Source organism: Streptomyces sp. NPDC000348 (assembly GCF_042898795.1).
In the GTDB taxonomy this organism is placed as follows: domain Bacteria; phylum Actinomycetota; class Actinomycetes; order Streptomycetales; family Streptomycetaceae; genus Streptomyces.
Map to the genome: position 1 here is coordinate 114,690 of NZ_JBIAZD010000002.1, position 56,611 is coordinate 171,300.

At 70.6% G+C, this 56,611-nt stretch carries 51 protein-coding genes and 1 pseudogene (2 of these 52 only partly in view); 31 read left to right on the forward strand and 21 right to left on the reverse strand.

All coding sequences use genetic code 11. The features are described 5' to 3' along the window. The 3 genes in view from ACFY3N_RS04400 to ACFY3N_RS04410 are tightly spaced (at most 34 nt apart) and all read left to right on the forward strand, a layout consistent with a single transcriptional unit that may run on beyond the window. Positions 1-103, forward strand: the end of a protein-coding gene (locus ACFY3N_RS04400) for an ABC transporter permease (protein ID WP_390815128.1). It extends 719 nt beyond the left edge of the window; only the last 103 of its 822 coding nucleotides appear in the window; the start codon falls outside the window, past its left edge; the stop codon is at positions 101-103. Between the two features lie 6 nt (positions 104-109). Further along, positions 110-1,114, forward strand: coding sequence for an ATP-binding cassette domain-containing protein (locus ACFY3N_RS04405; RefSeq protein ID WP_390815129.1), 1,005 nt, complete (start codon positions 110-112; stop codon positions 1,112-1,114). A gap of 34 nt (positions 1,115-1,148) precedes the next feature. Beyond that, a complete protein-coding gene (locus tag ACFY3N_RS04410) occupies positions 1,149-1,931 on the forward strand; it encodes a DUF1707 domain-containing protein (protein ID WP_390815130.1) in 783 nt (260 codons plus the stop codon). Between the two features lie 183 nt (positions 1,932-2,114). On the opposite strand, the gene ACFY3N_RS04415 is transcribed toward ACFY3N_RS04410, so the two are convergent. Beyond that, positions 2,115-3,482 (reverse strand): SGNH/GDSL hydrolase family protein, encoded by a 1,368-nt coding sequence (locus ACFY3N_RS04415; RefSeq protein WP_390815131.1) that lies wholly within the window; start codon positions 3,480-3,482, stop codon positions 2,115-2,117. Positions 3,483-3,691: 209 nt separating this feature from the next. Between ACFY3N_RS04415 and ACFY3N_RS04420 the strand changes: the two genes are divergently transcribed. Both ACFY3N_RS04420 and ACFY3N_RS04425 read left to right on the forward strand, forming a co-directional pair. After that, positions 3,692-5,047 carry a DUF445 domain-containing protein gene (locus ACFY3N_RS04420; RefSeq protein WP_390815132.1) on the forward strand — a complete coding sequence of 452 codons (1,356 nt, stop codon included), beginning with the start codon at positions 3,692-3,694 and terminating at the stop codon, positions 5,045-5,047. Between the two features lie 420 nt (positions 5,048-5,467). Then, positions 5,468-6,988 carry an MFS transporter gene (locus ACFY3N_RS04425; protein WP_390815133.1) on the forward strand — a complete coding sequence of 507 codons (1,521 nt, stop codon included), beginning with the start codon at positions 5,468-5,470 and terminating at the stop codon, positions 6,986-6,988. A 16-nt stretch (positions 6,989-7,004) separates the two neighbouring features. On the opposite strand, the gene ACFY3N_RS04430 is transcribed toward ACFY3N_RS04425, so the two are convergent. Beyond that, positions 7,005-7,307 carry a hypothetical protein gene (locus ACFY3N_RS04430; RefSeq protein WP_390815134.1) on the reverse strand — a complete coding sequence of 101 codons (303 nt, stop codon included), beginning with the start codon at positions 7,305-7,307 and terminating at the stop codon, positions 7,005-7,007. Between the two features lie 213 nt (positions 7,308-7,520). Between ACFY3N_RS04430 and ACFY3N_RS04435 the strand changes: the two genes are divergently transcribed. The 5 genes from ACFY3N_RS04435 to ACFY3N_RS04455 all read left to right on the forward strand — a co-directional run bounded on the left by ACFY3N_RS04435 (position 7,521) and on the right by ACFY3N_RS04455 (position 10,396). Next, positions 7,521-7,949, forward strand: coding sequence for an Hsp20/alpha crystallin family protein (locus ACFY3N_RS04435; protein WP_390815135.1), 429 nt, complete (start codon positions 7,521-7,523; stop codon positions 7,947-7,949). Between the two features lie 157 nt (positions 7,950-8,106). After that, a complete protein-coding gene (locus ACFY3N_RS04440; RefSeq protein WP_390815136.1) occupies positions 8,107-8,583 on the forward strand; it encodes a DUF2267 domain-containing protein in 477 nt (158 codons plus the stop codon). A gap of 184 nt (positions 8,584-8,767) precedes the next feature. Beyond that, positions 8,768-9,142, forward strand: a complete 375-nt coding sequence (locus ACFY3N_RS04445; RefSeq protein ID WP_390815137.1) for a VOC family protein — start codon at positions 8,768-8,770, stop codon at positions 9,140-9,142. Positions 9,143-9,201: 59 nt separating this feature from the next. After that, positions 9,202-9,786 (forward strand): sugar O-acetyltransferase, encoded by a 585-nt coding sequence (locus ACFY3N_RS04450; RefSeq protein WP_390815138.1) that lies wholly within the window; start codon positions 9,202-9,204, stop codon positions 9,784-9,786. 10 nt (positions 9,787-9,796) lie between these two features. Continuing rightward, positions 9,797-10,396, forward strand: a complete 600-nt coding sequence (locus ACFY3N_RS04455; protein ID WP_390815139.1) for a TetR/AcrR family transcriptional regulator — start codon at positions 9,797-9,799, stop codon at positions 10,394-10,396. On the opposite strand, the gene ACFY3N_RS04460 is transcribed toward ACFY3N_RS04455, so the two are convergent. The 3 genes from ACFY3N_RS04460 to ACFY3N_RS04470 form a co-directional block, all read right to left on the reverse strand. Continuing rightward, a complete protein-coding gene (locus ACFY3N_RS04460; protein WP_390815140.1) occupies positions 10,326-11,276 on the reverse strand; it encodes a 2-hydroxyacid dehydrogenase in 951 nt (316 codons plus the stop codon). The two genes, ACFY3N_RS04455 and ACFY3N_RS04460, sit on opposite strands and share 71 nt — an antisense overlap. After that, on the reverse strand, positions 11,251-12,381 hold the full coding sequence (locus ACFY3N_RS04465; RefSeq protein ID WP_390815141.1) for a hypothetical protein: 1,131 nt from the start codon (positions 12,379-12,381) through the stop codon (positions 11,251-11,253). Before ACFY3N_RS04465 ends, ACFY3N_RS04460 begins: the two co-directional genes overlap by 26 nt. Before the next feature lie 62 nt (positions 12,382-12,443). After that, positions 12,444-12,830 (reverse strand): hypothetical protein, encoded by a 387-nt coding sequence (locus ACFY3N_RS04470; protein WP_390815142.1) that lies wholly within the window; start codon positions 12,828-12,830, stop codon positions 12,444-12,446. Between the two features lie 287 nt (positions 12,831-13,117). Between ACFY3N_RS04470 and ACFY3N_RS04475 the strand changes: the two genes are divergently transcribed. Next, complete coding sequence (locus ACFY3N_RS04475; protein WP_390815143.1) at positions 13,118-13,576, forward strand: TIGR03618 family F420-dependent PPOX class oxidoreductase; 459 nt, start codon at positions 13,118-13,120, stop codon at positions 13,574-13,576. 115 nt (positions 13,577-13,691) lie between these two features. Here the strand turns inward: ACFY3N_RS04475 and ACFY3N_RS04480 are convergent, their stop codons facing one another. Further along, on the reverse strand, positions 13,692-14,660 hold the full coding sequence (locus tag ACFY3N_RS04480) for an SGNH/GDSL hydrolase family protein (protein WP_390815144.1): 969 nt from the start codon (positions 14,658-14,660) through the stop codon (positions 13,692-13,694). 421 nt (positions 14,661-15,081) lie between these two features. After that, a pseudogene (locus tag ACFY3N_RS04485) lies at positions 15,082-15,174 on the reverse strand (IS5/IS1182 family transposase); the annotation flags it as partial. A gap of 494 nt (positions 15,175-15,668) precedes the next feature. On the opposite strand from ACFY3N_RS04485, the gene ACFY3N_RS04490 reads away from it, so the two are divergent. The 8 genes from ACFY3N_RS04490 (at position 15,669) to ACFY3N_RS04525 (ending at position 23,843) form a co-directional block, all read left to right on the forward strand. Next, positions 15,669-16,736 carry a peptidoglycan-binding protein gene (locus ACFY3N_RS04490; protein WP_390815145.1) on the forward strand — a complete coding sequence of 356 codons (1,068 nt, stop codon included), beginning with the start codon at positions 15,669-15,671 and terminating at the stop codon, positions 16,734-16,736. Positions 16,737-17,064: 328 nt separating this feature from the next. Continuing rightward, positions 17,065-17,415: a hypothetical protein gene (locus ACFY3N_RS04495; protein ID WP_390815146.1), complete on the forward strand. Its 351-nt coding sequence runs from the start codon at positions 17,065-17,067 to the stop codon at positions 17,413-17,415. A 340-nt stretch (positions 17,416-17,755) separates the two neighbouring features. Next, positions 17,756-18,331: a L,D-transpeptidase family protein gene (locus ACFY3N_RS04500; protein WP_390815147.1), complete on the forward strand. Its 576-nt coding sequence runs from the start codon at positions 17,756-17,758 to the stop codon at positions 18,329-18,331. A gap of 176 nt (positions 18,332-18,507) precedes the next feature. Further along, positions 18,508-21,267: a cyclophane-containing RiPP biosynthesis TPR protein HaaT gene (haaT, locus tag ACFY3N_RS04505; protein ID WP_390815148.1), complete on the forward strand. Its 2,760-nt coding sequence runs from the start codon at positions 18,508-18,510 to the stop codon at positions 21,265-21,267. A 111-nt stretch (positions 21,268-21,378) separates the two neighbouring features. Continuing rightward, on the forward strand, positions 21,379-21,570 hold the full coding sequence (gene haaA / locus ACFY3N_RS04510) for a HaaA family cyclophane-containing RiPP peptide (RefSeq protein ID WP_390815149.1): 192 nt from the start codon (positions 21,379-21,381) through the stop codon (positions 21,568-21,570). A gap of 10 nt (positions 21,571-21,580) precedes the next feature. Beyond that, the gene (locus ACFY3N_RS04515; protein WP_390815150.1) at positions 21,581-22,768 is read left to right on the forward strand and encodes an FxsB family cyclophane-forming radical SAM/SPASM peptide maturase; all 1,188 of its coding nucleotides are present in this window, start codon (positions 21,581-21,583) and stop codon (positions 22,766-22,768) included. A 25-nt stretch (positions 22,769-22,793) separates the two neighbouring features. Next, complete coding sequence (gene haaN, locus ACFY3N_RS04520; RefSeq protein ID WP_390815151.1) at positions 22,794-23,267, forward strand: cyclophane-containing RiPP N-acetyltransferase HaaN; 474 nt, start codon at positions 22,794-22,796, stop codon at positions 23,265-23,267. A 198-nt stretch (positions 23,268-23,465) separates the two neighbouring features. Beyond that, entirely contained in the window at positions 23,466-23,843 is a 378-nt protein-coding gene (locus tag ACFY3N_RS04525; RefSeq protein ID WP_390815152.1) for a hypothetical protein, read from the forward strand. A 272-nt stretch (positions 23,844-24,115) separates the two neighbouring features. Here the strand turns inward: ACFY3N_RS04525 and ACFY3N_RS04530 are convergent, their stop codons facing one another. Further along, entirely contained in the window at positions 24,116-24,403 is a 288-nt protein-coding gene (locus ACFY3N_RS04530) for a hypothetical protein (RefSeq protein WP_390815153.1), read from the reverse strand. Next, positions 24,400-24,696: a DUF6247 family protein gene (locus ACFY3N_RS04535; protein WP_390815154.1), complete on the reverse strand. Its 297-nt coding sequence runs from the start codon at positions 24,694-24,696 to the stop codon at positions 24,400-24,402. Before ACFY3N_RS04535 ends, ACFY3N_RS04530 begins: the two co-directional genes overlap by 4 nt. Positions 24,697-24,934: 238 nt before the next feature. On the opposite strand from ACFY3N_RS04535, the gene ACFY3N_RS04540 reads away from it, so the two are divergent. Continuing rightward, on the forward strand, positions 24,935-25,417 hold the full coding sequence (locus ACFY3N_RS04540) for a hypothetical protein (protein ID WP_390815155.1): 483 nt from the start codon (positions 24,935-24,937) through the stop codon (positions 25,415-25,417). 21 nt (positions 25,418-25,438) lie between these two features. Here the strand turns inward: ACFY3N_RS04540 and ACFY3N_RS04545 are convergent, their stop codons facing one another. Together ACFY3N_RS04545 and ACFY3N_RS04550 are read right to left on the reverse strand one after the other, a co-directional pair. Beyond that, positions 25,439-25,633: a DUF397 domain-containing protein gene (locus ACFY3N_RS04545; protein ID WP_390815551.1), complete on the reverse strand. Its 195-nt coding sequence runs from the start codon at positions 25,631-25,633 to the stop codon at positions 25,439-25,441. Between the two features lie 14 nt (positions 25,634-25,647). Then, positions 25,648-26,496 (reverse strand): helix-turn-helix domain-containing protein, encoded by an 849-nt coding sequence (locus ACFY3N_RS04550; RefSeq protein ID WP_390815156.1) that lies wholly within the window; start codon positions 26,494-26,496, stop codon positions 25,648-25,650. 211 nt (positions 26,497-26,707) lie between these two features. On the opposite strand from ACFY3N_RS04550, the gene ACFY3N_RS04555 reads away from it, so the two are divergent. Then, positions 26,708-27,373 (forward strand): ATP-binding protein, encoded by a 666-nt coding sequence (locus ACFY3N_RS04555; protein WP_390815157.1) that lies wholly within the window; start codon positions 26,708-26,710, stop codon positions 27,371-27,373. An 8-nt stretch (positions 27,374-27,381) separates the two neighbouring features. Here ACFY3N_RS04555 and drmB read toward each other — a convergent pair whose 3' ends face one another. From drmB to ACFY3N_RS04575, 4 genes are read right to left on the reverse strand one after another with little or no spacing between them, the layout of a single operon-like run. Further along, a complete protein-coding gene (gene drmB, locus ACFY3N_RS04560) occupies positions 27,382-29,244 on the reverse strand; it encodes a DrmB family protein (protein WP_390815158.1) in 1,863 nt (620 codons plus the stop codon). Beyond that, positions 29,241-32,486 (reverse strand): helicase-related protein, encoded by a 3,246-nt coding sequence (locus tag ACFY3N_RS04565; protein WP_390815159.1) that lies wholly within the window; start codon positions 32,484-32,486, stop codon positions 29,241-29,243. Before ACFY3N_RS04565 ends, drmB begins: the two co-directional genes overlap by 4 nt. Further along, a complete protein-coding gene (locus ACFY3N_RS04570; RefSeq protein ID WP_390815160.1) occupies positions 32,483-34,387 on the reverse strand; it encodes a UvrD-helicase domain-containing protein in 1,905 nt (634 codons plus the stop codon). The genes ACFY3N_RS04565 and ACFY3N_RS04570 overlap by 4 nt, the downstream gene beginning before the upstream one ends. Then, a complete protein-coding gene (locus ACFY3N_RS04575) occupies positions 34,384-39,129 on the reverse strand; it encodes a DEAD/DEAH box helicase (RefSeq protein ID WP_390815161.1) in 4,746 nt (1,581 codons plus the stop codon). Before ACFY3N_RS04575 ends, ACFY3N_RS04570 begins: the two co-directional genes overlap by 4 nt. A gap of 745 nt (positions 39,130-39,874) precedes the next feature. Here ACFY3N_RS04575 and ACFY3N_RS04580 point away from each other — a divergent pair. The 3 genes from ACFY3N_RS04580 to ACFY3N_RS04590 are packed head-to-tail and all read left to right on the forward strand — an operon-like array spanning position 39,875 to position 43,898. Then, entirely contained in the window at positions 39,875-42,034 is a 2,160-nt protein-coding gene (locus ACFY3N_RS04580; RefSeq protein WP_390815162.1) for a helix-turn-helix domain-containing protein, read from the forward strand. Continuing rightward, positions 42,031-43,026, forward strand: a complete 996-nt coding sequence (locus ACFY3N_RS04585; protein ID WP_390815163.1) for a hypothetical protein — start codon at positions 42,031-42,033, stop codon at positions 43,024-43,026. The genes ACFY3N_RS04580 and ACFY3N_RS04585 overlap by 4 nt, the downstream gene beginning before the upstream one ends. Beyond that, on the forward strand, positions 43,023-43,898 hold the full coding sequence (locus tag ACFY3N_RS04590) for a DUF6339 family protein (protein WP_390815164.1): 876 nt from the start codon (positions 43,023-43,025) through the stop codon (positions 43,896-43,898). The genes ACFY3N_RS04585 and ACFY3N_RS04590 overlap by 4 nt, the downstream gene beginning before the upstream one ends. Before the next feature lie 9 nt (positions 43,899-43,907). Here ACFY3N_RS04590 and ACFY3N_RS04595 read toward each other — a convergent pair whose 3' ends face one another. From ACFY3N_RS04595 to ACFY3N_RS04605, 3 genes are read right to left on the reverse strand one after another with little or no spacing between them, the layout of a single operon-like run. Then, positions 43,908-45,440, reverse strand: a complete 1,533-nt coding sequence (locus ACFY3N_RS04595; protein WP_390815165.1) for a DNA cytosine methyltransferase — start codon at positions 45,438-45,440, stop codon at positions 43,908-43,910. After that, entirely contained in the window at positions 45,437-46,474 is a 1,038-nt protein-coding gene (locus tag ACFY3N_RS04600; RefSeq protein ID WP_390815166.1) for a DNA cytosine methyltransferase, read from the reverse strand. The genes ACFY3N_RS04595 and ACFY3N_RS04600 overlap by 4 nt, the downstream gene beginning before the upstream one ends. 23 nt (positions 46,475-46,497) lie before the next feature. Next, complete coding sequence (locus ACFY3N_RS04605) at positions 46,498-46,920, reverse strand: very short patch repair endonuclease (protein WP_390815167.1); 423 nt, start codon at positions 46,918-46,920, stop codon at positions 46,498-46,500. 177 nt (positions 46,921-47,097) lie between these two features. On the opposite strand from ACFY3N_RS04605, the gene ACFY3N_RS04610 reads away from it, so the two are divergent. Beyond that, positions 47,098-47,634 (forward strand): hypothetical protein, encoded by a 537-nt coding sequence (locus ACFY3N_RS04610; RefSeq protein WP_390815168.1) that lies wholly within the window; start codon positions 47,098-47,100, stop codon positions 47,632-47,634. 66 nt (positions 47,635-47,700) lie between these two features. Next, positions 47,701-48,558 carry a hypothetical protein gene (locus ACFY3N_RS04615; RefSeq protein ID WP_390815169.1) on the forward strand — a complete coding sequence of 286 codons (858 nt, stop codon included), beginning with the start codon at positions 47,701-47,703 and terminating at the stop codon, positions 48,556-48,558. Between the two features lie 90 nt (positions 48,559-48,648). On the opposite strand, the gene ACFY3N_RS04620 is transcribed toward ACFY3N_RS04615, so the two are convergent. Then, positions 48,649-48,903: a hypothetical protein gene (locus tag ACFY3N_RS04620; protein WP_390815170.1), complete on the reverse strand. Its 255-nt coding sequence runs from the start codon at positions 48,901-48,903 to the stop codon at positions 48,649-48,651. 76 nt (positions 48,904-48,979) lie between these two features. Between ACFY3N_RS04620 and ACFY3N_RS04625 the strand changes: the two genes are divergently transcribed. Continuing rightward, the gene (locus tag ACFY3N_RS04625; protein WP_390815171.1) at positions 48,980-49,816 is read left to right on the forward strand and encodes an MBL fold metallo-hydrolase; all 837 of its coding nucleotides are present in this window, start codon (positions 48,980-48,982) and stop codon (positions 49,814-49,816) included. Between the two features lie 139 nt (positions 49,817-49,955). Here ACFY3N_RS04625 and ACFY3N_RS04630 read toward each other — a convergent pair whose 3' ends face one another. Next, the gene (locus tag ACFY3N_RS04630) at positions 49,956-50,972 is read right to left on the reverse strand and encodes an SEC-C domain-containing protein (protein WP_390815172.1); all 1,017 of its coding nucleotides are present in this window, start codon (positions 50,970-50,972) and stop codon (positions 49,956-49,958) included. A gap of 161 nt (positions 50,973-51,133) precedes the next feature. Here ACFY3N_RS04630 and ACFY3N_RS04635 point away from each other — a divergent pair, with 161 nt between their 5' ends. The 4 genes from ACFY3N_RS04635 (at position 51,134) to ACFY3N_RS04650 (ending at position 54,389) form a co-directional block, all read left to right on the forward strand. Beyond that, the gene (locus ACFY3N_RS04635) at positions 51,134-52,114 is read left to right on the forward strand and encodes an intradiol ring-cleavage dioxygenase (RefSeq protein WP_390815173.1); all 981 of its coding nucleotides are present in this window, start codon (positions 51,134-51,136) and stop codon (positions 52,112-52,114) included. A 147-nt stretch (positions 52,115-52,261) separates the two neighbouring features. Continuing rightward, positions 52,262-52,576 (forward strand): DUF6412 domain-containing protein, encoded by a 315-nt coding sequence (locus ACFY3N_RS04640; RefSeq protein WP_390815174.1) that lies wholly within the window; start codon positions 52,262-52,264, stop codon positions 52,574-52,576. A gap of 94 nt (positions 52,577-52,670) precedes the next feature. Beyond that, positions 52,671-53,381: a YidC/Oxa1 family membrane protein insertase gene (locus ACFY3N_RS04645; RefSeq protein ID WP_390815175.1), complete on the forward strand. Its 711-nt coding sequence runs from the start codon at positions 52,671-52,673 to the stop codon at positions 53,379-53,381. A gap of 150 nt (positions 53,382-53,531) precedes the next feature. Continuing rightward, the gene (locus ACFY3N_RS04650; RefSeq protein WP_390815176.1) at positions 53,532-54,389 is read left to right on the forward strand and encodes a fumarylacetoacetate hydrolase family protein; all 858 of its coding nucleotides are present in this window, start codon (positions 53,532-53,534) and stop codon (positions 54,387-54,389) included. A 91-nt stretch (positions 54,390-54,480) separates the two neighbouring features. Here the strand turns inward: ACFY3N_RS04650 and ACFY3N_RS04655 are convergent, their stop codons facing one another. Then, positions 54,481-56,611 carry the 3' portion of an erythromycin esterase family protein gene (locus tag ACFY3N_RS04655; protein ID WP_390815177.1) on the reverse strand. Its footprint extends 545 nt past the window's final position, so 2,131 of the gene's 2,676 nt are visible here — the last part of the coding sequence; its start codon lies beyond the right edge, outside the window; it ends in the stop codon at positions 54,481-54,483.

Sequence of the window (56,611 nt, forward strand, 5' to 3'; positions counted from 1 at the left end):
GTGGGCGGCGTTCGCGTCGCCGCTGGTGGCGGTGGTGTGCTGGGTGCCGGCGGGGCTGGCGTGGCGGGCGGGTCTCAGGTCGTACCGGAGTACGGGGAGTTAGCGGGCGATGGACGCTTTCATCGAGGTCAGCGGCGTGGAGAAGGTCTTCGACGTGCGCCGGAGGACCGGTTTCCTGAAGCGGGAGCGGCATCGGGTGCGGGCGGTCGACTCGATCTCGTTCACGGTGGCGCGGGGCGAGATGGTCGGCTACATCGGCCCGAACGGCGCCGGGAAGTCGACGACGATCAAGATGCTGACCGGGATCCTCACGCCGAGCGGCGGCCGGCTGCGGGTCGCCGGGATCGACCCGTCCCGCGCGCGGACGCGGCTGGCGCACCGCATGGGGGTGGTGTTCGGGCAGCGTACGACGCTGTGGTGGGACCTGCCGCTGATCGACTCGTACCGGCTGGTGCACCGCATGTACCGCATCCCGGACGCGCGGTACCGCGAGAACCTGGAGCGGCTGACCGAACTCCTCGGCCTGGGCGAGCTGCTGGACGTGCCGGTGCGCCAGCTGTCGCTCGGCCAGCGGATGCGCGGGGACATCGCGGCGGCGCTGCTGCACGACCCGGAGGTGCTGTACCTCGACGAGCCGACGATCGGTCTGGACGTCGTCTCCAAGGCCAAGGTCCGGGACTTCCTGCGGCAGTTGAACGCCGAACGGGCCACGACGGTGCTGCTGACCACGCACGACCTGCAGGACATCGAACAGTTGTGCTCGCGGGTGATGGTCATCGACCACGGCCGGCTGGTGTACGACGGCCCGCTCGCCGGGCTGCACGAGGTGGGGGAGAGCGAACGGACGCTGGTGGTGGACCTGGAGCGGGAACTTCCGCCGATCGAGGCGCCCGCGCCCGCGCGGGTGGTGCGGGTGGAGGGGCCGCGGCAGTGGCTGGCGTTCCCGGCGTCGGCGTCGGCGGCCGAGCTGGTGGCGCGGGTCGCGGCCCGCTACCCGCTGGTGGACCTGTCGGTGCGGGAGCCGGACATCGAGGCGGTGATCGCGAGGATGCTGCGGTCCTCGGGGAACGCCTCCGAACCCCCGCCGGAGCGAGCGGGTCGGGCCCTCTCGTAGCCGTGCGGCGGGCACAACTCGTAGGCTGCTGACTATGACCGAAGACGCAGCCGTACCGGACCTCCGCGCCTCCGACGCCGACCGTGAACGGGTGGCCGAGATCCTGCGGGACGCCCTCGCGGAGGGCCGCCTCGACATGGAGGAGTTCGAGGAGCGGCTGGACGCGACGTACAAGGCGCGCACCTACGGGGAACTGACGCCGATCACCCGCGACCTGCCGGGCCGGGGGACGCCCGTACCCGCCGTCTCCCTGACCAAGGAGCCGGAGCGCGGCGGCGATTGGGGGAGCAGGATCGTCGGCGGCGACGACGCGGGGACGTCGTCGTGGGCGGTGGCCGTGATGTCGGGCTTCCAGCGCAAGGGCCGCTGGACGGCGCCGCGCCGCTTCAACTGCTTCGCCTTCTGGGGCGGCGGCGAGATCGATCTGCGGGAGGCGTACTTCGCGGACCGCGAGATCGTCATCAACGCGGTCGCGATCATGGGCGGGGTGGAGGTCGTCGTCCCGCCCGGCGTCGAGGTCGTCGTGCGCGGCGTCGGCTTCATGGGCGGCTTCGACCACCGCGAGGAGGGCGTGCCGGGCGACCCGGGCGCCCCGCGCGTGATCGTCACGGGCTTCGCCTTCTGGGGCGGCGTCGGCGTCGACCGCAAACTCCCGCGGGCGGAGAGGCAGCGCCTGCGCGAGGAGCGCCGCAGGGAGAAACTGGAACGCAAGGAGCAGCGCCGCCACGAACTGGAGGGCTCCCTCCAGGACCACCTGGACCTGAACCCCCACGCCCGCCGGGAGGAACGCGAGCCCCGCGGCCGCGACGACCGCTGAGCGTGCCGCGCCGGGTGCGGCCCTTCCGGTCGCATCCCGGCGCTTCCGGTCGCATCGCAGCCCGGCGCCTCCGGCTGCATTCCAGCCCCTCCGGCGCTTGAGGAGCGGGGTCCGGGGCGGAGCCCCGGGGACGGGACGGGACGGGAAGGGGCGGAGGGGGCGAAGGAAACGCCCCCGAACCCCCTACAACCGCGCCGGAACCCCACCCTTCAGATCGTCCGGATCGAACGCCTCCGCCATCCGGGTGTACCCCCTGTCACTCGGATGGAGATGATCACCGGAGTCGTACTCCGCACGGAACCGGCGCGGATCGTACGGATCACGCAGCGCCGCGTCGAAGTCGACGACCGCGTCGAACACCCGCCCCGCCCGGACCTCCGCGTTGATCTCCTGCCGCACCTCCTCCCGCGCGTCGGTGTACCCGCGGTGCCCGCCGAACGGCATGAGCGTCGCCCCCACGACCTTCAGCCCCCGCGCGTGGGCCCGCTCCACCAGCGCCTCCAGCCCCGCCACGATCGTCTCCGGGTCGGCGGTCCCCGGGTGGCGCAGGATGTCGTTGACGCCGAGCACGACGACCACGGCCTTGACGTTCGTCCGCCCCAGGACGTCCCGCTCGAACCGGTTCAGTCCACTGGGGTTCGCGGCCGGCCGCCCCGGCCCGTCGGTGAGAATCCGGTTCCCGCTGATCCCCTCGTTGACGACGCTGTACCGCGGCACGTCCCGCCCGGCCCCGACCGCCTCCCGCAGCCGGTCGGACAGCACGTCCGGCCACCGGTTGTTCGCCCCGGTCGTCGAGGTGATGCCGTCGGTCAGCGAGTCCCCGAGGACGACGACCGTGCCGTCCGCCTCGTTGCTCAGCACGTCCAGCGCGGTCACGTACCGCCAGACCTTGCTCCGCCCGGTGTACGCCGTCCCCGTCGCGTCCATGGTCTGCTCGCCGTCGGCGACGTACGAGATCTGGCGCGCGTGCGGGTGGTAGGTGACCGGCCCGGAAGCGGTCGGGGAGTACGTCGTGATCAGCACGTCCCCGTCGTGCGGGACGGCGATGCGCACCACGTCGCTCATCACCTGTCCGCCCGCCGGGACCACGACCGTCGGGCTGCCGGCGAAGGTCAGCGGCCGCACGGTCTCCGCGAGCGCCGCCGCCGTGTCCGGGTCCGCGGACACCGCTATCGAGGCGTGCGTGAGGGTCAGCGGCGACCGGCCGTAGAGGTTGGACAGCGTGACGCGGGCACTCGTACCGCCGACGCTGGTGTGGACGACGTTGCGCACCGAGCGGCCCGCGAGGCCGGCTGTCCCGGTGCCGGGCTCGCCCCCGGCCGGTGAGGTGGCCCAGGAGGCGACCCAGGTGCCGGCGGAGACGGGCGCGACCGGGTTGTCCGGTGCGCCGCGGCCCCCGGCGAGGGTGTCGCGCTCCCGCAGGCCGGCGTCGACCCCGACACCGGCGTAGAGGGCGGCGGAGACCGCCAGGACCGCGGCGACGACCGCGGAGAGGAGGGCGCGCTGCTTGGCGGGAGGCGCCCCCGCGCCCCCGTCACGACCCCGGGTCATGCTGTTCTGTTCTCCTCGGGAGGCGGGAGCACGGGGCTCCGATCCGATGAACCCATGATGATCCATGGGCCGGGAAGGCTGACATGGGGGACCCTTGGGTGATCCCCCTGGACAAACCCCCTCCGGACAGACGCCGGGAACTCCTGTCGCGTTCCGGGAGTCGGTCAGGAAGGGACAATGTGTGAGGGATCACCGGACGGGTGGAGCGGATGGAACGGACCGAAACGGAAGAAGCGGCGGAAACCGGCGGCCGGGGCGCCGAAGGGCAGCATGCCCGCGCCGGCGCCTTCACCAACCGCGCGATGACCACGTTCAGCCCCGCGGACGAGGAGAAGCGGCGCGGGGTGCGCCAGATGAAGCTGACCGCCACCGGACTGCTGCTGTTCGTCGCCGTCGTCTACGTCCTCGCCAAGTGGGCCTCCCACCAGGGCGCCGGCCCCTGGGCGGGCTACGTCGCCGCCGCGGCCGAGGCCGGCATGGTCGGCGCGCTCGCCGACTGGTTCGCCGTCACCGCGCTCTTCCGCCACCCCCTGGGCCTGCCCATCCCGCACACCGCGATCATCCCCACCAAGAAGGACCAGCTCGGCGTCTCCCTCGGCGAGTTCGTCGGCGAGAACTTCCTCTCCGAGGACGTCGTGCGGCAGCGGCTGCGGGCCGTCGGCATCGGCCGCCGGCTCGGCGCCTGGCTCGCCGTCCCCGAACACGCCGACCGGGTGACCGCCGAACTGTCGGCGGCCCTGCGCGGCGCCCTGACCGTGCTGCGCGACTCCGACGTCCAGGCGGTGGTCGGCGAGGCCATCACCCGTCGCGCCGACGCCCAGGAGATCGCTCCCGGCATGGGCAAGATGCTGGAGAGGATCGTCGCCGACGGCGGCCACAAACGGGCCGTCGACGTCATCGTCACCCGCGGGCACGACTGGCTGGTGCTGCACAGCGACACCGTGATGGACGCCGTCCACGGCGGCGCGCCCGGCTGGACCCCCAGATTCGTCGACCGCAAGGTCGGCGAGCGCGTCTACAAGGAGCTGCTGCGCTTCATCACCGAGATGCGCGACATGCCCGCTCACCCCGCGCGCGGCGCCCTGGACCGCTTCCTCACCGACTTCGCCTCCGACCTCCAGTCCGACACCGACACCCGTGCCCGGGTCGAACGCCTCAAGAGCGAGATCCTCGGCCGGGGCGAGGTGCAGGACCTGATCGCCTCCGCGTGGACCGCCGTACGATCCATGATCGTCTCCGCGGCGGAGGACGAGCGCAGCGAACTGCGCCTGCGCGTGCGCGCCTCGCTGCTCTCCCTGGGCGCCCGCATGTCGCTCGACCCGAAGGTGCAGGGCAAGGTCGACGGCTGGCTGGAGAGCGCGGCGGTGTACGTGGTCACCACCTACCGCAAGGAGATCACCTCCCTGATCACGGACACGGTGGCGAGCTGGGACGCCGAGCACACCACGAAGAAGATCGAGGCCAACATCGGCCGGGACCTGCAGTTCATCCGCATCAACGGCACGGTGGTCGGCTCGCTCGCCGGTCTACTGATCTACACGGTGTCACGGGCCCTGGGCGCGTAGCGCGCCGCGGCACGCCGCGCCGCGCGGCGGGGCACGCCGGATCGGCACACCGCGACTCCGCGGTGGCCGCCCGCGCAGTCCCCCGCACCCCTGAGGGGGCGACCCGCCGTGGGCCCCGCGCCCTGGGACTGCCGACTGACGGCAACCGCAACGCCCCAGGGGCGCGGGGAACTGCGCGAACAACCACGACGCACCCGCAGGAGCACGACGCGCCATGGTCTCTCCGGGAGTCACCGGCCGACGGTGACCGCAACGCCCCAGGGGCGCGGGGAACTGCGCGAACAGCCACGACGCACCCGTCGGCGGAAGACGGCCGCAGGCCACCGCCCCCGCACGCCCCCGGCGTGACAAGGCGGGCGGGCGTGAAAATCCCCACCCGGGGGCAGACGACGGTGGTTCGCTTCGCCAGGGAGGGAGCCCATGACCACCGCGCAGCCACCGACCGGTCGCACCATCACCACCAGCATCCCCGCCCGCCTGGACCGCCTCCCGTGGTCCCGCTGGCACTGGACCGTCGTCATCGGTCTCGGCACCGTGTGGATCCTCGACGGCCTGGAGGTCACGGTCGTCGGCAACATCGCGAGCCGCCTGTCCGAGCCGGGCAGCGGACTGCCCATCACCTCCGGCGAGGTCACCGGCATCGCCGCCGCCCTCTACGTCGCCGGCGCCTGCGCGGGCGCCCTCTTCTGGGGCCGCCTGACCGACGTCTGGGGCCGCAAGAAGCTCTTCATGATCACCCTCGCGGTCTACCTCGGCGCCACCGCCCTCACCGCGATCGCCTTCGACACCTGGTGGTTCTTCCTCTTCCGCTTCCTCACCGGCTTCGGCATCGGCGGCGAGTACGCGGCCATCAACTCCGCGGTCGACGAGCTGATCCCGGCGAAGTACCGGGGCCGCGTCGACCTGATGATCAACGGCAGCTTCTGGCTGGGCGCGGTCGGCGGCTCCCTGCTGTCGATCCTCGCGCTGGACACGTCGATCTTCCCGGCGAACGTCGGCTGGCGCCTGACCTTCGCCCTCGGCGCCGTCCTCTCCCTGGTCATCCTCCTCGTGCGCCGGCACGTCCCCGAGAGCCCGCGCTGGCTGCTGATCCACGGCCGTGACGAGGAGGCGGAACGCATCGTCGGCGACATCGAGCAGCGGGTCGAGGCCGAGCGCGGCGAGCCGCTGCCCCGCCCGGAGGGCGAACTCACCATCCACCAGCGTGAGAACGTCACGTTCACCGAGATCGCCCGCACCGTCTTCGCCAAGTACCGCAAGCGCTCGGTCCTCGGCTTCTCGCTCTTCATCGGCCAGGCGTTCCTCTACAACGCCATCACCTTCGGCTTCGGCGCGATCCTGACCACGTTCTTCGACGTCCCGTCCGGCAGCACCGGCTACTACTTCGCCGTCATCGCGATCGGCAACTTCCTGGGCCCGCTGCTGCTCGGCAAGCTGTTCGACACGGTGGGCCGCCGGGTGATGATCTCCGGCACGTACCTGCTCTCGGGCGTCCTGCTGTTCGGCACGGCCTGGCTCTTCGACCGGGGCTCACTCGACGCGACGACCCTCACCGCCTGCTGGTGCGTGGTCCTGTTCTTCGCCTCGGCCGGCGCGAGCAGCGCGTACCTGACCGTCTCCGAGGTCTTCCCCATGGAGACCCGCGCGATGTCCATCGCCTTCTTCTACGCCCTCGGCACCGCCGCCGGCGGCATCAGCGGCCCGCTGCTCTTCGCCGACCTCACCGGCACGGGCGAGGTCGGCGACACGGTCCTCGCCTTCCAGATCGGCGCCGGCCTGATGTGCGCGGCGGGCCTGGTGGCCGCGTTCCTCGCGGTGAAGGCGGAAGGCCGCTCCCTGGAGGACATCGCCCAGCCGCTCGCGGCCGCCGCGCCGAAGGCGAAGGACAAGGCCCGCACGGGCACGGGTACGGGCCCCGGCTCGCAGCCGGCGACGCCGTGAGCCGGGCGGCGGGGTCTCAGCCCCGCCGGTCCGCCACCGCCCACGAGGCGAGCGCCACGGCCCCCGCCACCCCGAACACGGCGGGCCAGGCGCCCACCTTCTTCGCCAGCGGGTGCGACCCGGCGAACGCGGCGACGTAGACCACCGACAGCGCCCCCGCCGCCCCGCCGCCGGCCCGCTCCCGCCACTGCCGCGCGGCGGCGGCCCCGGCGGCGGCGAGCACGACCCCGCCGAGCTGCCGCTTCCGCGTCCAGCGGGCCACGCCGTACCCCCCGACGAGCCCGCTCGCGGCCACCACCGAACTGGGAACCTTCGCCATGCCTGCTGCCTCCTGCCACTGCGCCGGCCACCGGGCCGGGTCGTCCGGACTCCGAGGCTAGCGCTCCGGGTGAACGCCCCGACGCCCAGGCCCACAGCCGGCCACGCGACACAACCTGAGTCCAGGCTTGTCAACTTTCCTCCTCCGAGCTATATAAGAAGGCAAGACCGTAAGGGCATCGCACCGATGAACCCACGGAAGGAGATGACCGTGATGCTCATGCGTACCGACCCGTTCCGCGAATTCGACCGACTCGCGCAGCAGGTCTTCGGCGCCACTCCCACCGGCCGTCCCACGGCGATGCCGATGGACGCCTACCGGGCGGGGGACGACTTCATCGTCCACTTCGACCTCCCCGGCATCGACCCCGAGACGATCGACCTCGACGTCGAGCGCAACGTCCTCAACGTGCGCGCCGAACGCCGCTCCCCGGCGCCCGAGGGTGCGGAGACCGTGGTCGCCGAGCGCCCCACCGGCACCTTCACCCGCCAGCTGTTCCTCGGCGAGACCCTGGACACGGAGCGCATCGACGCGTCGTACGAGGCCGGCGTCCTGACCCTGCGCATCCCGGTCGCCGAACAGGCCAAGCCGCGCCGCATCCAGATCAGCGGCGGCGACAGCCGCAAGCAGATCGGCGGCTGACCCCCGCACCCCCTCACGCGTCCCGCGGACCGGACGGTCCGCGGGACGCGCCCCCGCGCCGTCCGGCCCGAAGAGGGGCACATGCCGGGGGAGAACCGGGGCATTGGAGTACCGGAGACCGGGGCACTGGAGAACCGGAGAAGGAGAGATTTACCGGATGACCACGCTGACACCGCAGAAGCCCGCGACCCCGAAGCAGGCCGGAGGCATCCCGGCTCCGGCGGCCGCGCCCCGGAACGACAGCTGGCATCAACTGATCGACGCCGTGAAGGAGTCGGGCCAGTACCCGACACGGGCGGAAGCGGAGAGCGTCACCCGGGTCGTCCTCTCCGCCCTCGGCGGTCACGTCGTCGGCGACGAGCGCGTCGACCTGGCCCGCGCCCTGCCCGAGGAGGCGGCGAGAGTGGTCGCCTCGCAGATCCCGGCGACCCGCGCACTGACCGCCGCGGAGTTCGTCGACTCGGTGGCCACCCGCATCGAGGGCGCGACCCCGGCCACGGCCCGCTGGGACGTCAGCTCGGTCCTGAGCGTCCTGCCCGGCCTGGTCGGCGACGCCCTGGTGACCCGCGTCCTGGCCCAGCTGCCGCCGGGCTACGCCCTCCTCTTCGGCCGGGCGGAGCTGTCCCCGGCGTGACGACCGGGCGGCGGCCCCCTCACCCCTGAAAACCGCCCCTGCCATGCCTCGGCCCCGGACCCGTGTCCGGGGCCGAGGCACGTCCGGATCCCGTCACCGCCCGCCAAATCGTTCGACGGCACCCCTCCCCGCGCGCCATCCTGCGAGCCGGAAGCCGCACCGACCGCCCGCCCCCGGAGGACCGTTGAACCCCGTCATCCGCCACATCACCTTCGACTGCACCGGCGACCCCTACGACCTCGCCACGTTCTGGAGCGCGCTGCTGGGCAACCCGCTCGCCGACGACGACAAGCCCGGCGACCCGGAAGCCCTGATCGCGGACCCGGCCGGCGGACCCGGCCTGCTCTTCGTCCGTGTGCCGGAGGGCAAGACCGCCAAGAACCGCCTCCACTTCGACCTGAGGCCGACCGGCCGCACCCGCGCGCAGGAGGTCGACCGCGCCCTCGGCCTCGGCGCCCGCCTCCTTGCCGACCACACCCGCCCCGACGGCGGAGGCTGGGTCACCCTGGCCGACCCCGAAGGAAACGAGTTCTGCGTGGAACGCGGCGAACCGGACTGAGACAAGAGCGCGGCGATCGAAGCGTACGATCGTACGCCCAAGAGTGTACGATCGTACGCATGCCGACGGACGACCACTTCGCGAACGACCCGCGCACCCACCTGGAGCGCATGCTCGCGGGCGACCTCTACATCGCCGACGACCCCGAGATCGCCCGCCGCCAGCAACGCGCGATGCGGCTCGCGGCCCGCTACCAGGCCGCCTACCCCGAGAACCCCGCCGAGGCGAGGCCGATCCTGGCCGAGCTCCTCGCCTCGGTGGGCGAGGACGTCGAGGTCCGCCCGCCGCTGTACGTCGACTACGGCAGCAACATCACCATCGGCGCCCGCACCTTCGTCAACTACCACCTGACCGCCCTGGACGTCGCCCGCATCACCATCGGCGAGGACTGCCAGATCGGCCCGAACGTCCAGCTCCTCACGCCCACCCACCCCGTGGAACCGGGGCCCCGCCGCGACAAGCTCGAGGCCGCGCTCCCCATCACCATCGGCGACAACGTCTGGCTCGGCGGCGGCGCGATCGTCTGCCCCGGCGTGACCATCGGCGACAACTCCGTCATCGGCGCCGGCGCGGTGGTCACCAAGGACGTCCCGGCGAACGTCGTGGCCGTGGGCAACCCGGCCCGTCCGGTCCGCACCCTCTGACCCCGCACCCATGGCCACCGGACACACCGACCCCCACCGCCGCGCACGCATCCTCGCGGCGGCGCTCGACCTGATCGCCGAGGAGGGCGTCGCCGGCGTCTCCCACCGCAAGATCGCCGCGCGGGCCCGGGTCCCCCTGGGCTCGATGACGTACCACTTCACCGGCATCGACGACCTGCTGCTCCACGCCTTCACCGGCTACGCCGACCACGTGGTGACCGTCTTCGAGCAGCACCTCGGCGGCGCCACCACCGCCGACGAGGCCCGCGAGGCGGTCACCGACCTCGTCCACACCCTCTCCGAGGGCACCCGCCGCGACCTGATCCTCACCCAGGAGCTCTACACCCTGGCGGCCCGCCACGAGCCGTACCGCGCGCTGTGCGCACGCTGGATGCGCCGCAGCCGCACCCTCCTGGAACGCCACTTCCCCCCGCCCACGGCCCGCCAACTGGACGCCCTCATCGAGGGCCTGACCCTCCACCGGGCCCTGGACGACACCCCGCCCGACCGCGCACTGACCCGTGAGGCGATCGCCCGCATCACCTCGGCCCCCGAGGACCGGCCACCACATTCTCCGCCCGCCCGTCCAGATACGCCTCGACGTTGCTGACGCAGACATCCCCCTTCCGGGTCAGCGCGGTGTCCGTGCAGAAGCCGATGTGGGGAGTGGCCACGACGTTGTCCAGAGCCGTGATGTCGCGGCGGTCCGGATCCAGGTCGTCGAGGCCCGCGCCCGCCAGCCGGCCGTTCGTCAACGCCTCGTGGAGGGCGTCCTGATCCACGAGGGCGGCACGGGCGGTGTTCACCAGGAACGCCCCCGGCTTCATCACGGACAGCTCCTTCTCCCCGATGATCCCCCTGGTGCCGGGGGTGAGGGGCAGGTGCAGGGAGACGAAGTCGGACTCGCGCAGCACGTCGGCCATCGGACGGAACCGGACGCCGAGTTCGTCCGCCCGCTCGTCCGGCATGTTCCGGGCGAAGGCGAGCACGCGCATACCCAGGGCGGAACCGATCCGGGCGAGGCGGCCCCCGATGTCGCCGACGCCGATGAGCCCCAGCGTGCGGCCGGAGAGCTCGATCCCCTGAAGACCCTGCCAGGACAGGGTGCCGTCGCGCACCCTCCGATCGCCGCGGGCGATGTTGCGGCAGAGCGCCAGCATGAGGCCGAGAGCGAGCTCGGACACCGCCGGGCCGGCGTAGGCGGGCACATGCGTCACCGTGATGCCGAGCCGCTCGGCGGCACGCACGTCCACGTAGTCGTACCCCGTCGCCCAGACCGAGATCATGCGCAGGCCCGGAAGCTGTTCGAGGACGGTGCCGTCCATGGCGGTCCAGCCGAGAACCGCGACCTCGGCACCGTCGAGCCGCCGCTTGATCTCCTGCGGGTCGGCGGGGGTACCGGAGTGCACCACGACCTCTCCCCGTGTCCGCAGCCTGGCGAGCTGGGAGTCGCCGAGGTCGCAGTCATCCAGCAGCACGATCCTGGTCATGTGGATCTCCTGTCGGGGTGAAGTGGCGTCGGACCTCCAGGAGATGTTGTGCTTCCGGGGTCGCGATCATCGAGGCGGGGATGTCACGGATGACGCCGTCCGCCCACGACGCGAGCAGCGGACTGCGGTGCTCGGCCGGAACCCCGTCCAGGACGGAGCGGGCGAGGCGACAGCCCTCCTCGACGTCGACACGGCGTACGAGGAGCCCGGCTCGCGTGAGGCGCACGAGCGCGGGGTCGAGTTTCTCGGACGGGTCGAACAGCTTGAGCGCCGCGTCGTGCGCGGACAGGGCCGGACCCGTCAGCCCGAGCGTGCTCAGAGCGACGCCCCGGCTGAGCGCGGCCTGCTGGACGGTCCAGTCGAACAGGCCGAGCCGCTCGTGCGGGGGCGAAAGGCCCTGGGCCTGATCCGCCAGGTCCAGTGACCGGAGCACGCCTGCCCGGTCCTCGAGAAGGGCCTGCGCGCGCGACATCACCGTATGACCCATGACGGCCGCCGCCGGCGACCTCCGGGGAGCGGTGTCGACGGCCGCCCGGGCCAGCCGGGAAGCCTCCTGCAGCGAGGCCGCGTAGTGCAGGGCGATGAATCCCGCGCGGGCCAGTGTCCATGCCCGCAGTTCCTGGTCACGGACCTCCAGGGACAGCCGCCGGGCCAGGTGCATCCACTTCCTGGATTCGGCCGGACGCCCGAGGTCGTCCACGACCACCGCCACCATTGCGCTCAGTCTGCCCATGAGCCGCAGTGACTTCCTCTGGGCATCGGGCAGGCGGCAGGACTCGATCAGGTCCTGCAGGTCGACGACGTCCGACAGCAGCTCCCGCAGGTAGGCCAGCGGCGGAGTCGTCGCGTACCTCAGGGCGTGACCGTGGACCGTCTCCTCCCACGCCTCGAAGAGTCCCCGGGCGGTGCCGCCGGCCGACAGGTACTGCTCGGTGCGGCCACGGGTCACCGCGACGGCCTCGGCCGCGCCGTCGGTGAGCCGGATTCCCGCACCCACCCCGACGGCCCGGAGGAAGGACCGCCGTTCCATCGTGCCCTCGATGTTCACGGAGCCGTGCACCGAACCGATGACGGTGACCTTCTGGACGCTCGCTCTCCCGCTCACGGCCAGGTTCTGGGGCGTGGGAGTCCCCGTCGGCGGTTCGGTGTTCCACATGACCGGTCGCCTCAGAAACTCACGTCGCCCTGAACCGTGCCGATGGTGGTCATCTTGCCGACGGAGGCGTTGTCCTGGACGGTCATCACGACCTGCCGTGTCTCGGGGTCCTGCTTCGCGGCGGCCAGCGCGTCCTGCAGAACCCGGGCGAACTCGCCGTCGTCCCGCAGGTGGCGTTCCAGGTGCGAGGCCAGGACGCCCACCTCACGCGGATCCTCGGGATGACGGCGTGCCGAATCCAGCGCCCGGGAAGCATCGGGGTCACCGGTGAACCGCTTCCCGACCAGCTTCATCAGCTTTCCGGCCAGGGTGCAGATCGCCCCACCCGCGAGGGCGCCGGTCTGCTCGACAGCCCCCTTGGCGAGCAGGACGGCGATGGTCAGAGCCAACGGTTCCACGGCGCCCCCTCGTGTCCTGTAGCCCAGCCGAGCCAGTCTGGCAGAGCGGACCTTCGCCGAGGAGGGTCTGTTTCGGACTGTTCCTTCGGAAGGGTTACGTTCCACGAGGCACGTCGCGCCGTTGGCGTTCCCTATGAGCAAGAGGGCGAAGGCAGCACATGACATCGACCGTGTTCTCCGCCGGCGGGGATCTCGAGGCGCGGCGACCGTGCTTCGGTGCCATGCGCCGGCCCACACCGTCACGGCGTTCGTGAAATTACCGGGTGGCCAAGGCGGTTGACCCCTTCATGACCCATCGACCCGCGCCCCGCCCCCTGTCCGACGAGGCCCTCTCCGACCTGCTCGGCACACAGCAGTTCGGCACCCTCGCCACCGTCAGGCGCAGCGGCCACCCGCACCTGACCACCATGGTGTACAGCTGGGATCCCGAAGCCCGCATCGCCCGCTTCTCGACCACGGCCGACCGCGTCAAGCCCAAACACCTGCGGCACAACCCGCGTGCGGCACTGCATGTGCGGGGCGGCGACGTCTGGTCCTTCGCCGTCGCCGAAGGCGAGGCCGAGACCTCCGCCGTCACGACGGCCCCCGGCGACGCGGTCGGCCGCGAACTCCTCGGCATGATCCCGGAAGCCGCGAGGCCAGAGGACGAGGACGCGTTCCTGGAGCAACTGGTCGCCGAACGCCGGTTGGTCGTCCGGCTGAAGGTGGACCGCCTGTACGGCACGGCGCTCGACATCGAGGGCTGAGGCTCTCCCGCCTGAGCCGGAGGTGGGCGTACCCAGGAAGGCGGAACCGGCCTCCGGCTGGTGCCGGAGGCCGGTTCGCTGTCGGATCGCCGACGGGTGCCGGGCGAGGGTCGGCTCAGCCGATGGCGTTCAGCATTGCTTCTTCGACGTAGTCGGCGGCGTTGCGGTGGCCGAGGGCGTTGGGGTGCACGAAGGACAGCTGGTCGGGCAGGGTGACGAAGCCTTCGACCCACTTGGTGTCGTCGCAGACGCTGTGGTTGCGGGAGGGGGCGTAGAGGTCGACGAAGCCGGCGGCTTCCTGGGTGCCGGTCGAGTTGTTGATGGCCTTGTTGAGGGGTTCCAGGACGTCGTCGCGCAGCCAGGCCAGGTCGCCCTGGGTGATCGTGCCGAACTGCGTCAGGTCGCCGAAGTTGCAGCTGGAGGTGTCCTGGGGGATGACCGTGGGGTAGCCGACGGCCAGGATCTTCGCGTGCGGGGCGCGCTCGTGGAGTACTTCGAGCATCCGGTCGTACTCCTGGCGCACCTCCTTCAGCCGGACCGGGATGTCGGCGGCCAGGGCGTCCTTGCACGGGGCGCCCTTGCCGCCGCTCTCGCCGCCCAGCTGCGTGCACTTCATGAGGAGGTCGGCGAAGCCCAGGGTGTTTCCGCCCACGCCGACGGTGATGACGTCGGTGTCGGGGCCCACCGCCTCGGACTGAGGGGGCACCGCGGGGAAGGGGTAGTCCGGGTCCTCGGAGATGGGCGGCAGGTGGCGGCCGATCGGGTGCTGGGGGGTGTCGGTGACGTTCTCGACGGTGGCGGCGCCGCAGCTGACGTTGGTCAGGTCGAAAAGACCCCCGAGGTCGCGGTCGATGACCTGGGGGTAGGACCGGTCGGTACGCTCGCAGCCGTCACGCGGGACTTCGAAGGTGTTGCCCGCGGCCCGGATGACCCCGGCGGTGTAGGAGTCACCCAGGGCGACCCACTGGTATTCCTCGGCCGCGGCGGCGGATTGCGCCCCGGCGAACTGCGCGGGGACGAGAGCGCCGGCGGCGATGGCCGCAGCCGAGCCGAGCAGGGCCAGACGAGTACGGAAGCGTGCCACGAATCCTCCAGGGATACGGTGTTGGCGTCGCTTCGACCCTAAGGAGATCGTCACTCTCTGCACTAGATCCAATGCGGTCAGTAGTCTTCGGGTGGTTGCGTGCGCCTGTGTGGGGGACGCGGGTTCGACCTGTCGACCGGGCACGCCGTATTCGCGACCGCCTTGATGCGACACTCGCTCACTACGGAAAGGCCCTTGACCGACTGGGTGATCCCCACCTGAGGCGCACGTCCGTGGTGGCTGTCTTGTTCTCGATCACCGGCGAGCTCGACCTCCGGCCGTTCAAGGCGGCCAGGGCTCGGCGCGTGACCGATGCCGCTGCTCCACAGCCCCTCTGTCACCGGGCCCGGAGGAGGATCGCTGCAAGGTGGAGTGCGGCCTGGTGGGTGATGGCGGGTCTGTCCGTTCGCATGGCCGGTGCCTGGCCCGCGGTGACGCGGAGGGCCAAGGGGCACGCGCGGACGTCGCCGGCCGGATGGATTTTCGTGGTCGGACCACCGCGGGAGCGTCCGAGCGTGTGGTCGCCGGGTACGGGCCGGATCGGCCGGCATCGGCGACTCGACCCGATCCCACGTCGCATCGGTGATCACTGACCGGACGGGCGCATCCGATCAACCGACGAGCGGTTCGAAGAGGCACGTTCCAGGCCCGGCCGACCGTCCTTCCCGCGGGTGAGCGACGCGTGCCGGGAGCGCGTGGCCTCCGCACTCGTCCGGGTGAACGCGTGCTTCCCGCGCCGGTGCTCGGCGGGGCTCCTCGAAGGGGCCGTGGGCAGCCCGGTCGCGGGGCCGCGGAACGTCCGGTGGCCCGCGGAGGCGCGGACGGCCCGCGACGGAGGTGCCGGACCCTTCGTCCGGCATCACTACGATCTGCGCTGCTGTGGGCCGATGCGTCCGCGATCACCGCCATGCACGCGATCGACGCCATGCACACGATCGACCTGCTGCTATGCAGCGATGCAGGCGGCGTGGACGCCCGGCCGTTCCGCGAGACGACGGGGAGAGACACATGGGGCACGAGCCGGAGGCCCGGGACCGGGGGCAACGGCCGGGGGAGCGGCTGGCGCGGCTGCTGCGACGCTGGTGGGAGGAGGCCGGGAGCGCACCCGGCGGCACCCGGCCCACCCAGCAGGCACTGGCCTCGAAACTGGGCATCGACCAGACGACGCTCTCCCGCTACCTCAATCCGAGGCACGCGTCGACCGCTCCGCCGCGGGTGGTGGAGGCGCTCCACGCTCACCTGCGCGCCCCGGCCGCGGAGCTGGAACGGGCACGGGAGCTGTGCCGGGCGGTACTGGAGGAGAACAGCCGGGCGGCACTGGAGGAGAGCAGCCGGGCGGCACTGGAGGAGAGCAGCGGCCACGCGCCCGCCGGCACCGGCCCCCGGCCCACCGACGCGGCCGACGCCGCGGGCGGCACGGACGGACGCGCTGCCCCGGGTCGGCCGGGGCGGTCCCGGTGGGTGCGGCCGGCGCTGGTGGCCGCGGTGGTGGTGCTGGCCTTCGCCGCCGGGGTGGTCGTACGCGACCAGTACGCCCCCCGCCCCCGGACCGCGGCCGACGGTGTGGCGGCCGGGGCCGTTCCGGCGAGCGGCGCGCCGCTTCAGTGGCCGCTGCTGAGGAAGCGGACGGGGGACCAGTTCACCCCTGGCCGCGCCCTGCAGCACCTGCTGCGGGCGCACGGCTACGAGGTGAGGACGGACGGGTTCTTCGGGGACGAGACCCGGGACGCCGTCATGGACTTCCAGCGCAGGAACAACCTGCCCTCCGACGGCAAGGTGGGCGAGGACACCTGGCCCGAACTGGTGGTGCCCCTCGGGCGCGGAGCCGACGGGCACGCGGTCCTCGCCCTCCAGGAGCTTCTGCACAACGCGGGCCAGGGCGGCACGGAGGTGTCGGGGGAGTTCACCGCGGCGACCGCCGAGGACCTGAGGTTCTTCCAGGACCGTCACGGCCTGCGGCCCAGCGGCAGGGCGGACGCCGACACCTGGCTGGCCCTGCTGGTGTTCCAGCGCCCGCCGGTCGCCGCCCCCGCGTACCAGGGGGCCACGAGTCCGCCGCCCTCCACACCGGCCTGAGCGGGCCGCCTCGGCCGTCCGCGTGGGACGTCCGCGCGGGGGCGGCCCGCATGCACGCCGCCCACCCCGTGCCGCATGATGCGCGACGCCCTCTCCCGGCAGGCATAACCGCAGGCCGGGACCCCTTCCCGCAGGCTGCACGGGGACTGCATGGATGCGCCTGTGCAGACCCCCCGGAATGTCTTCCCGCACCCCGCCGCCGCGGTCAGTCTGGGTGCTGTGCCCGGCGCTCCCCGGCCCACGTACCCCGCCCTCGTCGGCGGGCGACGTGCCCGGGGCATGGCGCCGGTGCGCTTCCCGACCACTCTCCATCCGAAGGAGTACCTCCATGTCCGCTGTCCGCAAGACCGTCATGTCCGCGCTGTCGACGATCGTCCTCGCCGGAGGACTGGCCCTCGGCGCCACCGGTACGGCGAGCGCCGCCACCTGCCCGTCCACGGCGTCCCCGAAGATCGACGGCGCGATCGCCAGTTGGTCCCTGAACTGCTCGGGCGGCGCCGTGCGGGTGTCCGGTTGGCTCGAGGACACCCGCATGGACGGCAAGTGCGCCGTGGTCCGCGTCGTCGGCGGCAACGGCGATTACCGCACGAAGCAGGCCTGCGGCTCCGGGGTCCGCGAGCAGTTCGACTTCACCTTCGCCGGCACGAACCAGGCCCAGGTCCGCCTGGCCATCGCCTGAACCCCGTTCCGGGGCGGGCCGTGACCGCCCGCCCCGGAACGTCCGGACGCGCCCGCACTTGCCTGACGGAACGTCCGGACGCGCCCGTACCCGCCTGACGGGGAGTCCGGACGCGCCCGTACCCGCCTGACGGGGAGTCCGGGCAGGTGCGCGTCCCGCGCCGACACGGCCGGCGGCGCAGGCCGGTGCGCGCCGCCGGTCCGGCGAGAAACCGGCCCACCAGCCCACCAGCCCACCGGCCCACCGGCCACGACGGACCGCGGCACCCGGGACAACCGCATCCGAGGGCCCACCCACCGGCACGTGGCCGCCGGGGAAGAACGAGAAACGAGGCAGACACATGAAAGCGAACAAGCGCTCCCCGCGCGACCTCCTGGCGGCCTGGGCGGTGACGACCGCCCTGGCCCTCGCCCCCGTCGCCCTCGCGGGCGGTCCCGCCGGAGCCGAGGCCGAAGCGGCGGCATCGGCGACCACCCTGGTCTTCGACAAGAACCCGGACGACCCCACCGACTCGACGCTCTCGGTCCACCGGGACGGGAGGCTCCGGGCCACCTACCGGGCCGGATCGGGTCTCGGCGTCCAGGACGACTGCGTCCGCGCCAAGGGCTGGATCCCCGACGGGAACTGGAGGATCCGGTCCAGGACCCGCACCTACGACGGCAACCTCATCAAGGGACACGCGATCCACCTCCAGGACATGACGTGCTCCCGGGGCACGGTGACGCGCACCGAGATGTTCATCCACTCCGAGACGAACCGCGACGGCAGCCAGGGCACGTCCGAAGCCCGACGCTGGGACGGCCCGGGCGACTACAAGTCCAACGGCTGCGTGAAGCTGAACCCGAAGGACATCGAGGACCTGTTCCGCCTCCTCGACGGCATCGGCTGGCCGACCCACCTGCGGGTGGTGTCCTGACCCGGCCGGAACGCTTCCGGCAGCGTGGCGCGATGGCGGCCTTGACCCGTCTCCGTGTTGCCTGATGCTCTAGGCCGGTCGGGCGCTGGAAGTCGGGGGAAACAGGTGATCGCAAAGCTGTCCGGGCAGGGCACGGACGTGTGGGCGGCTCGCGTATGAGGGCGAGGCGCGGGGCCGTGGTCGCCGTGGTTGCCGCCGGCGGCGCCGTGACGACCATGCTCGTGGGGCTCGTGACCAACGCGGTCTCCGAGTCGGAGTGGCCGGGCTGGCTCGGATGGCTGCAAGAGCACGCGTGGTTGTCGTTCGTCGCACTCGGAGCGGCCATGGTGGCGCTGTCCGTGCTTCTGACGGCCCTCTCAGAGACCGGAACGCCGTCAAGACCCCCGCACACTCCCTTACCGGGGCCGGGCGACGGAACGCAGCCCCCGGGAGCAGCCCTGGTCCTGCGCTCATTACCGCGCGACACGGCAGCCTTCACCGACCGAGGTGCCGAGCTGGACGCGCTGGTGCGATCCGTGCGCGAGTCCCAGGACAACGGCACCGCTCTGCCCGTCCACGTCATCGACGGAATGCCGGGCGTCGGCAAGACGACATTCGCCGTCCACGCGGGACACGTTCTGTCCGAGTGCTTCCCGGACGGGCAGCTCTTCGTGAACCTCAACGGGCACACGACAGGTCGCACCCCGGTGCAGGCCACCGAGGCGCTGGCCTCGCTGCTGGCGGCGACCGGCGTGCCGACGCAACAGATCCCCGTGGGTGACGACGAGGGCGCGGTCACCGAGGCACGGGCCGCGCTGTGGCGCAGCCGCCTCGCCGGAAGGAAAGCGCTGCTCATCCTGGACAACGCGGTCAGCTACCGCCAGTTGGAGCCGCTCCTCCCGGGTGGCCACGACTGCCTCGTGCTGGTGACCAGCCGAAAGCGGCTGGCGGCGTACGAAGAGGTGGTCGTGTCGGTCGACGCCCTGCCGCCGGACCACGCGGTCGACCTCTTCGTACGGCTCAGCGGGCGACCGTCGGACTCGCTCGACCGAGGAGTGATCCGGGAGTTGGCCGCGCGGTGCGGACACCTTCCCCTCGGCATCTCACTGCTTGCGGCGCGGCTGCGTCACCATCCGTCGTGGAGCGTGCGGGACCTGCGCTCACGGCTGGTGGCCGCCGGTGACCGGCTGGGCGAGTTCAGGGCAGGGGAACGCGGCATCGCGGCCACATTCGAGCTGTCGTACCGGGACCTGGGACCAGGGCGGCAGCATTTCTTCCGATGCCTCGGCTGCTATCCCGGAACCGACGTCGACGCCCATACGGGGGCGGCACTCGCGGCGGTTTCGGTGAGCGCCGCACGGGAGCACCTCGATGCACTGTACGACGCCCACCTGATCGACGAGCATCCCGGAAACCGTCACCGGCTGCACGACCTGCTACGCGACTACGCCCGCGCTCTCGCCGAGGAGGAAGGCCCCATGGAACACACTGAGGCGGTTCACCGTGTGGGGACCTACTACCTGGCCGCCCTCGCCGAGGCCAACCGGCACATCCTGCGTGGCGGTGCCCCCGTGCCGACGGTTCCCGACGGCGGCGACCACCTGGAAACGCCGCCTCTGGCGTCCCGTTCCGCGGCGCTGGGCTGGTTGGAGGACGAACGGGCCAACGTCCTGGCCTGCATCCGCCGCGCGAACGGGCTGGGACTGCATGAACTGGTCATCCGCATGGCCGCGGCCATGGCGCCGTTCCTGCGTCAGGCCGGACCGTGGGATCAGGCCGTCGGTCTCCACCGGACGGCGGTGGAGGCCGCCCGGCAGACCGGCGACCGCCGTGCACTGGCCGCGGCGCTCGCCGAGTCGGGTGTCATCCGGCGCTTCATGGCCGCCTACCCCGAAGCGATCGAGGCCCTGGAGCAGGCGATCACCGAGTACGAGGCAGTGGGCGACAAGCGTGGCAAGGCGGAAGCGCTCAACCAGCTCGGCATCGTCCGGTACATGGTCGCCGACAACGAGGCGGCAGCCGAGGCCCAGACCGAGTCCCTCAGTCTCCACCGAGAGGTCGGCGACAGGCTCGGCCAGGCGAACGCCCTCGCCGATCTGGGCATGGTGCGCAGGCAGAGCAGCCGCTTCGACGCGGCCGTGGAGGCACAGAGCGAAGCCCTGACGATCTACCGCGAGCTGGGCGACCGCTACGGAGAAGCCAACTCGCTGCGCGACCTCGGCATCGTGCACAGCCTGACGGGCGACTACGAACCGGCGGCGCGATGCCAACACGAGGCGCTGGAGATCTACCGTGCCCTCGACGACCGAGTCCACCAGGCCTACGCCCTCAACGAACTCGGCGTCGTACACCGGCTCACCGGTGACTTCGCCCAGGCCCGCCGGATGCACACCCGGGCCCTGGAGCACTACACGGAACTCGGAGAACGCTTCGGCCACGCGAACAGCCTCCGCCACCTCGGGGTGCTCGACCGGGTGGAAGGCAGGGCGACCGAGGCCGTCGCCCTGCTCGAGCGGGCGCTGGCCGCCTACCGCGAACTCGGCAGCCGCGGCGGAGAGGCCGCCACCTTGGGGGAGCTGGGCGCGGCACGCGCGCTCGCCGGAGAGGAAGAGGACGCCGCTGCGGCGTTCAGGCAGAGCCTCGCGATTCTGTGTGCCCTCGGTGACCGCTGTGGTGAGGCCCAAGTCCTGAACCACTACGGAGACCTGCTGCACGCGTCCGGCGATCACACGGCGGCGCGCGGCCACTTCACGGACGCCCTGCGGCTGGCTCGGGACATCCGCTGCCCCCTTGAGGAGGGACGGGCACTGGAAGGCGTGGGCCGCTGCGACCGGGTGATCGAGGGACCCGGGCGTGCCGCGGAATCGCTGCGCGAGGCACTGGAGATCTTCCGGCGCCTGGGAGCGGACACCGAGGCCGACGCCGTACGGGCACTGCTTGCCGCGCAACCGGGATGACCGGGAACCGTGGCCGGATTGTCCGTGCCGCGGACATCCCCACCTCTGCTACGTTTCGATCCGATTCCGTCCTGCGACACCCGTCGATGGTTACGTCACGAGGAGCGCCGTATGCCCTCAGACCCGCCCGCGTCCGCCACCTGCGCCGCGACACCGTCGGACGCCCGTCCCGCGCAGGGCAGCGCCGTTCTGGCCCGTGTCGAGTCCCGCGTGCGACAGCGCCTCGAAACGGAGCAGGCCACACCCGAACGGACCGGCGACGGCGGTCACGCCGCCTCGCTCACCCGTCTCCGGCCACTGTGAGCGCGCCCGCTTGAAAGCTCACTGCGAGGGCGCCGCACCCTTCACGGCCTTCATCCTCAAGGTCGCCAACCGCTGCAACATCGACTGCGACTACTGCTACGTCTTCCACTCCGCCGACCAGGCATGGCGGCGCCTGCCCGCCCGGATGAGCGTGGCCGTGGCCCGGGCCGCCGGCCGTCGGATCGGTGAACACGCGACAGCACACGGCCTACCCGCGGTACACGTGATCCTGCACGGCGGCGAACCACTGCTCGTCGGCCCACGTCATATGGCCGCCCTGCTCGACGCCGTGCGGGAGGGCATCCCCACCGGCACGAGGGTTCACTTCGAACTCCAGACCAACGGGACACTGATCACGGAGGAGTGGCTCGATCTCCTCGAGGAGCACGGCGCCGTCGTGGGCATCAGTCTGGACGGTCCGCAGACCGCCAACGACCGCCACCGGCTGACGCGTTCGTCGCGCTCGAGTGCCTCCTCCGCCGCACGCGGCATTCAGCTGGTGCGCTCCCGCCCGCACCTGTTCGCGGGCCTGCTGGCCGTCGTCGACCTGGCCAACGACCCGGGCGACGTGCACGACCACCTGGCCTCCTTCGAGCCTCCGGTGATCGACTTCAACCTGCCCCACGCCACCCACGACGAACCGCCGCACCGCAACGATCCGAGCCTGCCCGAGTACGGCATCTGGATGAGCCGCGTGTATGACGCCTGGCTGGCCGGCTCCGACAACCGGCACAGCGTCCGGATGCTGGAGGACATCGTGGCCCTGAGCTCCGGGGTGCGGAGCTCGGTGGAGACCATCGGGCTGGCCCCGTCGGCGAGCATCGTCATCGAGTCCGACGGAACCATCGAGGACGTCGACACCCTGAGGTCCGTCGAGGAGGGCGCCTCCTGGCTCGACGCCGACGTGTACCGGCACTCCTTCGACGCGGTACGCCGACACCCGAAGCTCGCACACCGCCGGTCCGCAACGGCCACGCTCGCCGAGAAGTGCCGGGCGTGCCCGCTGCTGGAGGTGTGCGGCGGAGGCTACCTCCCGCACCGCTTCAGCACGGCCCACGGCTACCGCAACCCCTCGGTCTACTGCGCGGACCTCGAGCATCTCATCCGCCATGTCCAGGGCTCCCTGCGGCAACATGGCTGGCACCTGGGCCCGGACCGTGCCATCGTGCCGGAACCCTCCGCCGACGCAGGCGAATGAAGCGACCGAAGAACAGGAGCTGTCGATGACCGTGACGATCCGCCCCGCCGACAAGCGGGACGTCGTGGCCCTGGCCGAACTGATCGAGGAGATCGAGCGGTTCTACGGCTCGACCGACATCCAGCCGGTGGAGGAGCGCCGGGCACAGGTGGAGGAGGCCCTGTTCGGCTCGCCGCCCCTCGCGTCCGCACTGGTGGTGGAGGACGCGACCGGTGAACTGGCCGGACTCGCCGCCTACTCCTTCCTCTGGCCGGCCGCGGGCTCCTCCCACTCACTGTTCCTGAAGGAGCTCTACGTCCGCGACACGCTCCGCCGCCAGGGCGTCGGCTCCCGCCTCATGGACGAGCTCCGCGCCCTGGCGGCGGCGCGGCCCGGGTGCAGCCGGGTCGAGTGGATGACGGACCGGGACAATCCCCACGCGCGGGCCTTCTACCGGACGCTGGGCTTCACCGAGTTCGACGGGAAGATCGTCTACCGGGTGGACGCCGGGACGGCATGACGCGCGCCGGAGCCGACCTTGGCCCCAGGATGCCCGGCCGACGGAGAGGAACCGAGGCGGGCCTCGGTGCTCGTGCCGGTCGGCGGAATCGCGTCGAGACGGCTTCGAACCGGCCAGGGAAGGCCGAAAAGTGATGCTTGACGATTCAACAACTCTGTTGTGAGCATGCGTGTGACGTCCTGAGATCGGAGACCCCCCATGCGTCTGAAGTCCCTCGCCCTCGCGGCGATACCCGCAGCCTTCCTCGGTGTCATGGCATCCGCACCCAGTGCCTCGGCGTGGTCCACCGGGAACTGCCAGACGGGTACGTTCTGCGTCTGGCCCGAGTACTGGTACGGCGACACGGACATGACGCCGTCGCTGGTGACCGAGGGTGAATGGTCCGGCAGGGCTCTCGGCCACATCTTCTACAACAGGACGCCCCAGGACGTCACGATGACGTACGTCATCGCCGGACAGGAGGAGAGGGGCCCCGAGACGGCGTGCGTCTCCAGCGATCACGGCAGCTACTTCACGATGCCCATGTACGTCACGGACATCGCTTGGCGTGAGGACGACGGCAGCCCCTGCTGGTGACCGCCCCGAGACACCGTTCCCCGCAGCGCTGAAGCACCTGGGATGTTCTCAACCCCTGGATCAAAGGCGGCCGTTGAGGTCACGGGCAGCGCGCAGGCGGAGAGCAGCTCCCGGCAGGGCGGGCGGGCGTCGAGCCCGAGCCGCCCTGCCGGGAGCTTCCGCGTGTCCGTCCACCTGGCCGACGCCGACCCGCCCCACCTCAGTCCTGTACTTCCCCGCCACCGAACCGGCGTCCCGCCGCCGTGAACAAGGCACGCGACGTGACGGTCCACCTACTCTTCACGGGCTCCGTCATCCGGCGTCACAGCGACGATCGCCACGGTCGGGGGCGGCGGAGACGGCGTGTACACATACGCCACGGCCAGTCCCGGCACGCCGTCCCGCGGCTCGATTCTCGTCTTGCGCACTTCCGTGCCGTCGTGACGGGGAGGCCCGAGCCGCACGCCGAGGCGCGGAGCCTGTTCGAGCTCCTGCCGTAGCGCTTCCAGGTCCTGCTCGGCTCCCAGATCCTTCGCTCGCTGGGCAGCCCGTACGGTGACGGCCGCAATCACACCGCTCACGCGTCCGGACCCTCCTGCTTCAGCTGTGCCGTCAGGTCGAGGCCCTCCTGTATGGCGATGTCGAAGTCAGGGTCCTGGTAGAGACGGATCCGTCCCCGGTAGTCGACGATCACTGCGGCGACTGCATCGAGGTCCGTCTCCGACGAGGCCTCCAGCGCACGCTGGAGATCCGCTTCAAAGGTTTCCTGGTCGCCGGGGAAGCCATGCCCGGACCGCAGAGCGGCCCGGATGTCGCCGATGGTCCTCAACGGCAACGGCGCAGGGATGGGTGTCTCTACGTTCTCTGCGCTCACGATCTCTCGCTCCTTGATCTCCCCCGTCCTGTGACGAGTGTCCTACATGTCCGCATCCCGTGCAGGCATCGCCCAGAACTGAGGGGAGGAGTCTCATCGAGGGACGGCTTCGAGGAAGCGGTCGGCCGTCGTGGCCGTCCCGACGAGCCCGGACCTGGATCCCCGGGCACTCTTGATCCAGTGAGCAGTGCACCCGACGTCCCGCGTGCCGCCGAGCGGCGCGGGCGATGATGTGCGGGTGTTCTACGAGGACCTCAGCGAGTACGACTACCTGGACGACGACACCTTCACGGACCTGGAGTCGGGCTTCCACGGGCTCCGGTACCGCCCCGCGTACACCCGCCTGAACGTCGGCCGGCTGGAGGCCGGCGAGCCGTACCCGACGGGGCCGGTCCCCGAGGGCTTCGTGGAGAAGCTGAAGGCCGTCCATCGGGTCCAGCGGATGAACGTCTGCCTGGGCGCGCACGAGTGCGACCTGTGCCCGGCGGGGGACGAGCCGGCCCCGGAGGGCAACGGGGAGCTACGGATCCCGGGCGATCCCGGCATCGCCTACGCCGCCCCGCACCTCATCACGCACTACGTCACCGCCCACGACTACCGCCCGCCCCGGGCCTTCATCGACGCCGTTTTCGCGGTCGACGTCGAGGCGTGGGCTTCCGCGCGCCGGCCCGACGTGCCGTTTCCCTGGGTTCCGGGGGATGCGGAGCACATGGTGGAGTAAAGACCGGGCGGTGGCCGGTGATCAGCGCGACCAGTGATCGCTTTTAAGGGCCTGGACGAAGAAATTCCAGGCGTGGCGCTCCACGGCGACCACAGCGTCCCCCGTGCTCTTGGAGTCACGCACGAGGGTGCGGTCCCGAGTGATCGCGCACTCGACGCACTCGCCTCCCGCACCGTTGCTGTACGACGACGTGAACCACATCGGGGGAGCCCCCATGGGCTCTGTGGCGTTCACCTTGAGTGCTCCTTGGCGACGGACTTGATCAGCTGGACGGAGCGCTGAGGGCTCAGGGCCGCGGCGCGCAGGCCGTCGAACGCTCTCGTGTACTCCCGTACATGATGCTCGCCCTCCAGGTAGACCGCGTCCGTGATCCCGTCGCGGTAGACCAGATCCGGGTCCTCCGGGGCGGGAAAGCCCAGCATGGTGAAGGAACCCGTCGCCGGGTAGGTGCCGGAGTCGAAGGTGAGGACCTGCAGGGTCACACTCGGCAACTCGGCCGTCTCCAGAATCCGTTCCAGCTGCTCCCGCATGGTCTCCCGGTCACCGATGACGTTGCGCACGGCACCCTCGTGCACGATGAACCAGGCATCGGGGGAGTTCGGTCGCGACAGCATCTCCTGGCGCTCCAGTCGTACGCGGACGGCCCGGTCGATGTCCTCGGCCGACATGTGCGCGCCCGTCGTGTGCAGTTCGCGGGCATAGGCCTTGGTCTGCATGAGGCCCGGCAGCACCTCGCACTGGTACTGGCGGAGCGTGGAGGCGTCCTGCTCCAGACCGATGTAGATGTTGAACCACTCGGGCACACCCGCACCGTGGACCTGCCACCAACCGCGCCTCTTCGCCTCCCGCGCCAGTGACTTGAGGAACTCGCGCAGCTCGTCGCTCGTGTCGTAGAACCGGCACAGCGCGTCGATGTCGGACGGTTGGACCCTGCCGCTGCCCGTCTCCATGCGGTTGACCTTGGAGCCGCTCCAGTCCAGCGCCTCGCCGACCTGGGCGCAGGTCAGTGCGCTCTTCTCCCGGAGCTTCTTCAGCTCGATCGACAGACGCCGTCGGCGTGCCGTCGGTGAACCGGCCATTTCGATCCTCTCGAACCCCGCATGCGTAACGAGGGTTCAGTCTCATGCCAAGAGGTCGGCTTGCCAATCACACGGAAGTGGGAATCCCACCGTGCACATTGCACGACGGGATGCGCAGACCCCATGCTGAACGCCGGCGAGCGACGCAGAGTGAGAATTCGTGACGCTCCGCTGGTGAACGGCAGGTGTGAACACCGATGGGAGATCCCTCTTGATCCAGGAAGCGTGCCCGACGCGAAAGCCGTGGAACGTGGAGTTCACCGCCCACCCCGAGGAGGTGGCCGCACTGAGGCGCGTCGTACGCCTCCGTCTGGCGGCCTGGAACCTGCACGGGCTCGTCGACGCGGCCCAACTGTGCGTCAGTGAACTCGTGTCCAACGTCGTCACCCACGTCGGCCTCGGCACGCCGGGCTCACTCGCGGTCTCCGTGAACGGCGCGTACCTGCGCATCGAGGTCCACGACCCCGACACCCGGGCCCTGCCCACCCTCGTCGCCGCCGACGTCGACGCCGAGGGCGGGCGGGGCATGGTGCTCGTCGAGGCCCTCACCGACCGTTGGGGCGTCCAGCTCCACGAGGACCGCAAGGTGACGTGGTGCGAACTGGCCACCGGGCTCACGCCACCGGCCGACCGCACGGTGGACCCGTCGGTGACGCGGGCCGAGGCGCTGCTCGACATGTACGCGACGCTGAGGCCGCCGACCTGCCGCTACGAACCCGGGCTCGGCAGGGTGGGCCGGACGGTGGCGGAGGAGTCCGTGATCGACGTCATCACGGACTTCCTCCGCTGGCTCCGCGCCCACGGCTGCGACGCGGACGAGGTGCTCGACCGCGCGCAGAGCCGCTACGAGGTTGCTCTGTCCGGGAGCGGGAGGTGACGTTCGCTTCAGCTCGTCAGTATGTGGTGGAAGAACCCCACAGACGGATCATCCGGAGTGCCGACCAGCAGTGCCCGATCGAGCAGGATGTTGTTGTGCTCGCAGCTCGTCTCCGGCAGCATCACGCAGGCATGGCAGGCGGCGAGATTGGTGCCGGTGGCGGACACCTCGGTCTCCACGCAGAGCGGGTCGGAGGAACACCACTCGGCCCGGCGGACGGCCGAACGCACTGTGCGGTCGAGAAGCTCCGGTTCGCCCTGGGCGACGAGACCGCCGAGGCTGCCCGCAGAGTCGCTCGTCGCCGTGTAGATGAGTACTCCGGCCATGTCGTCGGCGGCGTACAGGCGCTCGCGCAGGGATGCTGCCGGATACCCCGCCTCCAGGCTCCACTCGTTGATGAGGACGTGGGCCAAGGTGTGCAGCAGCACCATCCGGGGGGTTGCCGGAGACGGGACGGCCCGGCTCGGATCGTCGGCCCGCTGATCCAGCACCCGCTGGTGGGCGGTCCGCATCCGCTCGACCCGGGCCGCCACCGCGATCGCCTTCTCCCAGGTGCCCAGCCGGTCCTCGTCCAGGCGGAGAAAGACTCCCTCGCCACGAACCTCCATGGCCGGAAGCCAGCGCAGCGGCTTCTCGGAGAGCGGCATCTCCTTCGCGTCGGTCGTCGACTCGGCGTCGACGAGCCGGGTGAACGCCTTCAGCGCACGCACCTCGCGGAGCTTCTTGACCAACATCGGGCCGGTGACGCCGAGCGGATCGAGCACGCTCCGGTCGCCCAGCGGCGTCTCACAGACGAACTGCTCGTCGCGGGAGTGCTCGCTCTCGTCGTTGCCGGAGCGCAGACGCTCGTACTCCTTGTTGCGCAGGGCGCGGTAGCGATGGTCGAAGGTGGCGGGTTCCCCGCCTTCGGGATCCTCCTCACGTTCCGCGTCGAGCAGCGTCATCACCTCGTCCAGGGAGAGGGGCCACGCTCCCTCGGTGAAGACAGCATCGAGATAGATTTCGACGGCCTCGCGGGTCTCGTACTTCCTGAGCTTCTCCCAGTGGCCGGCCAGCGGATCCTCGCGACTGTTGCTCCACGGCGGGATGGAGAGCGCCGACTTCAGCACCGGCTGCCACACCGACGAGGAACCGCGTTGGAGCGTCCGCAGAGGCAGTCCGCACTCCTGGTCCGGGGCGGACGTACCGAGCCACGGACGGTGGCCTCGGCACTTCAACCCCAGGTCCTTGAGCGCGTTCCTGCGGAAGGAGCCCTCCATCGACACCTCGGGCGCCCGCCCGCAGGTGCAGGAGACGAGGATGGAGCGGAGCGAGGAGGTACGTCCGGAGGTGCGCAGCCTGAGTTTCCCCCCGCACTTCCCGACGGTCGTGGAACCACGGTCGGTCGAGCGGTGCACCCACTGCCAGTACGGGAACTCACCGAGGTGCCCGGCCTCGCAGGCGACGACGAAGCGGGAGGGAACGAGGTCCACCTCGCAGGTGCCGCAGACACTGCGACCTGCGGGCGGGGTGAAGTCGCGATGGTGCTGCAGCTCGTTGCACTCGGGGCACGAGTGCATCAAGGGGAAGCGACGGACCCGGAGGCCATCCTTGCTGGTGTCGTCGGAGGCCGGTGGCAGCCGGAAATGATCGACATCGAGAAGTCTGGCCAGGCGTCGTTCGTAGATCCGCGGGGACTCGTCGGGACGCCAGCTCCGGTCGGCCTCGTCCAGGCCCGAGACGACGAAGGACTCGTGGTCGACGGCGATGAGCGAGCCGACGCCGTACGTGGTGATCGCCTGGGCACGGCGGATCCCACCGCGTCGCGGAAAGGAGTGGGCGGGCGTGCCGCCGTTCGCTCCGGGCCGGCGGCGACGAGGGGGCGGGGTCATCGTGTTCCCTCCATGAACAGGGCGGACTCGGCGTCGACGTCGCGCAGGCTCCACAGCGTGGGCCACGCCTTGGCGTCCTCGGACTCGTCGTCGAACGCCTTCAGGAGTGAGGGGGCGCGATCACCCCGTTTCGGTTCGAACAGCAGACGATTGTGGGTGCTGGCTTCCTTGCGCCACCACTTGACGAACTCTTCGAAATCGTCGGAGACGGCATCGGCCTCGGCCTTGCTGACGGCGCGTACACGCTTCATCAGCAAGGGCTTGACGCGGTCCTGAAGGACATCCACGTAGGACTCGACCTTGCCGGCGCCCTCGTTGGGCCGCGCGGCCGGGATCAGGATGCGCGCGAGGGCGATGATCACCGCGTGCAGGCCCCGTTCGCGGGCGCGGGCGGAGAACGGTGTCACAGAGGTGGACTCGACCTCGCGGTAGAGAGCGGAGTGGAAGTGCTGGAAGCTCTCGTAGTGGGAGCGGTCCCGGGCCCGCGTGGAGTTGAGCATGACCGCGACCAGGCCGGGGTGCGCGCGGCCGACCCGGCTGGTGGCCTGGATGTACTCGGCGGTCGTCTGCGGCTGGCCCATCACGGCCATCAGCCCCAACCGGTCCACGTCGACGCCCACCGCGATCATGTTGGTGGCGAGCAGGACGTCCACGGTGTCCTCGTCGGGGAGCCTCTTCTCGATGCCCTTGAGCCGGATGGGGATCTCGCTCGCGTCGATCCGGCTCGTCAGCTCCGAGTAATTGGCGACCGAGCGCACAGGGACGCCCTCACGCTCAGCCAGCAGCTCCAGGTAGGCCACCACGTCGTCGTGGACCTGGAGTTCGGCCGCGGAGAGCAGTCGCAGGCTGTTGAAGTAACCGACGAGGCTCCAGTACGCGTCGCGCACCTCGTCCTTGGTCTCCGCCTGCATGGCCCGGTGCAGCAAGGTGGCGTACGTGCGGATGAGCAGGGTGGACTGGCTGGTGCCGGGGGCCAGAAGGCCGACGTAACGGCGGCTCGCCTTCTCCTCACGCGGCGTCTCCACCGCGAACCACGAGTCACGGGAGTCCAGACCGGCGGGCGGGAACTGCCGGACTTCGCGCGCGAAGAGGTGGCGGCCCTGGTCGGCGGCGCGTCGGATGGTCGCCGTGGAGGCGATCACCTTGGGGCAGCCGGCCAGCGCGTCCACGGCGGTCTCGTAGAGGCCGGTGAGGGTTCCCAAGGGGCCCGAGATCAAGTGGAGCTCGTCCTGAACGATGAGCTCCGGGGGAGGCGTACCGTCATCGGGGTCGTCGCGGTTGAAGAGAGCGGAGGTCGCCGGGCGCCACGGCATGGAGGCGAATTTATCGACGGTGGCGATCACCAGCGTCGGGCGGGCGTCGTACACCGCCTCGTCGATCAGATGGACGGGGAGGCCGTCGGCGAAGTCGCAATCCGTGCCGGGGCAGCGGACGTACATCCGCTTGGCGTCCTCGTCGGCCTCGTAGTCCCGGGCGTCAAGGCGGGTCCCGCACCAGGGGCAGGCGTGCAACTGGACGGGGTTCTCGGTGGCGAGCCGCTTGTCCAGGTTCGCGCGCAGCTCGTCGAGCTTGGCGCCCGCCTCGGCCAGCGTGTTGGGGGTGGCCGAGCGGCCCACCCACATGCCGACAGAGAACTCCTCCCGACCCAGCTCGGGCGTCCGGCGCCGCATGTTCTCCATGGCGCAGAGCAGGATCGCCGCGCGTTCGAACTGCTGGAGCGTGAGCAGTCGCAGCGTGTAGCGCATGATCACGGTGACCCCGCCGCCGTCCGCGCCCTTGCGGATACGGCGCAGGAAGGACGTGAGGGCGATCAGTCCCAGGTAGGCCTCCGTCTTGCCACCACCGGTCGGGAACCAGAGCAGGTCGGAGATCTTCCGGTCGTCGTGCTCGGGGTCGTCGATGCCCGCCAGACAGAGCAGCACGAAGGCGATCTGGAAGGGGCGCCACTTGCCGGTAGCCGGATCGGGGGCGCCGACGTGTCCGCCCTTCACCCAGGCGCTGCGGGCGCGCTGGTCGGCCATGGCACGGTTGGCGAGCCGGAACGCCTTCATCAAATCCGGTTTCTCGCGCAGCAACTCGATGCCCTCGCGGATCCGGCCGAGCGCCTCGCGACAGGCCTTCACCTGGACCCGCGCGGGGTCCCCGTGGGTGCTACCAGCCAGAGCGTCTGCCTCGCCCTGCTTTCGGGTGATCCAGTGCTCGTATCCCCTGGCGAGCCCTTCCAGGGCGGCCAGCACCTCCGAGTCGGGCTTCTCGGCCAGCCCCAGCATGGACAGCGTCGAGTCGTCGATCTCCGGATTGGAGTCGGTGAGCAGTACCTCCACACTGGGCACGAAATCGCTGCGCACTTCGGTGACGGCGGCCTTCTCCGCGTCGGTCACGCCGATCGGCGAAGGGGCCCAGTCCCACGTGGCGGCGCAGCCGTGTCCGACGGCGAAGGTCGGAGCGTGCCGGTGCAGCAGCCGACTGGTGCCGATCTCCGGGTCGTGGGCGGCGGACGGGGCGGGGCGCTCGACGAACGCGGTGGAGCCGTCGGTGGCCCGGACCGTCAGGCCGCACTGGAACAGGGAGAAGGCGTCCTGGAGATCCCACTCGCCGACCTTCTGGGTGTTGATCAGCGTGACGGTGATCGTGACCGTGCCGGTGGTCGGGTCGGGACGCCGGACGATGACGTGCAACGCGACCTTGCCGGCGACGAGTTCGATCGGTTCGGCAGGAGCGGGCACCGTCACGACGATGGGCTGGTCCGGGATCTCGAGCACCCTGCGCCGCCACCGTTCCCGCTGGTCGGAGGTGGTACGGGCCTCGGCCCGGCGAGCTTCGACGGGCTTGCCCTCGGCGTCGGTGGGCTCGTAGACCGCCGCGCTGGCCGAGACCACGATCGTGTTGCTTATGGTCGGATCGACCGCGAAGGTGAGCCCCATGGACGAGGGACGCCTGTCCCCTGAGGCGGTGATTTCCTGCGTGGGCCCGGATTCCTCGATGTCCTCGCGCGGGAGCACGGGCGGGACGTCCAAACCGCCCTGTTCGGCGGCGACCTCGGCCTTCCGCTCCTTCGAGGCACGCGGATACAGCACCCCGGTCAGATAGCGGTCGATCGGCGCGTCCTGAGTGAGGACCTCGTCCCGGTCCTCCGGCGCGGCGTCCTCGGCGGGGCCGAAGAGTTCGCGGCGGAGCCCCACGAGCAGTTCCTCGTCCCGCACCCGGTAGTGCTCGGAGTGCCGGCCTGCCACGTGCGTCATGCTCGCTGCTCCTCGTTGTCGTCGGCTCTGCGGAACCAGCCGACGCCGGTGATCCGCGGGGTTGTCCAGACACCGCGCTCACCGAGACCGGCGTTGGCGCCGGCGGCGGTGCTGCCGGTCACGGTCTCCAGGGTGTCGATCCGCAGGTCGTGGATCTCGTCGGGCCACCAGGGGTCCCAGGTACGGTTCACCTTCTGCACCTGGAAAAGGGCCTCGCGGAACCCTCGGGAGGCCTCGCCGATCTCCCGCCCGTCGTGCAGCAGGGCGTACGGCGGGCTCTGTGTCTCTCCCATCGGCAGGTCGTGGCGCCGACGCAGCACCACCTCCTGGCCGGGGCGGACCCGTGCCAGGAGGTACGCCTGGGTGGCGACGGCGTCCGTCTCGTGACAGGGAGGGTTGTCCCGGCACACGTCGCCCGCTTCGGCGACGATGCCGTACCTGTCGTAAGACCGCCACGATCCGATGTAGCGGCGGCCGTCGCGTCGATGTCCTGCCCTCCTGAAGAGGGGAAGCTCAGGGCAGGGCGCGTGGTACAGGTCCTGGCGGACACGCGTCATCGCCACGTACAGGGCCCGAGCCTCGGCGGGAAGGTCGAGTTCGTCTCCGTACCGCTTGTGCAACTCCGCGACGGTCGGCGGGGCCAGAACGATCACCCGGTCGAACTCCAGACCCTTGGCCCGGTGCACGGTCGAGACGACGATCCGTGCGGTTTCCGGGTCGGCGGCCTCGTCGGGAAATCTGCCGTCGGCGACCGCGCGGCGCAGCCGGTCCAGATCGAGCACACCGCGTCCGGGCCCGCGTGCGACCCGACGCAGAACCGTCCACAGGGCGTCCACGTTCGGCTCGTACGGCAGAGGAATCCTCGCGAGGAGGGAGTGGAACCGGTCCTCGGTCAGGCCGGTCGCCTCCGTACCGCGCAGCAACTCGGCCACCCAGTAGGGCACCGGACGCTCTTCGAGCGGGCGCCGCAGCCGGTGCTCGATTCCGTGCGTGTGCAGCAGGCCGGAGACGACGAGGGCCTCCTGGTTGTCGCGGGTGAGGATCGCGCATGTGTCGGTCAGGTCCCGCAGACCGCTCAGGGTGAACTCGTCGCCGAGGTCGCCCACCGCGTTCACCGGGTCCAGGAGGAGGTCGCGCAGTTCGTCGTAGAGCGTCGCCGCGTCGTCCGGGTCGGTGAGCTGCTGGAGACGAGGGCCGTGCGCCAGCGCGACCCTGGCCTCGTCGGTACCGGCCCGGAAGTTCCGGGTGAGGCGCAGCTCCACCAGGTCGTCGGGGTACGAGCAGCGCAACCAGTCGAAGAACCTGCCGGTCTCGTCGGCGCGCTCGCGCGGGTCCGCTATCTGGAAGCCGTAGACGGACTGAGCGGCGTCCCCGACGACGGTGAAGCCGCAACTGTCCTGGTACCGGTCGAGAAGCGTCTCCACCAGCTCGCGGCGCACGCCCACCAGGTCCTGGACCTCGTCGATCACGACATGCGCGGGCGGGACGGCGTCACCCACCTCCAGCGCGCCCTTCTCGACTGCGTGGGTCGCGGCGGCGATCCGCTCGTCGAAGCCGACCGCGCCCCACTCGCCGTCCGGATGCGCCTGGAGGAGCACCTCGTAGGCCCACGCGTCGAAGGTCCGCGCCCGCACCCGTTGGGCGCGCTCCCCGTGCCGCGAGATCCGCTCACGCAGCTCGCGGGCGGCGGCCCGGGAGAAGGTGAGGACCAGGATCTCGGCGGCCTCCAGGGCTTCCTCGGGGTCCTCGTGGCCGCACAGCGCGTCGAGCCGGCGCACCAGAGTGTGGGTCTTGCCTGCCCCGGCCCCCGCGGTGACCAGGACGCGTGCGCTCCACGGCTGCTCGACCACGGCCCGCTGCTCGTCGGTGAGCGGTGGACTGTCCAGGTAGACGTCGGTCACTTACGGCTCCAGAGGTGCTCGAACTCGGTGAAGGCGAGCTGGGTGTCGAAGTTGGCGATGTTGTCGTCGATGTTGAGGATCAGGCAGGTGGGCTTGCCGCCGTTCCTGGGACCGCGCAGGCCCCGCCCGATCATCTGCTGGTACACGTTGGTGCTGTACACCGGGCGGGCCACCACCACGACCCGGGTGGCGGGAGCGTCGAAACCCTGGGTCAGAACACCGTAGTTGGTGAGCACACGGATGCGGCCCGCACGGAAGTCCTCGATCCGCCGCCGGCGGTCCTGGTCGCTGGTGGTCGAGTCCACCGCCGCGGCGGTGACACCACGGTCGTTGAGCATGGCCGCCAGGTACTTGGCGTGATCCACGGAGGTGGCGAACAGCAGGGTCGGCCAGTCCTCCGGAAGACCCGCTACCGCGTCGACGATGCGGCGACTGCGCGCATGGTCGTCGACGAGCCGCTGCTCGGCGGAGCGGGAGAGCATGGCCATGCGCTCGGAGTATGTCCTCTCGTCCTGGGTCAGTTCGATCCGGCCACCCGTGAGAGTGCGGTGCTCGACCTGGGCGAGCATCCCCCACTCCTGAAGGTCCCGGTACGGATCACCGGACGGGAAGACACCCTCGTCGAGCCGCCGGTTGCCGAAACGGGTGATCAGGCGGCTGGTCTCGTCCTCGTTCCTGTTGCGGAACGGGGTGGCGGTGAGGCCGATCAGGTGCCGAGCGGTCTCGTACTGGGTGAGCCCCAACTGGTTCAGGATCCCGGTGTACCGCTTCGGAAGGGCGGTGTGGGCCTCGTCCACGATCACCAGCGTCGCCTGCCGCAACCAGGCGTACTGGTCGGTGCCGAGACACCGCTCCAGCTTGGCGTCCGTGGCGACCACCAGATGCGGGTTCTCGACGACGTTCCCCACTTCGCGGCTGTTCCACAGCCGACTGATGGTGAGCGGTCGCTCGGCGCCGACCTTGCTCCAGACGAACTTCCAGCTCTGGACCGCCTGTTCGCACAACTCCTCGGTCTGGGCGATCCACAGCAGCGGGCCGCCCAGATCGCCGACCCGCTTCACCCAGCGGATCACGGCCTCGGCCGTGACCCGGGTCTTGCCCGCTCCGGTCGGCAACGACAGCATGGCGCGCTGCGGTGCCAGCCGGTCGAGGAGGGTGGTGATGTTGCGGACCAGGTCCTCCTGGTAGTCGTGGAGCCGGGGGAAGTCCCGAGGACCGTCCACCGTCTCGAAGGCCGGGAGCGCCGGAGTCCTGGAACCGGCGAAGGCCACGGGCAGCCCCAGGTCCGAGACGAAGGCGACAGCGGCCGGCGAACCGCCGTAGGAAACAGGGGCGTTCGGGAACCTGGCCTGAATGTCGCGGGTGTGATGCTGAAGGACACCGTCGCCGTGCGCGTTGAAGGCCATCTGCGCGATCCGGTGCCCTGAGGGTTCCGCGCCACCGGTCTCCTGCAGTTCGGCCTCCATCAGCCCGTCGGGCAGCCCGGCCCGCAGGGCCTCCGCGCCGATCAGCAGCTCGATCTTGGTGACGACCTCCTCGGCGTCGCGAACGGCCTTCCGGGCGGCCTTCATCTCGCTGTCACGCGCGATGCGTTCCTGGTGCTCCAGAACTGCTCGACAACCGGCGGGGCCCAGCCCCAGGGCCAGTTCGCGGTCGATCAGCCGCAGCATGGGCTCGGGTTCCAGGGGGACGCGGACCTTGATCGTGCCGCCTTGGAGTACCGCGTCCAGGGGGCGGCTCTTCGTACCGTTCTCGGTCCGGGTCACCTCCTCCAACTCGGTGCAACGCTGAATCGTGGTGTTCCGGTGGTCGATGCGCAGCCGTTGACGTAGAGCGGGGAACAGATCCGTGAGAGCGACCGGATCGCCGTCCGGGACCTCGCGGGTCTCCTTGGTGATGGCGTCGGCGTAGCGCCTCATCTGCCACTTCTCGACCATCAACTCGGCGTCCTCGGGGGTCGCCACCAGCAAGGCGGGAAGCTGCTCCGCACGCAGCGCCCGGTACTCGGTCGTGCCGACCGCCACGGTGATCTCGTCGTCGGGGCGGGTGCCCCAGGCGTCTCCGATCCGGCAGCGGGTCAGCGAGTCCTCGGGAAAGGCCGCCTCGAAGCGGGTCAGCATCACGTAGGTGTTGCCGACGAAGGCGTCGTCCTCGCTTCGGAGCACCTCCGAGAGAAGCGCCTCCCAGTGGTCGGCCGGGACCTCGTCGATCGAGGTGGGCAGGCGCAGTTTGCGGGCCTTCTCCGGGGAGATGTCGGCGACCGGCAGTACGTTCCGGTAAGCGGCGAGCTGGGGTCCGACGGCTTCCGCCAGCGGTTTGATCCCCTTGGACGTGGAGACGGTTCCGTACTTCCTGAGCATCCAGCGGATGGGCGACGCGACGGCCCGACGGGTGCTCGTCTGGGCGCCGATCTGTCGCGTCCAGTTGTCCACCACGGCATCGTCCGGAAGTTCCTTGAGGAAGGCCGCGCGGGACTCCTCCGAGAGCGACCGGAAGAAGTGCAGTGGACCACCGATCGGCGATCCCTCCACTTTCATCCGGTTGATGCCGGGGCGGGGAGTGCCAGGGTTCAAGGTGCGCAGGTAGGACGCGTGGACGGCCTCCCGGTACTCCTCGAACCAGGCCTCGCCCTCCGGTTGGGTCGAGGACGACGGTCGTGCCCGCAGGCCGATGTCACGGAAGAAGGCGAGATCGTCGGAGTGGAACTTCGTGTCGACGGCGATGCTCGGTTCGCGTTCGGCATGCACCACGACACCCGGCAGCATGCAATCGCGTACTGGACGGAACTTCTGGTCCGCCGTGCGCACGCGCAGCTTCTCGCGGGCGTCCGGCACGTGTCGGAGCACCGCGTGGGCCAGGCGCCGACCACCCGCCTTGCGGAACAGGTCCCAGAAGCGTTCCCACTGGGTGTCGGTGTAGTCGTCGAAGCCCCGGTCCAGCACACTGATGAATCGGCCTTCGGCGTCCGCCTCGCGGATACCGAGGAGGTTCAGCGCGGAGGCGAGCTCCCGGTCCCGCGCCATCTCGCTCACCACATAGGTCAGGGACTCCCGAAGTCCGCCCTCGTCGGAGCGGCGGAACACCTGGCCGGGCACGGGAGCGACGAGGCCGTGCTCCTCGGTGAGGACGATCTTCGCCTTGCGCGCCTCCTCGGCGTGCGGCGACCTGGCCTCGATCATCGTGGCGAGGATGCGGATCGCCGACGCCGACGCCTCGACGGTGCCGCACTCGACCAGCGCCTCCAGCCATTCCCGCACGCCGGCCCGCTTGTGCCCGGCAGCACCGAGAATGTGTTCGACCTTGCCGGCGCGCAGGACGTCGGCCTCGGCGTAGGGGTGCAGCCAGTCCGACGGGCGGCCGGGGGACTCGTGCCACATCCGCAGCCAGCCGAGGGCCCGGTCCTTGTCGAGACGCGGAGGAATGCGCAGCGTCCTCGGGACACGTAGCACGCCCTCCTGGTCGGGCAGCGACGGACGCACCGCGGCCTTCCCCCAGATCTCCTGGGTCAGGAACGCGTCGGCCCAGCTGATCGCTTCCTTCACACGCCCCGGAAGCAGGGGAAGGTACGCGGCAGGGTCCTCGGCGGGTGCCAGACGGGGAAGCGAGTCGACGACCAGAGCGGCCGAGACCCTGATCATCTCCTCGTTGAACGCCGAGGAGTCGAGCAGGTTCTGCCGGTCCTCATTGGTCTTCCAGGCGCCGTTGAGGATGCCGCTCAGGGACATCTCGTACTTGGTCGGGAAGAAGGACCAGAACCGGCCCCGCCCACGCGGGCTCACGAGAAGTCCGCTCTTCGGGTCCTTCTCCAGTGCCGGCACCGCCCAGGCGATGTCGAGAGCGAGACGATTGTGCAGTTCACCGGCGTCTTCTCGGGCCTTGGGACCGGGTTCGTGCGTGGTGGAGAAGACCCGCCAGCGGGCACTCGCCGTCGGCTTCCCCGTCCGCTCCTCGATCACGGTGTGCAGGTCACCGGACTGCTTGGTCGTCAGTACGCGTCGAACGGTCGACCGGTGCCGCCGGTCTTCGAGGACGACCTTGGCGACGTGCGGGGAGAGGAGTTGGAATCCGATCGGAAACTCCTCACGGGTCGAGCCGGCGTCTGTCCGTCCGCCGTGCATGTCCAGCGCCAGCCTGCCCGCCGCGCCCTTCAGCAGCGGCAGGCGGACGACGGTCGTGGCCCATCTCAGCAACTCGTCGAGGACGGGGTCCGCGGCACGCTCGGTGGCATCGTCGAGGGGTCGGGCCATGCGCAGGACCGGTGCCTCGAACCGCTCACCGAGGCGCTCCCGCACCCCGGGCACCGAAAGGATCTTCTCGAAGGACCATTCGCGATTGAATCCGAAGGAGCCGGTCCTGCTGAAGAACTGAGGGGTGTCGGTGACGACCAGAACGGATTTCACACCCACGCCGAAGCGTCCGATCTGGCCGCCGCGCTTGCGGGACATGCTCATGCGCAGAATGGTCTCCGCGCCCTCCGGAGTCACCGGGGATCCCTCATTGGCGCAGTAGAGATGCGTATCGGTGAGAACGACCTGGACCGTACCGCCCGGCTGGTCGGCGATTTCGTCGGCCGCGTTCTGCACGAGTTCGAACAGTTGACGGTCGCCGTATCCCCCCTGGGTGATGCGGCGTTCTCCGTTGGCGTGTTCAGGAATGAGGCCCGGGTCGACCTCGTAGGTCTGCAAGACACGGGACGACTGTTCGAGGATGGTGGATATGACCGTGCGCGGAGAATCGGACATCACGTCTTCACGACTCCTGCGATGGATGGAATTGTGGATAGGGGGTGAGAGGGTGGCTCAGGACGCAGTCGGACGCTGTCTGACCTGCGAGGATCGAGTATCGGTGATGTCGGTCTCCGTAGGGTCGACCGTTACAGGGTGGGGAGTCCCGGATAGCCGTCAAAGCGCTCGGTGAATTCGTCGGGCGTCATCTCGTACGAGTCGAGAATCTGCTTTATTTCCGTGTCCGAGCTGGCCATCCGGACCTACAAGTAGACGGAGTTGAGTTCACGCCCCGAGCTCGGGGAGCAGTATTAAGGGTACGGGGAGTTCGTCTCTTCGGGAGCGTCTTCCATGTGGAGCCGTTGCCTCCGGTTCCGTCAAGGTCCCCGTACCACGAGCGCGTTCGGGGGCTATAAGTGAAAAAGGGTACAACTCACCTGTCTCCAGGGAGAGTTTCCCAGTGGGGTGGGCACTCCCGTCAACACATCTTACGGGTCGTCACTCGATCGTGCTACCCCCAATTTCTGCACGCTGAAACGAAGTTGGCGGCTGGCTCGCAACCCTATTTGCGATTGCCAATTGAGCAACCGCTCAGCAATCTCCGACCTTTAGGTGTGAATGGTGCGAAGCGGTCAAAGTGGACAATGGATCGGAGGGGGGTTGATCGTGGTCGCGTCAAGAGCTGATTGACGTTCCGCGTGGCGTCAAATTAGTCTGTCCATGACCAAGGGCACAACGACAACGGCGAAGAGCGGGAGGCCACATGGAGGCCGGTGAGGAGTTCGGGCCCTGGTTGGCCCGTCAGCTCAAGATCGCGGGTAAGACGCAGGCAGAGCTGGCGGAGGAGTTGGGGCTCACTCGAGCCGCTGTCTCGGCGTGGATCACCAAGCGTTCGGTTCCGCGTGCCACCGTCATGGGAGAGATCGCCAAGGCGCTCGGCACGGATCTGGGCACGGTGCACACGCGGACCACCGACACACAGGCAGGTCTTCCCGTCACCTGGTACCACCGACCCGGTTATCCGGACGGCGGACGCGACGGCGGCAACGCCGCGGCGTTCGCGTTCGACGCGGACGTCCAAGTGCTCGCGCGGGAGACCTGTCAAAACAGTCTTGACGAACGGCTCGTGGAGAACGGGCGTCCGGTGCGCGTGCGGTACACCATCCACGAGCTGACCGGCGAGGCGCTGGAGGCGTTCCGCGCCGCGATCCTCTGGGACGAACTCCAACCCCACTACTTGGCGGTCTCGGAGTCCGCCGCCGATCAGAAGGTCGGGCGGGTCGTGGACGCCGGCGTGCGTGACATGTTCGAGAAGGGTCGCCTGATTCTTCTGCGCGTCGACGACTACAACGCTTCCGGGCTCACCGGTGACGACTACAACGACGGCAAGTTCGCGGCCGTCGTGCGCCGGCAGCTGGAGAGTCTCAAGTCCGGTAGCAGCGCCGGTGGTTCGTACGGGCTCGGCAAGGCGACTCTCTGGGCGACCAGCGCGCTCGGCATGGTCCTGATCAACTCCACGCTCTCCGTTCCCCACGAGGGCCGCACCGAACGCCGTGTCATCGGACGACTGGAACTTCCGTGGCGCTCCGTCGACGGCCGCGAGTGCGCGGGTCCCGCCTGGTTGGGGCGCCCCGACCCCGAGACACCCGGCGCGGAGGTGGTCCGCTCGTGGTGGGCGGACACGGAGACGGTCGAACGACTTCATCTCACCCGCGACAGCGACGAGCCGGGAACGTCCTTCCTCATCGTCGGCGCCCACGATGTGGCGAGTCTCGCCTCCGACAAGGCCGACTCGCTCGCCGACGAGGACGAGAACGGCGCCGGCGAGGACGATGGGGCCCGTGACATCACCGTCATGCACCGTCGTCTGGTCGAGGCGCTGGGACGGGACTTCTGGGCGGCCATGACCGGAGGGGGCAGCAGACTCCCACTATTGGAGACGTCCGTACGGACACTGCGCAACGGCGAAGTCGTCATCCCGGAGGAAAAGGTCGATCCCAGCGAGACGCAGCCCTCACGCACGCGTGCGTTGCGGGCCTTCTACGAGGGAACGACCGTGGACCGGCTCACCCAGGCCGGCCAAGTGGCGCTCCGCAACGTTCCGCTTCGTCTGCCCCTCGCCGGTGGACGCCGGGGCACGCTCGGCATCCACCAGGGGGTGCTGCTGGTCACGGAGGCGGAGGACAGGGACGGCGTGCCGAATCAGGTCCACTCGTTGCGCGGCAACCGGATGACCGTCAGGAAGTCCGGCGTCAGCGGGTTGCCTCTGGGGGTCAACAACTTCCAAGCGGTTCTCCTGGTGGGACAGGCCGCCGGGGAGTCGGCGCCCTTCGCGGTGGAGGCGGAGGAGTTTCTGCGTGCCGCCGAACCGCCCGAGCACGACCGCTGGGGGCAGACCGAGGAGCTGACCCTGCGGTGGTCGCACAGCGCGCACTATCGGATCTCCAGATTGACCACCGAGGTCAACGCCGCGGTGAAGGAGCTGGTGGTTCGGCCGAAGAGCGCCGGATCGCAGGAGAGCGCCAAGCTGCGCAAGAAGCTCACCGTGCAGCGCAAGACAGCCGCTCCCAAGCGAGCCTCCGGACCGACACTGCCGGAGCTGGACGGGCTGGCAGCCGAGATCGGCGCCGGGGGTGAGTGGAAGATCACCGCGGAGGTGAAACTGCCGCGCGCCGACGAACTGCCCGTAATGAGTCCAGTGGTCCTTCTGGACGTCCGGTCCGGCAGCCGGCCGAAGCTCGACTGGGCCGAGCTGGCCGCCGTGGAGGGATGCGAGGTCGAGGGCGGAACGCTCCGCTTCACACCGCATGCCCGCCGAGCCGTCTTCAGGGGCTTCACCGACGTCACCAGCCATCCGGTACGCAGCGAATACACGCGGCTCGTTCTCGAACTCCGTGCCGGTGCGCAGGGGAGTGAGGCATGAAGTTCTACCCGTACAAGCGACTCAACCGTCCGATCACCCTTCGGGTGACCTCGGCGACTCTCAAGCTGTCCGACGGCACCTTCGACCCTCTGGACACCTCGGCCTACTCCGTTCCGCAGCGGACCGTGGCTCTGGGCGTGGCACAGCACGAGGACTGGATCTCGGCCAGGATCGGCCTGTCTGCCACCCTGCCCCCCGGCGCCACCGACCCCGACGCCCCGTGGAGCGGCCTGCGAGTTCTGGCGGTGCTCACCGACGGAGACACCAATCTCCGAACCACCGTGGAGCTGCGGCAGGACGCTCCGGACAGCAAGGAGTGGTCCGGCCGGATCGAGGTGCTCCGCGACGACCATATGGGACGTGCGAGTCTCGCTGCCTACGCCGTCGCAACCATCGACGGTGTGGAGGGGCGATCGATCACCGAGACCGACGCGGACTGGACCGTCGACGTGGTCGCCGACGAGCCGCTGGGCGGCCTGCGGCTCGACGTGAAGCAAGCCGGCTTCTCCAAGAGCGCGAGGGAGTGGCTGCGTCCCTACGCCGACGTCCCCTGGGTGATCGACGCCTCGGGTCGACTGCCCCTGGTGATGATCAATACGGACGTCGAGGGGTTCTCGGATCTCCTCGGCGGCAACGGTGGGGGGATCGAGAACAAGATTCACGAACTCCTGTTGTCCCAGATGGCCACCGATGTGTGGACCGCGGTGTTCCACAGTGCCGTGGGCGATCTGGAGGTCGAACCGGACGGTTCACCGGTCTTCCCCACCGACTGGAGGGGAGAGGTCCTACGGGAGATGCTCCCTGATGTGGCACCAGGGCTGCACGTCGAGGAGGCACTGCGCCGGGTCCATCGACGGCGGACCGATGACGCGGGCTGGGTGGAACTTCAGACCCGGATCCACTACGCCGCCGTACGTCGCGCGGGTGCGAGCAAGGCGGTCGCCAACGCTCTGCGCGCGTTGCAGCAGATGAACCGAGAGGACAGCGCGTGATCGAGAAGCCCTACCACGTTCCCGAGCGGCTCGGCCTGCTCTCCGGGGCCGCTGCCGACCCCTTCCTCACCGAGGATCTCCTCAGGGGAGTGCAGGGACACGGCGGTGTCGACCTGGCCAAGGTCGTCGAGTCCTTGCCGGAGGACGACCCCAGGTGGGCGGTGGAGCCCTTGAGGGACCTTGTGGACGACACGATGTTCCAGTTCAAGGACAACCGGACGGACGCCGACGGCTGGTTGGCGCCCCGGTTGCACGCGACACTCCGTCTCACCCGGAGGGAAGCCGCGGACAAGAGGATCTGGAACCATCTCGCGCTGGCCGTCGCGCCGGACTACGTGGCCTGGAGGCATCCCCCGACCGCTTCGGAGGGGAAGACCCCCCGCATCAACCCGGTCCGGTTCAAAGGCGCTCCGGACCGCCAGTGCTTCTCCCGGTTGTGGTGGGCGGCGGAGATGTTCCGCAACGGCGCGGACTACACGCCGGTGGTGAAGGCCTGCTCCAACCAGGACCTCATTCACAACGCTCTGCGTCTGAGCCTGGTGGACCATCGGCCAACGGCTCAGGCGTTGGTGCGGATCCTGGAACGAGGGATCGCCACCACCGGGCGGGAGATCAACGGGCTGATGACGGCGATCAACACCGCCGGCGCCACTTTGATCTACGACGCGTTCGCCGAGGACGAGCCACGCGATCCCGAGGCACTGCGCCGGTGGATCGCGGAGGCCGAGTCCGCGCCGCCCGTGCCCCGACACGATCTGCCCGCCGGACCCGATGAGGAGCCCGTCCCGGAGGCGTCGGTGGAGAAGCTCACCGAGTACTTCGCCAACCTCTTCGAGACGGCACCGGTCAGGGGACGGGCACCGCAGGCCTGAGGAGAGGGGTCACTTGCCGGTGAGCGGGTGGCCCTCCCACTCACCGTGCTTGCGTACCTTCATCCGTTCGCCGGGCTGCCAGGCTTCCAGATCCGCGACGGCCTGTTCCAGCCTGGCGCGCGCCTGTTCGTCCGACAGCTCGGGTTCGAGGACGTGCCGCAGCACGTGCAGGGCGAGCAGGGGCGGTACGGCGTTGCCGATCTGCTGGGGCTGGTCCTTGCCGCTCCACGGGTATGAGACGGGGAAAGTCTGGAGCACGCCGGCCTCCGCGAACTTGAATCGGGCGCACTCTTCTGGGAGGTCCTCTTTCGTGTCCTTGTGGACCAGCCGGTTCCGGGACACCTTTCCAGTGATCGTTGCGGATGGCGCATCATGGTCGCGTTCGCCGCGCGCACCGGGGTCGCCGCCTGTCCCATAGTTCGAGACGACGGTGAAAGCGGGGCGGTCCGGCAGATCGGGCGCGATGCTCCGTGCCTTCTTGAGAGCTGTCTCCATGGACACCCATGCCTTTTTCGGCGTCCTGTCGGCGACCGTCTCCTCAGGGGCCCAGAGGAGTGTGCCTTCCTCCGTCGACGTCCGGGTGGGAACGGACCGAGAGCGGTAGCGCTCGTGGGTTTCGGCCACCGCGGGAATGTCGGTCTCGCCGAGCCGTGCCATGAGCACCGCGCGCTTGCGGGTCTGCGGGACCCCGAACGCCTCGGTGTACATCAGTTGGGTCCTCGTTCGATAGCCGAGGGTGGCGAGCACTTCAGTGTATTTCTCCCACACCGGCATGACAGCGGGAACCTGCTCCAGGATGACGGCCTCGAAGGGCTCCAGCCCTGGGCGTCGACATCGCTCGATCACCCACCACAGAGGTTGGAGGACCAGCCCCGTCCGCTCGTCGCCCAGTTTTTCGAGTTCGGCCTTCAGACTCTTCAGCACGGCTCCCAGGGAGCTGTACTGCGCGATCAGATCGTTGAGGTCTGCGTCCTCGGGAGCAAGGTCCCTTGAGGCCCTGAGTGCCTTCAGGACGCGATCGATCCTGTCCTGGGAACTGTCACCCTCCTGGAGGCTCTTCCTGATGGCCTTGCGCTCCACGGCACGCAGAGCGTCGACCTTGTGCTTCTCGGCCTTGATCTGCTCGGCCTTGGCAGCCTTCTCCTCGAGCTCCTCGGTGATCTCCCGCCAGGTGCGGGAGATGTCTTCCCACTCCGCTTCGTCCTTGCGCACGACGGCGTGCAGGCGCTCGATATACCCCAGGACGTCGTCCAAGGCCCTGCGACCGGCGCCGTGGCCGGCCACGGTGAAGGTCTGGCAGGGAGGTCCCCCCGTCAACACTTGCGCATGGGGGAAGAGCGATGCGCTGTACTTCCTCACGTCGCCGTGGAAGGTGTCCATCCCCGCGGCCTCACGGGTGGCGCATGCGTCGTCGTCCCACTCGATGCCGGTGACGTGGTACCCCAGGACATCCGCTGCCACATCCAGTCCGCCCGGCCCCGCGAACAGATCCAAGATGCGGAAACCCGCAGGTGGGGGCGGTGCGCTCTCGATGTGACTCATGGGTTTGAAGTGTAGCCGGCGATCGGGGGTGCCGTTCCCCCCTTCGCCTGTGCGCCGGCGGGCGACCGCAACGCGGCCGAGATGGCTTCGCCGAGCGCCCTGCCCACGGGCGGAGGAGTCGCGTGTCCGATCTGTCGGTACCGAGCCGTCTTCCGTCCTGTGATCCGCCATTCCGGTGGGAACGACTGGAGTACTGCTGCCTGGTCCACCGTGATCTTCAACATCTCGGCCATGTCGTTCGAACGCGGCCACACATAGTCCGGCCCCGGCACCTCGTCGGCGAACGCACCGGCGTTCACCCCCATCCGTGCCCAGGCCCGCTTCGTCCCGCTCGGACCGAGGTCCGGGCCACCTCGATTGTCCGATCCTCCGACGACGGTCGGCGCCACGGATCGTGCCTGGTCTGCCCAGGCATCGGCCTCGGGCCAGCCTCGAGCGCCCATCGAGCGGCGCAGCGCCCGACCGGCCGAGACATGTTCACTCACCGTCCGTGACGGCGGAGCGAAGGCGTGGAACCACGGTTCCCTGAGCGCCACGAGAACGCCCTGCAATCGCTCCTGCGGGACACCGAAGTCGGCCGCGTTCAGCACGAACCAGTGGGAGCCGTAGCCGAGATGCGTCAACTCGTCCTCGATGAACGACCGGACGTCCGCGTACACGGGTGAGTCCACCAGGGCGGGCAGGTTCTCCAGGAGCAGGACACGCGGCTGGACGGCGTGGACGAGGTAGACCGCGGCCTTGAGCAGCCGCAGTTCCGGCTCGCTGTCCCCACGTCCCACCGCTGCCGAAGCCTTCACCCGGGGGAGACCCGCCGAGAGGAGGTCGACGTCCAAAACCTCCGGGTGCTCCTCGGGAAGGAAGTCGATCAGGTCTTCGCAGATGACATTCCACTGCGGCCGATTGGCCAGCAATGTCTCGCACGCCTGACTCTTGTTGTCGAGCAACAGCGCCGGGGAGAAGCCGGCGCTCTCCAGCCCTGATGCCAGACCGCCTGCGCCCGCGCAGACGTCCACGAAAACCAATCGGTCGGTCATGGGTCCCCCTCTTTCCACCTGCGTCACAGACGGTTCGACGATGCCGCACTCTCCTCGGGGCTCCCCCTGCTCCGCTTCTTGAGCGTCACCGTGGCCTGCACGGCCGCTGCCACCTCGTCGGGCGGTTCGTGCTCCCAGAAGCGCAGAACGGTCCATCCCGCAGATATGAGATGTCCCGTGGTCTCCTCGTCCCGGGCCATGTTCCGGTCCAGCTTGCGGCGCCACCACTCCGCGTTGGCCTTGGGACTCGTCGCGTGCTCGGGGCACCCGTGCCAGAAGCAACCGTCCATGAAGACCGCGATCTTGGCCTTGGGGAAGACGATGTCGATCGTGCGACGGGTCATTCCGGGGACGGGCACGTTCACCCGGTACCGCAGACCCGCGGCGTGCAGGATCTTCCGGACCGCCACTTCGGGAGCCGTGTCGCGGGAGTTCTGCCGGCTCATACGGGCAGAGACGCTGGGGGAGGACGGGACAGCACCGGGCACACAAGCATTCTGCCGGCGCAGTGGAGGCGGTGGCGGACGGCCTGGTCCTGCTCGGTGGATCCGTATGCCGGGCTTGGTCATTGATCCAGGTGACCCCGTGGCCAGCCGCTGAAGTATGCGGTAGACACACCTCCCGTGGACCAGGGATTAGCGGCACTGCTCGGAGCGACGGTCGGCGTCGCAGGAACCGTCCTCGCCTCGGCGATCACGGGGTGGTCGGCGCGGCAGCAGGTGCAGGCCCAGGCGAGGGCCGAGCATGCGCACTGGCGCAGGCAGGTGCGTCGGGATGCCTACAGTGCCTTCCTCGCTCCGGCGAGTGAGTGCCAGCACGCCCTCAAGATGGCCGGTCGTGCGTTCGTGGGGGAACGGGACACCGAGGAAGTCGATCGCAGGATGCAGCATGCGCAAGGGCAGCTGGCGCTCGCGCAGGCAGCTTGGGCCAACCTTGCCGTCGAGGGGCCGGAGACGGTGGAGCAGGCCGCCCGGAGCGTCTACACCACGCTCAAGTCGACGCAGACGACCCTGCTTGCCTTCCGTGACTCGCCGGCGAACGCCCCGGACGGCAACGTCCGCTTCGTGGAGCGTCACGCCGTCGAAGTGGCCCGGCTCTCGGAACGGATAGGCGAGTTCACTGCGGCAGCGCGGTCGGCCTTGGACGACATCGGAGATTGAGCTCCTGCACCGTCGGCTTACGGGGATGACAAGGCATCCCATTGCCCCGCTGCTACGGTCTTCTGCATGACGCTCTCGGTCTCCACGGGCCAGTCCGTTGACCTACGGGTGCAGCCGGTTGACGAGGTTCTTGACCGCGTCGCGCGGTCTTTCCGGGTGCGCTTGCTCCTGGACACGGTGGTGCGCAAGCGCCGGTCCGTGGGAGTCCGGACAGACCGCGGTACCTGGCTCCGCATCGAGCGGCGCCCGCTTGAGAAGATCATCGATCAGGGGTGGAACGGCACCGAGTGTGCCGCTCGTCTGGAAGGTGTCGCCCGGCCGGTCTGGCAGGGATGTGTGGTCTGGCGGGACGCCGACGAACCGGTGATGTGGCGGGCCGATGAAACCGGCCTCCTGCCGGCCGCACCCGTCGGAAGCGCCGTCCTGAGTGAGGCACCGGAACTGCCGGCGGCTTGGTGGGAGGATTTGAATGCCTCGCTGGACGCGTTGGCGGCTCATAGGACGAGGCGGGTCGCCACGCCGGACACCGAGACCATCACCCAGGAACTGGTCAACGAGGCCATCCGGGGTGTCTTCCCCGGCGACTTCGACACGACCGTCCGGCGATGGGTGCCGGCTCACGCGGACCTGAACTGGGCCAATGTGACCGCTCCGGTGTTCAGCCTCTTCGACTGGGAGGACTGGGGGAACGCGCCGCAAGGGCTGGACTCCGCCTCACTGTGGGCGAGCTCGCTCGCCGTCCCCGCTCTGGCCGATCGCGTACGGCGGGAGCGTCGGCGTGACTTCGAGAGCCGGGACGGCAAGCTGATGACGCTGTTCGTCTGCGCGAAGATCCTCGGTCCGTACGCGCACCCGGAGGACCCCCGGCTGGAGCCCGCGCGGCGCACGGCCGAGCAGACCGTCGAGGAACTTCAGGCGAGCTGATCATTCAAGCGAGCGCGCCGGGCCGTTACCTGTTCCGGTGGAAGTCAGCTCGGTCCGCATCCTGGGCGCCTTGACTTGATGCCGTTGTCGTTACAGGAACGCCCCCACTCCCATGGCCAGCCCGAAGAGCACGAAGAAGATGCCCCAGGTCAGGTTGGCGGTCGCCGAGTACGACACCTTCCCCGGGCGTCTGTCCTTGGTGTGGACGACCACCACCTGGCGCGGGTCCCCAGGGTCGTAGCGCAGGACGACCAGGATGCCGGCGTGCAGGGGGTGCGGCGGTGGAGCTGAGTGGGGCGACCGGCCGACGGGACCCCCGCACCCAAGCTCGGGAATTTCCGTCACCGACGAGGGTGTGTAGAACCGCCCCCACCGCTCACCCGCCCCCCACCGGACCCACGTACGACGGAGGGAGTCGGTCGTGCGGCAGCATCCGCCCGAGGGCACTGCGGAGATCCTCTTCATCGGCAACGCCACCCTGCTGATCCGCTACGGGGAGCTGACGCTGCTGACCGATCCGAACTTCCTGCACCGGGGGCAGTTCGCCCACCTCGGGTACGGGCTGGTCTCGCGCCGGCTGACCGAGCCCGCCCTGGACGTGGCGGAGCTGCCCCACGGGGACCTGGACGCCGTCGTGCTCTCCCACCTGCACGGCGACCACTTCGACCGGGTGGCCCGGCGCGGGCTGGACCGGGGGCTGCCGTTCGTCACCACCCCGCACGCCGCCCGCCTGCTGAAGGGCCTGCACGGCTTCCGGCGCGCCACCGGCCTGCGCACCTGGCAGAGCCGCACCCTGCGGCACGGGGACTCCTCCGTGCGTGTCACCTCGCTGCCCGGCCGCCACGCGCCCGGCCCGCTGCGGGCCCTGCTGCCGCCGGTGATGGGCAGCATGCTGGAGTTCGGCGACCGCTCGGGGGAGACCCGGCTGGTCCTCTACCTCTCCGGCGACACCCTGATGTACGACGGACTGCGCGGGATCGCCGTGCGCTACCCGGACATCCACCTGGCGGTCCTGCACCTCGGCGGTACAACCCTGCCCGGCGGCCTGGTGGTCACCATGGACGCCGGGCAGGGCGCCGACCTGCTCGACCTGCTGCGCCCGCGACGCGCGCTGCCCGTGCACCACAGCGACTACACGGTCTTCCGCTCCCCGCTGGAGGACTTCCTCGCGGAGGCGGGGCGCCGGGGCCACGGGGCGCGCCTGGTGCGGTGCGCCCCGGGCGAGCGGGTGACCGTCGGCGGCCCGGCCACGGGCTGACCCGCACGCCCCGCGGTCGCCACAGATAGCGACGCCCGGGGCCGACGCGCCGGCGGCCGTCAGCGGTGTGATCGTGAGCCACGGCTGGTCCACGTGGCCCCCCGGAGCCGACGTCAGCTGTGGGCCAGGACGTGCGCCGTCACCCGGCGGTTCCGTGACACTCCCCGTACGCCCGCCCGGAACCGCACCAGCACGCCGCCGCCCGCTCCGGGGGCCACGCCACCGCCCGGCCCCGGGCCGCCAGCGTCGTGGCGTACTGGGGCAGCAGCGCCGGGTCGGCGGGGGAGGCGAGCTCCGAGGCGGCGAAGGCCTCGTACGACGGGACCGTGCCCGTGACGATGCCCAGGTTCGCCGTGCCCGACGCCGCCAGCTCCCGCAGGGCCGCCTCTATGGCCGCGAGGTGCTCCTCGTAGGAGGAGTACTCCTCCGCCAGCGACGGGTACGCCTCCGTCAGCTCCGCCAGTTCACCGGCCGGCCAGTGCAGCACCGCCACCGGGAACGGGCGGGACAGCGCCTCCCGGTACGCGCCCAGTTCCGCGCGCAGGCGGATGATCTCCGCCTCCAGCTCCACCGGGTTCTCCGAGCCCAGGGACCACACCCGCTTCGGGTCGTGGAGTTCGTCCAGGGTGATCGGCAGGGTGTGGACGGTGTCCGCCAGGGCGTCCCACTCGTCGTGCGCCGCGCCGAGCATCCTGCGCACGCGGTGGCGGCCGAAGAGGAGCGGGTGGGTGGCGCGCGGGGGTTCCGCGACACCGGTCAGCAGGAGGCGCACCGCCTCGGTGAACGTCTCGTGCGCCTGCTCCAGCTCGTCGTGCGACTCCAGGGACTCCGCGACGATCACCCAGGGGGCGGGGTCGCGCGGGGCCGCCGTGCGGATGCCGGTGATGATCGCGCGGGCCTCCGCCTCGTGGCCGTACTCCCAGAGGTTGGACGCCTTGAGGGCCCGTACGAGGTACGGGTCGTCCAGTTCCCGGGAGGAGGTCAGCAGGCGGTCGTAGAGGGCGGTCGCGGCGGGGCGGTCGCCGGAGAGCTCGCGGTGGGCGGCGGCCCGCAGCAGCAGGGCCTCGGCGTCCTCGGGGTAGAGGTCGGCGGTCCGCTCCAGGCGGGCGGCTTCGGCGGTGTGGTCGACGTTTTCGGCAGGCGTGTCGGGGCGCATGGGGGACACCGTACTGCCGGTGGGTGACAAAGGTGAGACGGCCGCGGGCCCGCGACCGCCGCCGCGTGTCCGGCCGTCCGTCGGCAACCGGCCTGAAGTTGGCGCGTTCCGACGGGGTCCTTCATACCGTTCTCACAGGCGGCGTCGTTAGCGTCGCGCGCATGACAAATTCACTCCACGAGGAGCCCGACAACGCCGCCGTCTCCCGCCACCTGCCCCGCCGCCGCATGCTCGCCCTCGGCGGTGCCGGCGCCGTGGCCCTCACCGGGCTCGGAGCGGCGCACGCCCTCGCCCGGGACGCCTCCACCGGCGCCGACGCCGTCGAGAGGGCCAAGGCCGCGGCCCTGGCCTCCAGCACGTGCATGGAACTGACCACCGAGCAGATGGAGGGCCCCTACTACCTCGACTACGAGCTCTTCCGCGCGAACGTCGTCGAAGACCGCACCGGCATCCCCCTCCTCCTCGTCCTGCGCGCGGTGGACGCCGCGACCTGCGAGCCCATCCGCGACTCGGCCATCGAGATCTGGCACTGCGACGCCTCCGGCGTCTACTCCGGCTACACCGAGAACGGCAACGGAGGCGGCGGCACACCGCCGGGCGGGCCGACGGGCACTCCGCCCACCGACGCGCCGACGGGTCCGCCCCCGGGCGGCGGGGGCGGCGGCCACGCCACCCCGACCGACGACCTCACCTGGCTGCGCGGCATCCAGATGACCGACCGGCACGGCTTCGTCACCTTCCGGACCGTCTTCCCCGGCTGGTACGCCGGACGCGCCGTCCACGTCCACACCAAGGTGCACACCGGCGGCACCCGCACCTCCGACGGCTACACCGGCGGACGCACCTGCCACACCGGGCAGTTCTACTTCGCCGAGGAGTCGGTGGAGGCCACCGAGACCATCGCCCCCTACTCGGCGAACACCGCGACCCGGGTCACCCTCGACCAGGACGGCATCTACCCCGGCACCGGCACGCGCGGCGGCCTGCTCGAACTCGTCCACGACCGGCGGCACATCGAGCGCGGCGTCGTCGGCTACATCACGATGGCCGTGGACCCCGAAGCCGTCAACGACGGCGACCTGCCACCCGGGGGCCCCGCTCCCACCGCATCCCCCTCCCCCTCCCCGTCCTCCGGCGCCTGACGCCCAGGAACCCCGGCTCCCCGGGCACCCGGGGAGCCGGCCGGGCCCGGCCCGTACGGCGAGCGCCCGGCCCGGGGAACCATCGGGCCCGTGCCGGACGTTGAGGCGGTGCGAGGCCGGGGACGGTACCGAGGGGAGGGGCGAGTGATGCGCGGTCGTGTGGTGTGGTCCCCCGCCGTGCTCCTGCCCTTCGTGCTGGCCCTCCTGCTCCTGCTGCCGGCCGCCGGCGGCCTCTCCGTGGTCGACGTCGCGCTGGCCGCGACCGCCGCCGCCGGCACCGCGCTCGCCGTCTGCGCCCTCCTCACCGCCCGCTGCGCGCCCGCCGTGCCGCCCACCCGGGTGCGTACGGCCCTGCGCGACCGTGACCGGCGTACGGCCTTCCTGCCCCAGCGCGACCCCGACGCCAAGGGGCGCACCCGGCCCCGGGCGCCCGGGCACGCCCTCCCGGCGACCGCCGCGTAGGGCACTTCTTCCGTACGTCCACCACGCCCCGCTGCGGTTCGTCATGCCGTCATCCGCACTTCCCGGCACGACGAGACCCCCGGAGGGCTCACCCATGTCCGTCTTCGCCAGCCTGGTCGAGCACCTGGCCGACCTGCTCCAGCCGCTGTTCGGCGCCTTCGCGGCGGCCGCCGCGATCGTCTTGTTCACCGCCTTCGTACGACTCCTCGTCCACCCCCTGTCCCGGGCCGCCGCCCGCGGGCAGAAGGCCCGGGCCGCGCTCCAGCCGCGCATCGCCGAACTGCGCCGCAAGCACCGCCGCGACCCCGAGAAGCTCCAGCGGGCCGTGCTGGAACTGCACGCGCGGGAGAAGGTCTCGCCGCTCTCCGGATGCCTGCCCGGCCTGCTCCAACTGCCCGCGTTCTTCCTGCTCTACCACCTCTTCTCCAGCGAGACGATCGGCGGACGACCCAACGAGCTGCTCGGACACCGGCTGTTCGAGGCGCAGCTCGGCGGCAGGTGGGCGGACGCGCTCGGGGACGGCGGGGTGTTCGGCGGGCCCGGACTCGTCTACGTCGGGCTGTTCGCGGTCGTCACCGTGGTCGCCTGGTTCGGCTACCGGCTCTCCCGGCGGATGACGGCCGCCACCCCCATGACGGCCGGCGAGGGGGAGCAGGTGCCGGGGCTGGGCGCGGTGACCAGGGTGATGCCGTTCATGTCCTTCCTCACGCTCGTCACCGTCGCCGTCATGCCGCTGGCGGCCGCGCTGTACATGGTGACCAGCACGACCTGGAGCGTGGTGGAGCGGACCGTGCTGTACCGCTGAGCGCCCGGGCGGACGCGGTCCAGTACGTGAACGGGGTCTTGCGGAGCGGAACGCCGGATCGGAGGATCGACCAGTCCTCCGATGACTGTGCCCTGCCGCATCCGGGCCGGCGGTCATCGGGCGGACCCGCGATCGAGGGAGACGGGAATCATGAAGCTGCTGCGAGTCGGCACGGCGGGACGGGAGCGGCCCGCGCTGCTCGACGACGAGGGGACCCTGCGGGACCTGTCGGGCCTCGTCGCGGACATCGACGGGGACCTGCTCGCCGACGAGGCCGCGCTCGGCCGGATCAGGACCGCCGCCGGCACCGGCGAGCTGCCCGCGCTGGACGGGACGGGGCTGCGGATCGGCCCGCCGGTCGCACGGATCGGGAAGATCGTGTGCATCGGGCTGAACTACCACGACCACGCCCGCGAGACGGGGGCCGAGCCGCCCGCCGAGCCGGTGATCTTCTTCAAGGCGGCGGACACGGTCGTCGGGCCCAACGACACGGTGCTGGTGCCGCGCGGGTCGGTGAAGACCGACTGGGAGGTCGAACTGGCGGTCGTGATCGGGCGTACGGCGCGGTACCTGGAGTCGGCGCAGGACGGGCTCGCGCACGTCGCCGGGTACGCGGTCGCGCACGACGTCTCCGAGCGGGAGTTCCAGATCGAGCGGGGCGGGACCTGGGACAAGGGGAAGAACTGCGAGACGTTCAACCCGCTGGGGCCGTGGCTGGTGACGGCCGACGAGGTCGGCGACCCGCAGGACCTGTCGCTGCGGCTGTGGGTGAACGGGGAGCTGAAGCAGGACGGGACCACCGCCGAGCAGATCTTCCCGGTGGGGGAGGTCGTGCGGTACGTCAGCCGGTTCATGACGCTCTACCCCGGTGACGTCATCAACACCGGGACGCCGGCGGGGGTGGCGATGGGACGGCCCGAGCCCAAGCCGTACCTGCGCGCGGGAGACGTGGTCGAGCTGGAGATCGCGGGACTCGGCCGGCAGCGGCAGGAGTTCGCGCAGGCGTAGGGCTCCTTCCGGGGGCGCGGGCCGCGCGGTTCCCGCCGTGCCGGTGGGACGGGCGGGAGCGGTCCGGCCCCGCCAGTCCCACCGGCGCGGCTCAGCCGAGCGGGAGCAGACTGCTCGGCCGGATCCCGTGCAGGTACACCACCGCGTCCGCGGCCCTCAGCAGGTTGACCGGGTCGGGGTCCCGGGGCCAGTGCGTGCCGATCTCCCGTTTGGGGCGGGGCGCGTCCAGCCAGGCGCGGACGGCGGGCGGCGCGGTGCGCAGGTCGAGGTACCAGTCCCGGTGGCCCACCCGGTCCAGGGTCTGCTCGACCGAACCGGCCGCGACCGGCCCCGAGCGGAACACCTTCACGTCCTCGTCCCGGGGGTCGGCGACAGCCGGGTCGGTGGCGGTGAAGGTGCCGCGGCCGAAGGCCAGGCCCACCACCCGGTAGTCGTCCCCGAGCGCGCGGCGCAGCAGACCGCCCTGGATGACCGGGTAGTCCGGGTCGAAGCCCTCCAGGTACACGTGGCCGTTGTGGGCGGCCAGCACGGTCCGGTCGCCGGTCCGCCGGAGCCACCAGAGGGTGTTCTCCGTCATCACGCCGTCGCGGTAGGCCAGGGCCTCGCGCTCTTCGGCCGGATCGTCGTAGTCGAAGGCGTTCTGGCGTGCGACCTGGTGGACGACCTCCGCGTTCCGCACCGCCCGGGCGTGGTCCTCGTCCGTCCCGGCGGACTCGCGGGCGCGCAGCAGTTCCACGACGCGTCCGGTGCGTTCGGCCTTCTCCCGCCGCACGGCCAGGGGTTCGGCGATCGCGGCCACCATATGCTCGCCGGCGGGCAGGGTCGGGCGCAGCCCTCGGTACAGCTCGGTGACGGCGGTCAGCAGGTCGGGGTGGGCGCGCCGGACGTGGCCGACGACCCGGTCGTACAGGTCGGGGCCCGCGTAACTGCTGTCGTTCCCGGCGAAGCCGAGCGGATCGCCGGGGTGGGCGACGTTGTACGCGCGCATCCAGCGGATCAGGTCCAGCACCTCGCGGTTGCGCATGAACAGGTAGGCGCTCTGCCACTCCTCGGACATGATCCGGGCGGGGTCGCCGCGCCCGGTCAGCAGGTGGTCGTTCAGACGGAGCCCCGTGCTCCAGGGGGCTTCGAGGACGAAGGAGCGGAAGCCCTTCTCCTCCACCAGGTACCGGAACACCCGGTGCTGGAAGGCGAGGAAGTCGTGGCCGCCGTGGACGGCCTGCCCGACGCCGACCAGCCGGGCGTCGCCCACCGACTCCCCCAGGGGGCGCAGGTCGTCCAGGGGGCCGGCGGGCTCCGCGGTGCGCAGCGGACGGGCCGCCGCCGTCAGGGCGGACAGCAGGCCGGCGGACGCCTCCGGCGGGTGGGGCCGCTGTCCGGCCGCTTCCCGGGGGAGCACCCGGCTCGGCCGGATCTCGTGCAGGTGCACCACCAGGTCCGCCGACCGCAGCAGGCTGACGTGGTCCCCGGGCGGCGGGAAGTCCGTGCCGATCTCCCGTTTGGGCCGGGTGACGTCCAGCCAGGCCCGGGCGGCGGGCGGGGCGGTGCGCAGGTCGGCGTACCAGTCCCGGTGGCTCACCCGGTCCAGGGTGTGCTCGACCGAGCCGGGAGCGGCGGGCTCCACCTCGAACCGCTGCACGTCGTCGTCGGCCGGGTTCTGCAGGCCCTGTGCGGTGGCGTGCACGGCGCCCCGGTCGAAGGAGAGCCCCACCGCCAGGTAGCCCCCGCCCAGCCGCCGGCGGAGCACCGCCCCCTGGGCGACGGGCAGGGCGGGGGTGGAACTGCTGGTGTACAGATGGCTGTTGTGCCCGCCGAGCACCACCCGGTGGCCGGTGCGGCGGTGCCACCACAGGGTGTTCTCCGCCATGGCGGTGTCACGGTGGGCCATCGCCTCCGGCGCGGCCCGGGGGTCCGTGAGGTCGAAGGCGTACATCCGCGCCACCTGGTCGATCACGGTGGCGTGCTGGAGCGCCCAGGCGTGGTCCCCGTCCGCCCCGGCGGGCTCGCGGGCGCGCAGCAGTTCCAGGACGCGTCCGGTGCGTTCGGCCCTCTCCCGCCGCTCGTCCAGGGGCGCGGCCACGGCGGCGCGCATCCACGCGTCCACGGACCCGGTGGGGCGCAGCCCGCGGTACAGGTCGGTGACGGCGGTCAGCAGGTCGGGGTGGGCGCGCCGGACGTGGTCGACGACCCGGTCGTACAGCTCCGGGCCCGCGTGGCTGACG

Bases quoted from the DNA above. Each gene is read 5' to 3' on its own strand.
- ACFY3N_RS04405 (WP_390815129.1), top strand. From the start codon at position 110: ATGGACGCTTTCATCGAGGTCAGCGGCGTGGAGAAGGTCTTCGACGTG.
- ACFY3N_RS04410 (WP_390815130.1), top strand. From the start codon at position 1,149: ATGACCGAAGACGCAGCCGTACCGGACCTCCGCGCCTCCGACGCCGAC.
- ACFY3N_RS04415 (WP_390815131.1), bottom strand. From the start codon at position 3,482: ATGACCCGGGGTCGTGACGGGGGCGCGGGGGCGCCTCCCGCCAAGCAG.
- ACFY3N_RS04420 (WP_390815132.1), top strand. From the start codon at position 3,692: ATGGAACGGACCGAAACGGAAGAAGCGGCGGAAACCGGCGGCCGGGGC.
- ACFY3N_RS04425 (WP_390815133.1), top strand. From the start codon at position 5,468: ATGACCACCGCGCAGCCACCGACCGGTCGCACCATCACCACCAGCATC.
- ACFY3N_RS04430 (WP_390815134.1), bottom strand. From the start codon at position 7,307: ATGGCGAAGGTTCCCAGTTCGGTGGTGGCCGCGAGCGGGCTCGTCGGG.
- ACFY3N_RS04435 (WP_390815135.1), top strand. From the start codon at position 7,521: ATGCTCATGCGTACCGACCCGTTCCGCGAATTCGACCGACTCGCGCAG.
- ACFY3N_RS04440 (WP_390815136.1), top strand. From the start codon at position 8,107: ATGACCACGCTGACACCGCAGAAGCCCGCGACCCCGAAGCAGGCCGGA.
- ACFY3N_RS04450 (WP_390815138.1), top strand. From the start codon at position 9,202: ATGCCGACGGACGACCACTTCGCGAACGACCCGCGCACCCACCTGGAG.
- ACFY3N_RS04455 (WP_390815139.1), top strand. From the start codon at position 9,797: ATGGCCACCGGACACACCGACCCCCACCGCCGCGCACGCATCCTCGCG.
- ACFY3N_RS04460 (WP_390815140.1), bottom strand. From the start codon at position 11,276: ATGACCAGGATCGTGCTGCTGGATGACTGCGACCTCGGCGACTCCCAG.
- ACFY3N_RS04475 (WP_390815143.1), top strand. From the start codon at position 13,118: ATGACCCATCGACCCGCGCCCCGCCCCCTGTCCGACGAGGCCCTCTCC.
- ACFY3N_RS04490 (WP_390815145.1), top strand. From the start codon at position 15,669: ATGGGGCACGAGCCGGAGGCCCGGGACCGGGGGCAACGGCCGGGGGAG.
- ACFY3N_RS04495 (WP_390815146.1), top strand. From the start codon at position 17,065: ATGTCCGCTGTCCGCAAGACCGTCATGTCCGCGCTGTCGACGATCGTC.
- ACFY3N_RS04500 (WP_390815147.1), top strand. From the start codon at position 17,756: ATGAAAGCGAACAAGCGCTCCCCGCGCGACCTCCTGGCGGCCTGGGCG.
- haaA (WP_390815149.1), top strand. From the start codon at position 21,379: ATGCCCTCAGACCCGCCCGCGTCCGCCACCTGCGCCGCGACACCGTCG.
- haaN (WP_390815151.1), top strand. From the start codon at position 22,794: ATGACCGTGACGATCCGCCCCGCCGACAAGCGGGACGTCGTGGCCCTG.
- ACFY3N_RS04525 (WP_390815152.1), top strand. From the start codon at position 23,466: ATGCGTCTGAAGTCCCTCGCCCTCGCGGCGATACCCGCAGCCTTCCTC.
- ACFY3N_RS04545 (WP_390815551.1), bottom strand. From the start codon at position 25,633: ATGGGGGCTCCCCCGATGTGGTTCACGTCGTCGTACAGCAACGGTGCG.
- ACFY3N_RS04550 (WP_390815156.1), bottom strand. From the start codon at position 26,496: ATGGCCGGTTCACCGACGGCACGCCGACGGCGTCTGTCGATCGAGCTG.
- drmB (WP_390815158.1), bottom strand. From the start codon at position 29,244: ATGACCCCGCCCCCTCGTCGCCGCCGGCCCGGAGCGAACGGCGGCACG.
- ACFY3N_RS04565 (WP_390815159.1), bottom strand. From the start codon at position 32,486: ATGACGCACGTGGCAGGCCGGCACTCCGAGCACTACCGGGTGCGGGAC.
- ACFY3N_RS04575 (WP_390815161.1), bottom strand. From the start codon at position 39,129: ATGTCCGATTCTCCGCGCACGGTCATATCCACCATCCTCGAACAGTCG.
- ACFY3N_RS04580 (WP_390815162.1), top strand. From the start codon at position 39,875: ATGGAGGCCGGTGAGGAGTTCGGGCCCTGGTTGGCCCGTCAGCTCAAG.
- ACFY3N_RS04585 (WP_390815163.1), top strand. From the start codon at position 42,031: ATGAAGTTCTACCCGTACAAGCGACTCAACCGTCCGATCACCCTTCGG.
- ACFY3N_RS04595 (WP_390815165.1), bottom strand. From the start codon at position 45,440: ATGAGTCACATCGAGAGCGCACCGCCCCCACCTGCGGGTTTCCGCATC.
- ACFY3N_RS04600 (WP_390815166.1), bottom strand. From the start codon at position 46,474: ATGACCGACCGATTGGTTTTCGTGGACGTCTGCGCGGGCGCAGGCGGT.
- ACFY3N_RS04605 (WP_390815167.1), bottom strand. From the start codon at position 46,920: ATGAGCCGGCAGAACTCCCGCGACACGGCTCCCGAAGTGGCGGTCCGG.
- ACFY3N_RS04615 (WP_390815169.1), top strand. From the start codon at position 47,701: ATGACGCTCTCGGTCTCCACGGGCCAGTCCGTTGACCTACGGGTGCAG.
- ACFY3N_RS04630 (WP_390815172.1), bottom strand. From the start codon at position 50,972: ATGCGCCCCGACACGCCTGCCGAAAACGTCGACCACACCGCCGAAGCC.
- ACFY3N_RS04635 (WP_390815173.1), top strand. From the start codon at position 51,134: ATGACAAATTCACTCCACGAGGAGCCCGACAACGCCGCCGTCTCCCGC.
- ACFY3N_RS04640 (WP_390815174.1), top strand. From the start codon at position 52,262: ATGCGCGGTCGTGTGGTGTGGTCCCCCGCCGTGCTCCTGCCCTTCGTG.
- ACFY3N_RS04645 (WP_390815175.1), top strand. From the start codon at position 52,671: ATGTCCGTCTTCGCCAGCCTGGTCGAGCACCTGGCCGACCTGCTCCAG.
- ACFY3N_RS04650 (WP_390815176.1), top strand. From the start codon at position 53,532: ATGAAGCTGCTGCGAGTCGGCACGGCGGGACGGGAGCGGCCCGCGCTG.